Annotated in this window: 46 protein-coding genes (2 of these 46 cut by a window edge); 10 read left to right on the top strand and 36 right to left on the bottom strand. The window is 74.7% G+C overall.

The genetic code is table 11. From position 1 onward, the window contains the following. From CRP51_RS30020 to CRP51_RS20265, 15 genes are all read right to left on the bottom strand, one after another. Positions 1 to 4,851, bottom strand: partial view of an SDR family NAD(P)-dependent oxidoreductase gene (locus CRP51_RS30020; RefSeq protein ID WP_097232706.1) — the start only. The gene continues 6,504 nt to the left of window position 1, outside the view; the window shows 4,851 of its 11,355 coding nt (coding positions 1–4,851); it begins with the start codon at positions 4,849 to 4,851; its stop codon lies beyond the left edge, outside the window. 110 nt (positions 4,852 to 4,961) lie between these two features. Beyond that, positions 4,962 to 5,753 (bottom strand): polyketide synthase, encoded by a 792-nt coding sequence (locus CRP51_RS20330; protein ID WP_097232705.1) that lies wholly within the window; start codon positions 5,751 to 5,753, stop codon positions 4,962 to 4,964. Continuing rightward, a complete protein-coding gene (locus CRP51_RS20325; protein ID WP_097232704.1) occupies positions 5,750 to 6,532 on the bottom strand; it encodes an enoyl-CoA hydratase/isomerase in 783 nt (260 codons plus the stop codon). Before CRP51_RS20325 ends, CRP51_RS20330 begins: the two co-directional genes overlap by 4 nt. 16 nt (positions 6,533 to 6,548) lie before the next feature. Beyond that, entirely contained in the window at positions 6,549 to 7,808 is a 1,260-nt protein-coding gene (locus CRP51_RS20320; RefSeq protein ID WP_097232703.1) for a hydroxymethylglutaryl-CoA synthase family protein, read from the bottom strand. A 14-nt stretch (positions 7,809 to 7,822) separates the two neighbouring features. Next, on the bottom strand, positions 7,823 to 9,202 hold the full coding sequence (locus CRP51_RS20315; protein ID WP_097232702.1) for a beta-ketoacyl synthase N-terminal-like domain-containing protein: 1,380 nt from the start codon (positions 9,200 to 9,202) through the stop codon (positions 7,823 to 7,825). Then, positions 9,202 to 9,453 carry a phosphopantetheine-binding protein gene (locus tag CRP51_RS20310; protein WP_097232701.1) on the bottom strand — a complete coding sequence of 84 codons (252 nt, stop codon included), beginning with the start codon at positions 9,451 to 9,453 and terminating at the stop codon, positions 9,202 to 9,204. The genes CRP51_RS20315 and CRP51_RS20310 overlap by 1 nt, the downstream gene beginning before the upstream one ends. Positions 9,454 to 9,522: 69 nt before the next feature. Next, positions 9,523 to 11,421 (bottom strand): ACP S-malonyltransferase, encoded by a 1,899-nt coding sequence (fabD, locus tag CRP51_RS20305; RefSeq protein WP_097232700.1) that lies wholly within the window; start codon positions 11,419 to 11,421, stop codon positions 9,523 to 9,525. Beyond that, positions 11,418 to 12,344 (bottom strand): 4'-phosphopantetheinyl transferase family protein, encoded by a 927-nt coding sequence (locus tag CRP51_RS20300; RefSeq protein ID WP_097232699.1) that lies wholly within the window; start codon positions 12,342 to 12,344, stop codon positions 11,418 to 11,420. Before CRP51_RS20300 ends, fabD begins: the two co-directional genes overlap by 4 nt. 106 nt (positions 12,345 to 12,450) lie before the next feature. Beyond that, positions 12,451 to 13,026, bottom strand: coding sequence for a chorismate pyruvate-lyase family protein (locus tag CRP51_RS20295; protein ID WP_097232698.1), 576 nt, complete (start codon positions 13,024 to 13,026; stop codon positions 12,451 to 12,453). 937 nt (positions 13,027 to 13,963) lie between these two features. Beyond that, on the bottom strand, positions 13,964 to 14,935 hold the full coding sequence (locus tag CRP51_RS20290; RefSeq protein WP_097232697.1) for a tetratricopeptide repeat protein: 972 nt from the start codon (positions 14,933 to 14,935) through the stop codon (positions 13,964 to 13,966). A 37-nt stretch (positions 14,936 to 14,972) separates the two neighbouring features. After that, positions 14,973 to 17,471, bottom strand: a complete 2,499-nt coding sequence (locus tag CRP51_RS20285) for an Hsp70 family protein (RefSeq protein ID WP_097232696.1) — start codon at positions 17,469 to 17,471, stop codon at positions 14,973 to 14,975. A gap of 12 nt (positions 17,472 to 17,483) precedes the next feature. Then, positions 17,484 to 18,086, bottom strand: a complete 603-nt coding sequence (locus tag CRP51_RS20280) for a hypothetical protein (RefSeq protein WP_097232695.1) — start codon at positions 18,084 to 18,086, stop codon at positions 17,484 to 17,486. Next, the gene (locus tag CRP51_RS20275; RefSeq protein ID WP_097232694.1) at positions 18,086 to 19,429 is read right to left on the bottom strand and encodes a hypothetical protein; all 1,344 of its coding nucleotides are present in this window, start codon (positions 19,427 to 19,429) and stop codon (positions 18,086 to 18,088) included. Before CRP51_RS20275 ends, CRP51_RS20280 begins: the two co-directional genes overlap by 1 nt. 83 nt (positions 19,430 to 19,512) lie before the next feature. Further along, positions 19,513 to 20,613 (bottom strand): serine/threonine-protein kinase, encoded by a 1,101-nt coding sequence (locus CRP51_RS20270; RefSeq protein WP_170970621.1) that lies wholly within the window; start codon positions 20,611 to 20,613, stop codon positions 19,513 to 19,515. Positions 20,614 to 20,650: 37 nt separating this feature from the next. Further along, positions 20,651 to 21,457: an FHA domain-containing protein gene (locus CRP51_RS20265; RefSeq protein ID WP_097232692.1), complete on the bottom strand. Its 807-nt coding sequence runs from the start codon at positions 21,455 to 21,457 to the stop codon at positions 20,651 to 20,653. Positions 21,458 to 21,968: 511 nt separating this feature from the next. Here CRP51_RS20265 and CRP51_RS20260 point away from each other — a divergent pair. The 3 genes from CRP51_RS20260 to CRP51_RS20250 all read left to right on the top strand — a co-directional run bounded on the left by CRP51_RS20260 (position 21,969) and on the right by CRP51_RS20250 (position 23,128). Beyond that, entirely contained in the window at positions 21,969 to 22,241 is a 273-nt protein-coding gene (locus CRP51_RS20260) for a hypothetical protein (protein ID WP_097232691.1), read from the top strand. Positions 22,242 to 22,396: 155 nt separating this feature from the next. Continuing rightward, complete coding sequence (locus CRP51_RS20255) at positions 22,397 to 22,858, top strand: winged helix-turn-helix transcriptional regulator (RefSeq protein ID WP_439333196.1); 462 nt, start codon at positions 22,397 to 22,399, stop codon at positions 22,856 to 22,858. A gap of 69 nt (positions 22,859 to 22,927) precedes the next feature. Further along, on the top strand, positions 22,928 to 23,128 hold the full coding sequence (locus tag CRP51_RS20250) for a DUF3099 domain-containing protein (protein ID WP_245880699.1): 201 nt from the start codon (positions 22,928 to 22,930) through the stop codon (positions 23,126 to 23,128). Positions 23,129 to 23,196: 68 nt separating this feature from the next. Here the strand turns inward: CRP51_RS20250 and CRP51_RS20245 are convergent, their stop codons facing one another. Further along, on the bottom strand, positions 23,197 to 23,958 hold the full coding sequence (locus tag CRP51_RS20245) for a class I SAM-dependent methyltransferase (protein ID WP_097232689.1): 762 nt from the start codon (positions 23,956 to 23,958) through the stop codon (positions 23,197 to 23,199). 313 nt (positions 23,959 to 24,271) lie between these two features. Next, on the bottom strand, positions 24,272 to 25,138 hold the full coding sequence (locus tag CRP51_RS20240) for an isocitrate lyase/PEP mutase family protein (RefSeq protein WP_097232688.1): 867 nt from the start codon (positions 25,136 to 25,138) through the stop codon (positions 24,272 to 24,274). 104 nt (positions 25,139 to 25,242) lie between these two features. Here CRP51_RS20240 and CRP51_RS20235 point away from each other — a divergent pair, with 104 nt between their 5' ends. The 4 genes from CRP51_RS20235 (at position 25,243) to CRP51_RS20220 (ending at position 29,667) form a co-directional block, all read left to right on the top strand. Continuing rightward, positions 25,243 to 26,517 (top strand): Nramp family divalent metal transporter, encoded by a 1,275-nt coding sequence (locus CRP51_RS20235; protein WP_097232723.1) that lies wholly within the window; start codon positions 25,243 to 25,245, stop codon positions 26,515 to 26,517. A 35-nt stretch (positions 26,518 to 26,552) separates the two neighbouring features. Then, positions 26,553 to 27,785 (top strand): arginine deiminase, encoded by a 1,233-nt coding sequence (locus tag CRP51_RS20230; RefSeq protein WP_097232687.1) that lies wholly within the window; start codon positions 26,553 to 26,555, stop codon positions 27,783 to 27,785. A 252-nt stretch (positions 27,786 to 28,037) separates the two neighbouring features. Beyond that, entirely contained in the window at positions 28,038 to 29,036 is a 999-nt protein-coding gene (gene argF, locus CRP51_RS20225) for an ornithine carbamoyltransferase (protein WP_097232686.1), read from the top strand. A gap of 70 nt (positions 29,037 to 29,106) precedes the next feature. Beyond that, the gene (locus CRP51_RS20220; RefSeq protein ID WP_245880697.1) at positions 29,107 to 29,667 is read left to right on the top strand and encodes a GNAT family N-acetyltransferase; all 561 of its coding nucleotides are present in this window, start codon (positions 29,107 to 29,109) and stop codon (positions 29,665 to 29,667) included. 37 nt (positions 29,668 to 29,704) lie between these two features. Here the strand turns inward: CRP51_RS20220 and CRP51_RS20215 are convergent, their stop codons facing one another. Together CRP51_RS20215 and CRP51_RS20210 are read right to left on the bottom strand one after the other, a co-directional pair. Continuing rightward, positions 29,705 to 29,896: a DUF5708 family protein gene (locus CRP51_RS20215; protein WP_097232685.1), complete on the bottom strand. Its 192-nt coding sequence runs from the start codon at positions 29,894 to 29,896 to the stop codon at positions 29,705 to 29,707. Positions 29,897 to 30,134: 238 nt separating this feature from the next. Next, positions 30,135 to 31,649: a ketol-acid reductoisomerase gene (locus tag CRP51_RS20210; RefSeq protein ID WP_097232684.1), complete on the bottom strand. Its 1,515-nt coding sequence runs from the start codon at positions 31,647 to 31,649 to the stop codon at positions 30,135 to 30,137. A gap of 91 nt (positions 31,650 to 31,740) precedes the next feature. Here CRP51_RS20210 and ilvY point away from each other — a divergent pair, with 91 nt between their 5' ends. Further along, positions 31,741 to 32,625 carry an HTH-type transcriptional activator IlvY gene (gene ilvY / locus CRP51_RS20205; protein WP_097232683.1) on the top strand — a complete coding sequence of 295 codons (885 nt, stop codon included), beginning with the start codon at positions 31,741 to 31,743 and terminating at the stop codon, positions 32,623 to 32,625. A gap of 68 nt (positions 32,626 to 32,693) precedes the next feature. On the opposite strand, the gene CRP51_RS20200 is transcribed toward ilvY, so the two are convergent. After that, a complete protein-coding gene (locus tag CRP51_RS20200; protein ID WP_097232682.1) occupies positions 32,694 to 33,098 on the bottom strand; it encodes a PPOX class F420-dependent oxidoreductase in 405 nt (134 codons plus the stop codon). Positions 33,099 to 33,375: 277 nt separating this feature from the next. On the opposite strand from CRP51_RS20200, the gene CRP51_RS20195 reads away from it, so the two are divergent. Continuing rightward, positions 33,376 to 34,146: an alpha/beta fold hydrolase gene (locus CRP51_RS20195; protein WP_245880696.1), complete on the top strand. Its 771-nt coding sequence runs from the start codon at positions 33,376 to 33,378 to the stop codon at positions 34,144 to 34,146. Between the two features lie 408 nt (positions 34,147 to 34,554). On the opposite strand, the gene mmuM is transcribed toward CRP51_RS20195, so the two are convergent. From mmuM to CRP51_RS20115, 16 genes are all read right to left on the bottom strand, one after another. After that, positions 34,555 to 35,454, bottom strand: coding sequence for a homocysteine S-methyltransferase (mmuM, locus tag CRP51_RS20190; protein WP_245880695.1), 900 nt, complete (start codon positions 35,452 to 35,454; stop codon positions 34,555 to 34,557). A gap of 22 nt (positions 35,455 to 35,476) precedes the next feature. Next, on the bottom strand, positions 35,477 to 36,400 hold the full coding sequence (locus tag CRP51_RS20185) for an LLM class F420-dependent oxidoreductase (RefSeq protein WP_097232681.1): 924 nt from the start codon (positions 36,398 to 36,400) through the stop codon (positions 35,477 to 35,479). A 27-nt stretch (positions 36,401 to 36,427) separates the two neighbouring features. Then, positions 36,428 to 37,150 carry a hypothetical protein gene (locus CRP51_RS20180; RefSeq protein WP_097232680.1) on the bottom strand — a complete coding sequence of 241 codons (723 nt, stop codon included), beginning with the start codon at positions 37,148 to 37,150 and terminating at the stop codon, positions 36,428 to 36,430. Then, positions 37,147 to 38,370, bottom strand: a complete 1,224-nt coding sequence (locus CRP51_RS20175) for a type VII secretion protein EccE (protein ID WP_141514629.1) — start codon at positions 38,368 to 38,370, stop codon at positions 37,147 to 37,149. The genes CRP51_RS20180 and CRP51_RS20175 overlap by 4 nt, the downstream gene beginning before the upstream one ends. A gap of 5 nt (positions 38,371 to 38,375) precedes the next feature. Further along, positions 38,376 to 39,839: a type VII secretion protein EccB gene (eccB, locus tag CRP51_RS20170; protein ID WP_097232678.1), complete on the bottom strand. Its 1,464-nt coding sequence runs from the start codon at positions 39,837 to 39,839 to the stop codon at positions 38,376 to 38,378. Further along, positions 39,839 to 41,188, bottom strand: coding sequence for a S8 family peptidase (locus tag CRP51_RS20165; protein WP_097232677.1), 1,350 nt, complete (start codon positions 41,186 to 41,188; stop codon positions 39,839 to 39,841). Before CRP51_RS20165 ends, eccB begins: the two co-directional genes overlap by 1 nt. A 3-nt stretch (positions 41,189 to 41,191) precedes the next feature. Continuing rightward, complete coding sequence (gene eccD / locus CRP51_RS20160; RefSeq protein WP_097232676.1) at positions 41,192 to 42,643, bottom strand: type VII secretion integral membrane protein EccD; 1,452 nt, start codon at positions 42,641 to 42,643, stop codon at positions 41,192 to 41,194. After that, a complete protein-coding gene (gene eccCa / locus CRP51_RS20155; protein ID WP_097232675.1) occupies positions 42,640 to 46,677 on the bottom strand; it encodes a type VII secretion protein EccCa in 4,038 nt (1,345 codons plus the stop codon). The genes eccD and eccCa overlap by 4 nt, the downstream gene beginning before the upstream one ends. Positions 46,678 to 46,719: 42 nt before the next feature. After that, positions 46,720 to 49,257: a TPR repeat domain-containing protein gene (locus tag CRP51_RS20150; protein WP_097232674.1), complete on the bottom strand. Its 2,538-nt coding sequence runs from the start codon at positions 49,255 to 49,257 to the stop codon at positions 46,720 to 46,722. 145 nt (positions 49,258 to 49,402) lie between these two features. Further along, on the bottom strand, positions 49,403 to 49,744 hold the full coding sequence (locus CRP51_RS20145) for a hypothetical protein (protein ID WP_097232673.1): 342 nt from the start codon (positions 49,742 to 49,744) through the stop codon (positions 49,403 to 49,405). A 27-nt stretch (positions 49,745 to 49,771) separates the two neighbouring features. Continuing rightward, positions 49,772 to 51,100, bottom strand: coding sequence for a hypothetical protein (locus CRP51_RS20140; RefSeq protein ID WP_097232672.1), 1,329 nt, complete (start codon positions 51,098 to 51,100; stop codon positions 49,772 to 49,774). A gap of 3 nt (positions 51,101 to 51,103) precedes the next feature. Then, the gene (locus CRP51_RS20135) at positions 51,104 to 51,487 is read right to left on the bottom strand and encodes a hypothetical protein (protein WP_097232671.1); all 384 of its coding nucleotides are present in this window, start codon (positions 51,485 to 51,487) and stop codon (positions 51,104 to 51,106) included. A gap of 39 nt (positions 51,488 to 51,526) precedes the next feature. Beyond that, a complete protein-coding gene (locus CRP51_RS20130) occupies positions 51,527 to 51,841 on the bottom strand; it encodes a hypothetical protein (protein ID WP_097232670.1) in 315 nt (104 codons plus the stop codon). Between the two features lie 112 nt (positions 51,842 to 51,953). After that, the gene (locus tag CRP51_RS20125) at positions 51,954 to 52,295 is read right to left on the bottom strand and encodes a WXG100 family type VII secretion target (protein ID WP_097232669.1); all 342 of its coding nucleotides are present in this window, start codon (positions 52,293 to 52,295) and stop codon (positions 51,954 to 51,956) included. 200 nt (positions 52,296 to 52,495) lie between these two features. Next, positions 52,496 to 55,189 carry an AfsR/SARP family transcriptional regulator gene (locus tag CRP51_RS20120; protein WP_097232668.1) on the bottom strand — a complete coding sequence of 898 codons (2,694 nt, stop codon included), beginning with the start codon at positions 55,187 to 55,189 and terminating at the stop codon, positions 52,496 to 52,498. 210 nt (positions 55,190 to 55,399) lie between these two features. Next, positions 55,400 to 56,755 carry a class I SAM-dependent RNA methyltransferase gene (locus tag CRP51_RS20115; protein WP_097232667.1) on the bottom strand — a complete coding sequence of 452 codons (1,356 nt, stop codon included), beginning with the start codon at positions 56,753 to 56,755 and terminating at the stop codon, positions 55,400 to 55,402. 261 nt (positions 56,756 to 57,016) lie between these two features. Between CRP51_RS20115 and CRP51_RS20110 the strand changes: the two genes are divergently transcribed. Further along, positions 57,017 to 57,055 carry the start of a potassium channel family protein gene (locus CRP51_RS20110; protein WP_097232666.1) on the top strand. The gene runs 624 nt beyond the window's last position, so the window shows 39 of its 663 coding nt (coding positions 1–39); its start codon is at positions 57,017 to 57,019; the stop codon falls past the right edge of the window.

Here is a 57,055-nt window from a genome sequence, read left to right as displayed (position 1 = left end):
TCCGGCGTGCAGCTCCTTCTCAAGCCGGGCGCGGCGCTCCGGGTCGAGCGGGGAACGGCCGGTGAGGACGAGGTTGACGGGGGCGGAGCGGGCCAGGTGGCGGGCGAGGAGCAGGCCGAGCCCGCCGAGTCCGCCGGTGATCAGATAGGTGCCGCCGGCCCTGACGGCCGGTCGGGCGGCGGCGGGCGGGGCGACCTCGCGCAGGGTGGCGGTGCGGCGGACCCCGTCGCGGTACAGGGCGCTGTCCTGGTCGGGGGCGGCCAGCTCGTCGACGAGGGTGGGCAGCCACGCCTCCAACCGGCCGGCCACGTCGGCCGGTTCCGCGGGCAGGTCCGTCGGGCAGGCGACGGTGGCGTGGGTGCCGGGCAGCATCAGCCGCAGGGACCGCTCCAGGCCGAGCCAGGACTCGACGTGGCAGCGGTCGAGCGCGGTCAGCGGCTGGGCGGAGAGCAGCAGCCGGGGGACGGGCAGGGCGGCGTCGAAGAGGCCCTGGGCCAGGTGGAGCAGGGGCCGGTGGTCGCGCAGCAGCGCCGGGTCCTCGAACGCCCAGAGGTAGACGAGGGCGTCGGGCCGCCCGTGGCGCTCGGTGACGCGGGCGAAGGCGCGGGCGAACGACTCGGGGTCGGCCGGGTCGACGCCGACGGTCTCCTCGTCGTGGCCGCCGGCGGTCGCCGGGCTCAGGAACACGGCGGTGGCGCGCGGGTCCCTCGCCCGCAGGGCGCGGGCGCACAGCTCCCGGTGGGCGGGGTCGGCCACCAGGAACACGACGGTGCCCAGCCGGGGCGCGGCGGTGGGTGCCGGCAGCGGCCGGGCGCGCCACACCTCCTCGAAGACCAGCGGCGCGGGCGGGGCGGCGGGGGCGGGGGCGGCGGGCGCCGAGGGCGCGCGGGTCAGCCAGTGCCGGCGGCGGGCGAACGGATAGGTGGGCAGCGGCACCCGTCGGCCGCCGGCGTGCGGCGGGCGGCCTTCGAGGTCGAGGCCGTCGGCCCACGCCTGGGCGACGCGCGGGTGCTCACCCCGGTCGATCCACTCGGCGAGCCGGGCGGGGGTCGCCGGGGCGGCGGCGGACCGTTCGGGGCGCGGGGTGACGACGCCCTCGGCGGACTCCTCGCCCCGCAGCCAGGCGTCGAGCCGTTCGGTCAACTCGGCGTTGTCGGCGGCGAGAAAGGCCACCCGCCGGGGCATCTCCTCGCGTCCGACGGCCAGCGTGTGCGCGAGGTCGCGCGGGTCGGGGTCGTGGCGGCGGAGGTGGTCGCGCAGGGCGTCGACGCGTTCCCGCAGCGCCTCGTCGGTGCGGGCGGAGAGCAGGACGACGGCGGGACCCTCGGCGGACGGGCGGTCGTCGCGGGGCTCCGGCCGGTGTTCCTCGACGACGACATGGGCGTTGACCCCGCCGAAGCCGAACGAGCTGACGCCGGCGCGGCGCGGCCGGCGGGTGCCGTCCTCGTCGACGGGGGCGGGCCACTCGCGGGTGCGGTCCACGATGTGGAAGGGGCTGTCCGCCAGCGAGATGTGCGGATTGAGCGTCTCGAAGTGCGGCAGCCCGGGGAGGATGCCGTGTCGCACGCTGAGCAGGGCCTTGAGCAGGCCGGCGAGGCCGGCGGCGGACTCCAGGTGGCCCATGTTGGCCTTGGCCGAGCCGAGGCCGCAGTAGCCGGTCGGCAGGTCGGGGTCGAGTTCGGCGAACGCCTCGCGCAGCGCCTGGACCTCGATGGGGTCGCCGAGGGCGGTGCCGGTGCCGTGCGCCTCGATGTAGCCGACGGTCGCGGGGTCGGTCCCCGAGCTCAGATAGGCGGTCTTGACCAGTTCCTTCTGCGCGGTGAGGTTCGGGGCGCGCAGGGAGTTGGACTTGCCGTCGTGGTTGACGGCGCTGGCGCGGATGACGCCGTGGATGTGGTCGCCGTCCGCGAGTGCCCTGGCCAGGGGCTTCAGCAGCACGGCGGCGTAGCCCTCGCCGCGGACGAATCCGTCGGCGGCGGCGTCGAAGGTGCGGCAGCGCCCGCCGGGCGAGAGCATCCCGGCCTGCTGGCTCACCCGGTAGGGGCGGGGCGACAGCATCAGGTTGACGCCGGCGGCGACGGCGACGCGGCTGGTGCCGTCGCGCAGCGACCGGGCCGCGCGGTGGACGGCGACCAGGGAGCTGGAGCAGGCGGTGTTCAGGATCTCGCTGGGGCCGCGGAAGTTGAACCAGCGGGAGACCCGGTTGGCGACGAGGCTGGCGTGCAGCCCGGAGTCGAGATGGGCGCCGTAGACGTCGATCAGGCCGGGGTCGAGGGTGACCAGTTCGGCGTAGTCGTTGTTGTGGACGCCGACGAAGACGCCGACCTCCTCGCCGTCGAAGTCGGAGGCCCGGTAGCCGGCGTCCTCGAAGACGCGCCAGGTCACCTCCAGCGCCTTGCGCTGCTGCGGGTCCATGCTCTCGGCTTCGAGCGGCGCGATCCCGAAGAAGGCGGCGTCGAAGTCGGCGACGTCGTCGATGAAGGCGCCGTCGCGGGGCAGCCCGTCGGTGTCGGGGCCGTAGTGGCGGCGGTAGGTGTCGAGGATCTCGGGGCGGCTGTCGGCGAGCGGGGTGACGCAGTCCTTCTCCTCGACCAGGTTGCGCCAGTAGCTGTCGAGGTCGGTGGCGCCGCCGGGGAGCCGCAGGCTCACCCCGACGACGGCGACCGCGCCGGCGTCCGCCGCCTCCGGCTCGGGGGTGGCGGGCGCGGACGGGCGCGCGGCGACGGGGGCGGGAGCGGCCGCGAGGTGGGCGGCGAGCGCGTCGACGGTCCGGTGCTTGAAGAGCAGGGCCGGTCCGTAGGCGACGCCGAAGACCCGTTCGACCTGGCGGGCGAGCCGGATGTACTGGAGGGAGTCCAGGCCGAGTTCGGCGAACGTGCCGACGCCGTCGAACTCCGCCGGCTCACGCCCCAGCGTGAGCCCGAACACCTCGGCGACCAGCCGGCGCCGCACCTCGGCCACCCCGGCCACCTCGGCCACCCCGGTCGCCCCGGTCGCCCCGGTCGCCCCGGCGTCGGGGGCTGGCTCGCCCCGCTCCGCCCCGAGGGTGACCGCACCCGCGCGGTAGGAGGCCAGGACCGGGAGCGCGCCCGCCAGATAGGCGTGCATGGTCTTCTTGCGGAGGATCTTGCCGATCGCGGAGTGGGCCACTCCCCCGGTGTCGGAGAGCACGACCTCGTGGCAGGTGAGCTGGTGCTTCTCGGAGACCGCCGCCACGACCCGGCGCAGCAGCGCGCGGTACTCCTCGCCGGGCAGGGCCGCGTCGACCTCCTGGACCACGACGACCCGCTCGGCGTCGTCGATGTCGCAGCCGAAGACGGCCAGCCGCCCGGTGACCCCGGGGAGCGCCGCGCGGACGGTCGCCTCGATGTCGGCGGGGTAGTGGTTCTCCCCCCGCACGATGATCAACTCCTTCTCGCGGCCGGTGACATGGAGCCGTCCGTCGAGGACGAACCCCAGGTCGCCGGTTCGGAAATGGCCCAGCCCCGCCGGTCCGGAGAACGCCTCCTCGGTGGCCTCCTCGTTCTCGTGGTAGCCGCGGAAGACGCCCGGGTAGCGCACCCAGATCTCGCCGACCTCGCCCGGGGCGCGGTCCGCGCCGGTCTCCGGGTCGACGACCCGGACGATGTCGCCGCCGGGCAGCGGGCCGATCGCGGCGACCGCCCTGCCGGTGCCGGCGTCGTCGCTGTCCACCGCCCGGCCGCGCTCCAGTTCGGCGACGTCCACGCGCCGGAAGACCGCCTCGGTGGCCGAGGGTTCGGTGACGACCGCGCCGATCTCGGTCATGCCGTAGTTGGGGCAGAAGCTCTCCGGGCGCAGCCCCAGGGGCGCGAAGGTCTCGGTGAACCGGCGGTGGCTGTCCTCCCGGATCAGCTCGCCGGCGCAGAGCAGGTTGGTGAGGCTGGCCAACGAGACGCCCTCGGCGGCGAGCGCGGCGGGGTCCAGCTGGTCGCACAGGAAGTCGAGGGCGAAGTTGGGGGCGCCGGTGTGGGTGGCGCCGTGCGCGCTGATCGCGCGCGGCCACGCGTCGGGCTGCCGCACGAACGTGCTGGGCGGCATCAGGACGCTGTCCACGCCGACGGCCAACGGCAGCAGCAGGCCGACGGAGATGCCGAAGTTGTGCGAGAGCGGCAGCCAGGACACGACGGTGCTGTCGGGCCCCACCTCCCAGATGTCGCGGGACAGCTCGATCTGGGCGAGCAGCACGGAGTGGGTGTAGGTCACACCCTTGGGGGCGGTCAGGGAGCCGGAGGTGAACAGCAGCACCGCCGGGTCCTCGCCCCGCGCCGCCCGGTCGGGGGCGGTCTCCCCGGCGTCGTCGGCGTCTTCCGCGTCCTCCTCCCCGGCGGCGGGCTCGGCGGGGACGACGACGGTCAGCCGGCCCAGCGACTCCTCGGCGCGGGCGGCGACCAGTTCTGCGGTCTCCGCGCCGGTGACCAGGCAGGTGGCGCCCGAGGCGGGGGCGAGGGCGCGGAGCTTGGCGAGCGTGTCCTCGGGGTCGTCGGCGAGGTCGGCGAGCATCGGGACGGCGACCACGTTGGCGTAGGCGCAGGCGGCGAGGGCGGTGACGTAGGTGAGGGCGTTCGGCAGTTGGACGAGGACCCGCTGCCCGGGCTCGCAGGCGGCCTGGAGCGCGGTGCTCAACCGGCGGGCGCGGCGCCGCAGCGCGGCCCCGGTCAGCGAGGCGACCTCGTCCTCGCCCGGCCCGGTGCGGAAGTGGAAGCGCCCCTCGTCCGGGTAACGGTCGTACAGGTCGGCCAGGGTGCGGCCGGGGAGCCGGCCCGACGCGCGGTCGGGCGCCGGGTCCGGCTGGTGGTCCGGCCGGCGCACGCCACCTGATGCGTCCGTCATGTTCCGCGTCTCCTCACGAGATGTCCCTCAGCCACCACGCCATGCGCGTGCACGTCTGTGTCCACGATTGATCCGGTCGGTCACGTCCTCCCCGCGGACGCGTCGCCCCGCTAGCCGTAGAGGCCCAAGATCCGCTCCCTGACCTCGGGTTGGTGGAACGTCACCTCGTGCATGGCCAGCTCCTGCTCGATCACCTGTGGCAGGCGCGCGCGCAGGTCGGCCACCATGTGGTCCTTGAGGGTGACGAGGGACAGCCGGGGCTTCTCGGCCACCAGCCGGGCCAGGTCGAGCGCCCGGTCGAGCACCTCGCGCCGGGGCACCACCTCGAACGGGACGCCGCGCCTGGCGAGGTCGGCCCCCCGGTAGGTGCGGGCGGTGACCAGGAACTCGTGGGCCAGCGGGCCGCCGAGCTTCTCGCGCAGGACGAGGGTGGCGCCGAAGCCGGGGGTGAAGCCGTACTTCATGAAGCTGGCGGTGTAGACGCTCTCCGTGGCGAGGATGACGAAGTCGCTGAAGAGGCCCATGCACAGTCCGCCGCCCACCGCGTGGCCCTGCATGGCGGCGATCACGGGGACCGGGCAGTCCAGGGGGAGGCTGTAGGTGCCGCTGGCGACCTCGCCGGTGTCGGCGGCGGTGAAGGCCATCCGGCCCTCCTGGATCGCGATCAGGTCGCGCTGGGTGCCGCCGGTCGCGAAGTAGTTGCCGTAGCCGGTGAGCACCACCACCCGGTACTCCTCGGCGGCGGACACGGTGCGGAAGGCGTCGACGAGACCGTCGATCAGCTCCTCGGTGAACGTGTTCTTGTGCGCCCGGTCCTGGAGGGTGATCAGGGCGACACCCTCGGACGGCTGCCGCAGGGTGACCACGGGCTCGCGCGCCGCTTCCTCGGTGGGGCCGGTCATCGGCTCGCCTCCCAGGGGTAGACGCCGTCCTCGACGAAGCGCGTGACGCGTCGGAGGTTGGCGGGGTCGGAGAAGATGTCGAGGTTGGCCCGCACCGCGGGCTCCCTGGCCGCCTCGAGGGCGACCGGGCTGATCCGGCCCATGTAGCGCTTGTAACTCCCCACCGTCTCGGGCGGGATGCGGCGCAGCCGGCCGAGGTGCTGGAGCAGCAGCTGGTCGCCGCGCGGCCCGTGCGCGTCGACCAGGCCCCACTCGGCGGCCCTGGCGGCGGGGACCGGCCGGGTCATGAGGGTCATGTAGTGGGCCTTGCCGAAGCCGACCCGGCGGGTCAGGAAGGGCAGCACCATCGCCGGGTAGAGCCCGAACAGCAGCTCGGAGAGGCCGAAGGTGGCGGTGTCGTCGGCGATGACGACGTCGCTGGCGGCGACGAAGCCGACGCCGCCGGCGTTGGCCCGGCCGCGCACGTGGGCGACGAGGATCTGGGGGCCGGTGGCCATCCGCAGCCACAGGTCGTACAGGGCGTCGACGTTGCCCCGGTCCCGGTCGGCGTCCCCCGGCTCGCCGGCGGCGACGCTGTCGAGGTCGGCCCCGAAGCAGAAGTCGCGGTCGCCGCCCTCCACCACCACGACGCCGACGGCCCGTTCCTCGCACGCGTCGAGGGCGCGCCCCAGCTCGGCTATCAGGTCGGGCGTGATGGTGTTCCTCGCCTCGGGGCGGTTGAACCGCACCCGGCAGACGCCGTTCTCGACCGTGGCGTCCAGCGCTCTTCCCCGGATCATGTCCCCGTGACTCCCGTCAGATCCAGGTGTATTCGCGGTGGAACTCGTTGATGCCGCGCAGCACCAGCACGTCGCCGCCGCGCGCCGCGCCGAGCGGCTCGGTGTAGGTGTCGAAGTCGATCTCGACGTTGCGGGTGCCGAACCGCACGGTCTCGTTCTCCTTCAGCAGCCGCTCGTAGGTGTCGAAGTCCAGCCGGTAGCGCCCGTCGAGGTGTTCGGCCACCCCCATGGCGCGGACCTTCTCCTGACCGGCCGCGTCGACCACCCCGCTGTAGAACTCCGAGCAGCAGCCGGAGCCGTAGGAGAAGCAGCCGATGCGGCGCGGCTCCCGGAAGTCGCCGTTGGCGATGGTGCTCAGCAGGGAGAGCAGCACGGTGCCGCCCATGATGTTGCCGACGTGCTGGCAGTAGGTCAGGCCGGGGGTGACGCGGGCCTCGAAGTCCTCGTCGATGTCCTTGCGGCCGGCGCGGTAGAGCTTGCGCATCATGGTGCGGTGGGCGCCCTTGACCATGCCGCCGAACGGCGTGTGGAAGGCGAGGTAGGAGAACGTCTCGCGGTAGTCGGCCTCCGGTACCCGCCGCTGGTACTCCTGGAAGGACTCGAAGCAGCAGTCCAGGTAGGACATCAGGGACAGGTCGGCGTTGCCGGCCTCGCTGTCCGGGACGGGCCGGCAGGTGTCCATGGTCTCGTAGCCGTAGTAGCCGTTGGCGCCGACGTCGACCCGGTAGACCTCGGGCCGGTCGCTGACCAGCAGGGCGACGGCGCCGGCGCCCCCGCTGGGCTCGGCGAACGACCAGTCCTCGGAGAGCGCCTCGCCCGCGTCGGCGACGATGAACCGCGCCAGGTCGGTCGCGACGACCAGGGCCTTGGCCCCCGGGGAGACCTGCGCCAGGACGGAGTTGATCGCCATCTGGAAGCCGGCGGTCCCCGAGTAGCAGGCGTTCTTCAGCTCGAACAGGCGGCAGTTGCGGTTGAGTCCGAGGTAGTCGTGGACATAGGTGCTGACGGACTTGCCGAAGTCGATGCCCGACTCGGTGCAGGTGATCAGCATCTCGACGCGGTCGCGCTCGGCGTCGGACAGCGCGTCGACGAGCGGCTTGGCCGCGTTGACGGCGAGGGAGACGGGGTCCTCGTAGGGAAGGGCAACGGTCTTCGCGTGCATCAGCAGATTGCTGAACCGCTGCATGTCGAGCTCTCGGCGCTCCGCCAGCTCCGCGACGTCCAGATAGGCGGTGCCGCCGTAGAAGTTCATGGATTCAATGCCGACCGGTCCCACTTGCTCTCTCTTCCTCAGGATGACGCTCTGTCGCCGTGGTCGTCGCCGTCGTCCCGGCCGTCCCCCGGGGCGGTGGCCCGTTCGAGGACGACGCACGAGTTGATGCCGCCGAAGCCGAAACCGTTGTTGATCGCGTACCTGAGTTCCGCCGTGACGGCGCCCGGCGGCACCAGGTTCAGCTTGAGCGCGCCCTGGACGGGCTCCCTCAGGTGCGGGTTGGGGTGCGCGAACCCGTGCCGCAGCTGCTGCACACAGGCGACGGCCTCGATCGCGGAGGCCGAGCCGAGGCAGTGGCCCGTGAGGGCCTTGGTGGCGTTCACCCACGGCCTCGTGGCGTGCTCGCCCAGCAGTTCCGTCAGCGCCGCGGCCTCCGCCTCGTCACCCAACGGCGTGGAGGTCGCGTGGGCGTTGACGTAGTCGATCGCGCCGGGGGCGAGGCCCGCCTGGTCGAGGGCGCGGCGCATGACGCGCACCTCCGCGTCCACCGAGGGCGCGGTGCCGCGCTCGCCGTGGAGCACGACGGCGCCGCCCCGGACGCCGGCCAGCGGGACGGCGCCCCGCGCGGCGGCCCCGGCGGCGGTCTCCAGCAGGAGCGCGGCGGCGCCCTCCCCGGGGACGAAGCCGTCGTGCGCGGCGTCGAACGGGCGGCTGAACGAGGCGGGTCGCCCGGCCAGCGACTCCGCGGTCGCCGACTTGCCGCCGAGCGCGCCGACATGGCGCAGCGCCGTCAGCTCGACAAACGTCAGCTCCGCCATCGGCGCGAGCACCAGGCAGGCGTCGGCGTAGCCGTCCCGGAGCAGGCGGAAGGCGGTGACCAGCCCGACGTTGCCGGCGGCCGAGGCGCCCCCGGTGGTCAGGCTCTCGCCGTGCGTGCCGAACAGCTCGCCGGCGGCGCCGACGAGGTCGCTGTCCCACAGCTCGGTGGCGTAGCCGGGCCGGACGAGGGCAGGCGACTCGCGGTATCTGCCGCCCATCTCGTGGATCAGCCGGTGGGTGGGGCCGCCGCCGGCCACCACCAGGCCGAAGCCGCCGGGGTCCCAGGACGCCGGGCCGCCCGCGCCGCGCGGGCCAAGCCCGGCGCTGGAGACCGCCTCCGCCGCGGCGAGCAGCGAGAACGCCTTGCCGCGCGGGGCCCGCCGCAGCGGGTGCCGCAGCCGGTCACGCAGCCGCTCGTCGACCGCGCCGGCCTCGGCGAGCGCCTCCAGCGCCCGCGCCGGCGTGGCCGCGATCCGGCCGGACACGCCGCACGAGGCCGGCAGCGTCTCGTCCCCCGGCGGCTCGTAGGTGATGCCGACGGCGCCCTCCCGCAGGCCCCGGGTGAAGGCGTCGACGGTGTTCCCGAGGGCGCACTGCACCCCAAGACCCGTGACGACGACGTCCGCGCGCTGGTGCATCACGCCGCCGAGACGCGCTTCTTCTCGATGGCCTCGGCCAGCTCGCCGAGGCTGGAGAGCTCGCCGAACTCCAGCATGGAGACGCGGAGTTCGTGCTCCTCCAGGGTCTCCGAGATGATGTCCATCCGGTCGACGGAGTTCGCGCCGAGGTCCCTGAGGCTGGTCTCGGGGGTGATGTCGTCGGCCTTCACCTCCGGCAGGATCTCCTGGATGATCCGGCTGAGGGTCTCGAATATCTCACTGCTCGCCATGGCGGGGTGGTCTCCGGTCTGCGGGACGTCGCGGGTGGGTGGGGGAGGAAGCGCGGGGAGTGCGGGCGTTCAGTCGTCCACCACCAGCGGTTCGGCGAGACGGACGATCTGCTTGGCCATGTTGGCCGCGGTCTTGCCGGGACCGACCTGGACGAAGGTCTCGACGCCCTTGCCCATCATGTAGCGGACGCTCTCGGTCCACTTCACGGGCGAGGTGATCTGCCAGGACAGCACCCGCGCGATCTCCCCGTTCCGGTAGGGGCGGGCCCGCAGGTTGGAGACGACCGGGGTGCGCAGCTCGGTGAAGCCGAACTCCCCGACGTGCCGGGAGAACGCCTGGCTGGCCTCGGCCATGTAGCGGGAGTGGAAGGCGCCGCTGACCTTGAGGACCGTGTACGAGCCGCCGGCGGCGTCGAACAGCTCCTTGGCCTTCTCGACGTCCTCGCGCGGGCCGGAGATCACGGTCTGGCGGGGGGTGTTGAGGTTGGCGATGTCGAGGGAGGAGAGCCGGTGGGTGGCGAGCACCGCGCGGACCTCGTCCTCGGGGATGCGGCTGACGGCCGCCATCCCGCCGCCCGCGGCCCGGCTCATCAGCTCGGCGCGGCGCTTGACCAGCTTCAGGCCGGTGGCAAAGTCGAAGCCGCCGGCGGCCAGCAGCGCGGCGTACTCCCCGACGCTGTGGCCGGCGAAGTAGTCGGCCTTGTTCCCCTCGGCTTCCCACGCCAGGTACTCCAGGGCGCTGACGACGTAGAGCGCGACCTGCGTGTAGCGGGTCTCGTTCAGCCTCTCGTCCGGGTTGTTCAGGCACAGGTCCTCGATGGAGTAGCCGAGGATCTCGTCGGCCTGCCGCACCAACTCGGGGAAGCGGGCGAACTCCTTCTCTCCCATGCCCTTGGCCTGGGCACCCTGCCCGGGGAAGAGCGCTCCGATCATCGTGCTCCCTCTCTGCGTTCTCCGGCCGCGCTCCGGCTCGGCGGCGCGCGGCCTCGGCCACGCCGCCGCGTCGGCCCCGAGCTGCGCCAGGTTGGCCCGCTCGTTCCCGAACGGGGTGATGACGGGATAGGTCTTCCGGTCCGGGTGGCTGACCCGCATGACCGCGGCCAGCGTGGCCGACGGGGTCAGGTCGACGTAGGCGACGGGCCCGCCCGCGACGGGGACCGAGGACAGCGCCCGGGTGAAGGCGATCGGTTCGCGCAGCGCCCGCCAGCAGTGGTCGGGGGTCAGCTCGGTGACGGGCTGCCCGGTCGCGGAGGAGATCACCGTGGTCCCCTCGGCGGGAGGCGCGACGGTGAGCGCCGCGGCCAGCCGGCCGACGTCCCCGGCCAGCGGGTCGAGCGCGGCGGAGTGGAAGGGGAACCTGACCGGCAGCGACACGGTCACCAGGTCCCGCTCCCGCAGCGCCCGTTCGGCGGCCGCCAGCCCCTCGGTGGTGCCGGTGAGGACGAAGTGCCCCTCGTGGTTGACCGAGGCGATCTCGGTCCCCTCGCGCAGCTCCGGCACCGTGGCGTGCAGGGCGGGGTCGCCGAGGACCGCGAGCATCCCGCCGGCGGGCGCGCGGCCGGTGACGACGCCGGCCATGCCGATCAGGAAGTCCAGCGCGTCGCCCGGGGTGACCCGGCCGGCGACCGCGAGGGCGACGAACTCGCCGAGGCTCGCGCCGACCAGCACGTCCGGCCGGATGCCGTCGGCCCGCAGCGCCCGCGCCAGGGAGTACTCGGTCAGGAACAGCGCCGCGTTGGTCAGCGCCAGGTCGTCGCAGGGGTCCCCGAGGCCCCGGGCGGGGTCGTGCACGTAGTCGAGCGGCGCGAGACCGTGGCGTTCCCGGCAGTGGGCGTCCCACTCGTCCGCGCTGGCGCGGAAGGCCGCGTTCTCGCGGTGCAGCGAGGCGGCCATGCCGAAGAACTGCGAGCCCTGCCCGCCGCAGAGAAAGACCGTCGTGGGCCGGTCGTCGAGGCGCGCCGCGCTCATCGGGGCACCTCCGGGCGCGGCTCGACGCGGGCGGAACCGGGGAGGCCGATCGCCGGCAGCGGGGCCGGCGCCGGATGGGCGACGACCACCACGCGGTCGTGGACGCCGGCGTCACCGGGCAGCAGCTCGGCACGCGCCCGGAAGTGCGGGAAGCAGCCGAACTCCACGAGCCAGCCGCCGTCGCGCCAGGTCACGTCGGAGACGCGCAGGACGTCGAACGGCACCGTCAGCCCGATCCGCAGGGCCTTGGACAGCGCCTCCCGCGCGCTCCACAGCACCAGCGCCAGCCGCTCGGGCGTGCCGGCTCCCCGCGCCGCCGCCGGGCCGTCGACGAGGGCGCGTTCGGCGCCGGTCAGGGCGCCGAGCGCGGCGGCCACCGTGTCCGGGGCGACCCACTCCAGGTCGATCCCGAGCGGGCAGGCCCCGGAGTGCACCAGGGCCAGGGCGGTACCGGTGGCGTCGCGGCCGGTGTGGGTGAGCGACACCTCGAGTCCCGGCTCGCCCGGGACGCTCAGCAGCGGCTGGTGGAAGACGCCGCCGCCGGTGTCGACGGATTCCGGCGGCACGTGCCGGCCGAGGGCGGTCCTGGTGGCGACCTTGGCGGCGTAGCGGGCCACCGTGAACTCCTGGCGGCGCCGGTCGCCGGTCAGTTGGTCCAGACGCCGCAGCTCGCACGGGCCGAGCACGCTCCGCAGAAGGGTGTGGTCGGTCCCCCGCGGGTCGTAGTCGGCGCGCGCCACCACGCAGGCGGGAGCGGGCCGTTGTCCGTCGGCGCCGGCCCGCGCCGGCGACGCCTGGCGCAGCGGCAGGACCACCGTGGCGACGTCCGGCAGCGCGGGGACGGGGCGCGCCCGCCCGGGACCGCGCACCGGCGAGAGGCCGGTGGGCGGCGCCGGCAGGACTCCCGTCGGGATGTCGGTCATGACGCGCCTCCCCGCTGTGTGGACATGAGTTGGGTGGTCCTTCCTCGGACCGGATCTGTGCTGGGGGGCCGTCTCCCCCCGGGCGCGGGCCGCCCCGCGCGGGCACTCATCTTCGGGACGTGCCTGGATGCCCGGTCAGTTCCCACGGAGGAACATCGCCGTCCAGAAACTCTTCCTGAATGAGGATCGCGGGCCGGTCACGCAGCAGAATCCGGTACAGCCGCGAGAAGACGTGGTCCGGGCCGGTGCGCACCCACAGCAGTTCGCGGCGGTGGTGGATGCGTGAGGCCAGCAGCTGGGAACCGAGGCTGGAGCCGGGGCGGTTCATCTCCATGAGGAACGAGGCCGGCAGCCGGGGCGGATAGAGATAGGAGAGCGCGCGGACATAGGTCCGCCCGGTCACCGCGCCGTTGAGCGTCACCCGGCGGCGTACGCACGTCTCGTCGACGTCGGTCTCCAGCCACCCCCGCTGCTCGGCGTCGGGTATGCCCTCGACGTTCTCCACGGTGTGGGTGCTGATCTCCTCCAGATGCAGCGCGGACAGCATCTGGGTGAGCGTGCCGTCGCTGACCATCACCGCGCGGTAGGCGGGATACAGGTCCCCCAGCTCCGCCAGCGACCGGTCCGTCTCCGCCTGCGATGTGAAGAACCTGGACAGAGCGGAATAATCCGACTTCAACATGGCAACTCCAGGCTCAGGGTGGGAGTGTCGCGGAAAAGGAAGGCCGGGAGTGCGCGGGAAGCGGCGGTGAAGCCCTTCCCGGCCACCGGGGCGGCCCCGCGTGCGAGCGGATTCCGTCGTGCGGAATAGGGCTCGCTCTTGGCGGTGTCGTGCGACCGGCAGCCGAATTCCTTCGACGACGGATCGCCACTCCCCCAACCGCCCCCGGACGGGTGCGCGGTATTCATCTGGAACGTCTCCTGTGGCACTTCGAACGGGATGGTCAGCCCCGCCCCCGAGGACTCCACAACGAGCCCCGAAGAACGCGAGAAACGCGAGAAACACAAAAAGAACAAGAAGTGAACAGCGCGGCGACGCGGCCGCCGGCGCGAGCCCCGGTCAAGGACGACGCCCTTTACTACCCAACGATCACTGGTCGGCCTTCCCCCGTAGGTGACCCGTTGACGAGGCGTCGAGAAATGAGCGTGTGCACCGAGAATCCATCGAAACGGTCAGCAACCACGAATCGACAGTGAAGTGCACTCGTCACAGCGGCTCAGGTCAGAGCCCATCCCCGTAAACAGATCTCAATGTCTTGCGACATTCGGGGGAGGCGACACCGTGACTCTCGTGCAGATTCCCCCGAACCGGGTTGTGACGGTACACCCACTCGGGCAGACCGTCAACGCCGGCCGGGGCGGCGGAGGTCGGCCCTGAGTTCACCCCGGGACTTTCGAGGGAAGGTAGACGAATGTATACACGATAACAACCGGCGAGTAGAACTCTGGTTGTGGATGCGAAGGCCACGGTTGCGCACGAAATGCGTAACGGCTCTGTAATAGTTCCGTAAAGCGATCGCGCTCGACTTTCCCACCGGCCGGCGTCCCGCCCGCGCCCCACGGGGGGGTGCGGGCGGGACGCCGGGCCCCGGCTTCCGGCGCGCCGGGCGGTCCGGCCCCTACGCGGCGCTCGGGGTGATCTCCACCGTCACGGTGCGGTTGAGCGCGGCGTCGTCGAACGGGGCGTCGCGCTGGTCGGCGCTGCCCGTGGTGAAGTCCGTGAGCGGCCGGTCGGCGGCGGCGCTGAGCTCGCGGGCGGCGACGAGGGCGCGCCAGAGGGCGAGCACCGAGCCGCCGCTGTCGGGGGCGCCGGGAACCGCCGCCGCGTGGCCGAGGATCTCGACGCGCGCGTCGGGGCCGGTGTGGGCGGCGAGCGCGGCACCGAGGGCGGCGAGGCGTTCGGCGCCGCCGGGGGTGAGCCGGTCGGCCTCGGCGAAGACCACCTCGGTGAAGGCGACCTCGACCGCGCCGCCCTCGGCGGTCACCCGCAGCCCCTGGCCGGCGAGCTCCCGAGCCAACTCCCGGGCGAGCGCGGCCTGTTCGGCGGCGGCCTCGGAGGCGGCGTCCGACGCGTCGGACTCGGCCGTCGGTCCCGGGGCGCCGTCCCCCCGGCCGTCGTCGCGGTCGGGCTCGGTCGGGGCCGCGACCGGGGTCTCCCGCCCCGGGTCGGAGCCGGTGAGCAGGGTGCCGCCGACGGCGAGCGCGGCGGCGACCGTCGAGAGGGCGAGCACCGCGGCCGTGCGGGCCCGGTGCCGGCCGAGCACCGCGCGGGGGCCGCGGCCGGTGAGGCGCGCGACGCGGGCCAGGCCGGCGCGCGCGGCGGGGTCGTCGGGGCGCCGGGCCAGGACCCGCCGCCAGCACGCGGCGGCCTCGTCCAGGGCGCCCCGCTGCGCGTGGAGCCGGGCGCGCAGGTCGAGAACGTCCGGGTGCTCCGCGCACGCGGGGTCCTCGGGCTCGTCGAGTACGCGCAGCGCGCCGTCGACGTCGCCTGCGCGGGCGGCCCGTCGGGCGCGGGAGACCCGCAGGGCGACGCGCAGCGGCGCGCCGGTCGGCTCGGGCGCCCGGCCGCGCGGCGGCGGTGGTTCCGTCATGGTCACTGTCCCTCCTTCGGCCGGTGGGGCCGCTGGTTCAGTTGATGCCGCCGGTCCTGCGCTCCACCTCGCCGGCGGCGCCGGGCGGGAGCAGGCGGCGCAGGCGTTCGTTGACGCCGGCGAGGGCCCTGCGGTTGCCCTGGGCGATGGCCTGGCGGCCCTCCAGGATCGCGGCGTCCGCCTGGGCGCGGGAGTGCATCTGGTCGCGCATCGTCTCCAGCGAGTTGAAGACCAGGAACTCCCACTGGTCGGTGCGGCGCAGCAGCTCGACCTGGAACTCCCTGGCGCGTTCGATGAGTCGGCGCAGGTCGGCCGGCTTCGCGTCGTCGCCGAGGGCGCTGGCCCGGTCGCGCAGCGACTGCAGCTCGCCGCGGTCGGAGTGGCCGCCGCCGTTGTGCTCGATGATGTCCTGGCACTGGCCGAGGAGTTCCCACAGCTCGCGCTGGAGCCCCGGCACCTCGATGGCCTCCTCGATGTCGTCGAGCTGGGCCTCCAGGTCGCGGATGCGCCGGTCGCTGTTGACGGCGGCGCCGGTGTCGACGGCGGCGGCGTCGACGTCCTTGCGGAGCTGCGGGACGGACCGCTGGTCGGTGAGGTCGTCGAGGGCGCGCTGCGCCTGCTCGGCGTGGACGTCGTCGGCCTGGTCGCGCAGGTCGTTGACGCGGGACTCCAAATCGTGGAGGCGGTCGACCAGTTCGTCGTGCTCGGGGGCCAGCAGGTCGGAGCGGTTGATCGTCGCCTCGAACTGCTGCTGGACCAGCGGGATGTCGGCGGTGACCAGCACCTCGCGGCTGCTGGCCTGGATCTCGAAGGTCACCTCGACCTCGCTCTGCGCCGGCAGGTCGATCCGCACGTCGCGCGGCCTGATCTCCAGCAGGCCGACGCGGGTGTTGCGGTCCGCGCGGCGGCGGTCGCCCTCCAGCAGCGGGATCTTGATGACGGCGTCGGGCTCGGAGCGGCGCAGCGGGATGGTGGTGCGGTAGGTCTTGGTGACCATGGTGGGCAGCGAGGTGCCCTTGCGCAGCAGCGGGTCGAACCGGCCGTCGGCCTTGCCGATGCCGAGGGTGCCGGTGAGGACCGCGTCACCGGGGACGACGGCGGCGTGGCCCACGGAGAAGGTGTCGCCGACCAGCTTCTGCCGGTTGCCTGCGCCGTCGGTCAGCTCGACGACGAAGCGCGAGGTGGTGTCGGCGTCGATGCTGACCTCGAGGTAGAAGGAGCCGTCCGCGGTCAGCGCGGTGCGCGGGCTGCGGAACGGCAGCTTGCCCTCGGGGTTGGCGACGGTGACCGCGTAGCCGGTGAAGTCGACCTCGTCGCCGCTGGTGACCGTGCCGGAGACGGGAACGTCGGTGGTGTCCACGGTCTGCGCGGGATAGGTGAGTTCGACGGCGAACTCCCCGACGGCGGCCCGGTGCGGCGCGCGCGGCGCGCGGACGCTGCGGGCGAAGACGGCGGCGCCGCGCGCCACCACGGTGGTGGGGTCCTGGCTGTGGTCGAGGGGGATGCCGGGGCCCTCGTCGGGGTCGGCCAGCAGCGCGCGCAGCCCGGGGCTGAGGGTGGCGCCGCCGACCAGCAGCATCCGGTCGATGTCGTCGGGGCGCAGCGCGCTCTCGGCCAGGGCGTCCCGGCAGAGCCGGATGGCGCGGACGTAGAAGGGGCGCGCCAGCTCCTCCAGGGCGTTCCTGGTGAGGGTGAACTCGAACGGTTCGGTGCCGCCCCGGCCGTCGTCGAGGTCGACGAAGATGTCGACCTCGGGGTTGCGGGAGAGGGCGATCTTGGCGTTCTCCGCCTCCAGCTTGAGCTTGGCGAAGTTCCGCCGCCAGTGGGCGTTCTTGCGGGTGAACTCGTCCAGCCCCAGCCCGCGTCGCACCGCCGGGGCCAGCAGGTCGTCGACGAGGGCCCAGTCGATCAGCTTGCCGCCGAGGTAGGGGTCGCCGGCGTGCTGGATGAGTTGCAGCTCGCCGTCGCGCTTGCTCATCACGGCCGCGTCGAAGGTGCCGCCGCCGAGGTCGAAGACCATCCAGTGCGCGGACTCGGAGGCGTCCTGCACGCCGTAGGCGATGGCGGCGGCGGTGGGCTCCTGCACCAGCGGGCAGTGCTCGCCGAGGCCGGCGAGGGCGGCGGCCTCGCTGGTGGCGTTGTTCTGGTTGAGGGCGAACGAGGCCGGCACGGTGATCACCGCGGCCGCCGGCTGCTCGCCGAACTCGTGGGCGACGTCCTGGCGCAGCGACTTCAGCACCTCGGCGGACAACTGCTCCGGGGACATGGTGATGCCCGCGCGGCGGAACGTGCGGTGCGCGCCGGCCGTCCCCATCTCCTGCTTGAACTCGGCGTAGGCGTCGTCGATGTCGCTCTCGGTGCGCTCCCTGGCGCGGCGGCCGACGTGCACCACGCCGGGCTTGGGGCTCCAGACGGCGGAGGGGGTGTAGTCCCAGCCGTCGTTGTTCTTGATGACGCGCACGCCGTCCTCCTCGGCGACGGCGATGGCGCTGTTGGTCGTTCCGAGGTCGATTCCGAAGTCGATGGTCTCGCGCACTGGTCTCCCCTCTCAGCTGCTCGGTGCGGTGTCGCTGGCCGTGTCGGCGGGCTCGGGCGCCGGTTCCCGGACGGGGCGGCCGACGATGACCTGTCCCATCTGGATGCGCCGGCCGCGGAAGTGGATGGTGGGCCGCACGGTCTCCAGGACCGTCTCGCGGGTGAGTCCCGGCTCCTCCTGGAAGACGAGGACCTCCAGGGAGTGGCCCGAGTCGAAGGGCATCCCCTCGTGTTCCTGGATCTCCAGCCCGTCGTCGACCAGCGCCTGGCGGATGGCGTTGACCTGGCGGCGCACCTGCCGCAGATCGGCGCCGGTGAGGGCGTCGGCCTCCTGCTCCAGCTTGCGTTCGGCCCGCCACAGGCCGAGGGCGGCGCGCAGCAGCGCCTCGGTGTCCGGGGCGGCGTCCGGCTCGCCGGTCCCGGCGTCCTCGGCGTCCGGCCCGCCGTCCTCGGCGGCGGCCGTGGCGCGTTCGGCGAGCGCGGCGATCTCGTCGAGCAGGGCCGTGGCCCAGGCGGCCTGGTCGGGGTCGAGCGCCGGCGGGGGCACGCGGAACTCGCGCGGGTGCCGCAACTGGCCGACGAGCGCGCGCAGCCGGCGGCGCGGGGTGGGGGCCATCAGCCGTTCCCCCCCTGGTGCCCGGCGGCCTGCTGTCGCGCGGCCTCCCTGCGCGCCCTGCCGGCCTCGCTGAAGGTGCCGATCAGGCCGAGCGCCGTCAGGGTGCCAAGCCCGGTGAGCAGGGCGGGCACGAAGCCGGAGCTGACGCCGGCGACGATCACGCCGATGATGCCGAGCAGGATGACGAGGAACGCCAGGCAGCCCCAGAGCGTGCCCTCCTGCGGCGTGGCGCCGGCGGCGGTGTCGGCGCCCGCGAGGTTGGTGCGGCGGCGTGCGGCGTGGCCGTGGAGCTGGCGGATGACCCGCAGGTTCTCCGCGATGGTGCCGCCCTGGTCGGTCGGCGTGATGCGCAGCGCGGACTCGGCCAACTCGATGAGGTAGCCGGAGCGCTGGGCACTGGCCCGCTGGTATCTGTGGTGTTCCAGCAGGGCGACCGCCAGGTTGTTCATGCCGACGGCGACGAGGTGCGACAGCTCCTCGCGGCGCCAGTCGGAGACGAAGGGCCAGTAGGGCTCCAGCTCCTCGTAGGCCGGCTTGACCTGTACGCGCAGCTTGTCCAGGGCGTCGGAGAAGCGCCCCTCCCTGCGGTCCTCCTCGGCGGCGCGCAGGGTGGCGTTGATCGCGCGCGAGCCCTCGTCGACGATCCGCTCGAACCCCTCGGCGACGAGCGGCGCGAAGACCGCGTGGCGGTTGAAGCGGGCGCAGATCTCCGCGAGTTCGGCGCGGGTTTCGAGAAAACCGGCCAGCTCGTTGAGCGGCGAGACCAGCAGCGCGGGCAGCTTGTCCACGAAGTCGTCGGCGGTCAGGGCCGCGAGCCTGCGGTCCTCCGCCAGCGCGTCGACGCGGTGGCCGACGTGCGCGCGGAACGAGGGGTGCGCGAGTGTGGCCGCCCAGCCGTCGGCGGCGGCCGCCCACAGCTCGCGCGCGCGTGCGTCGGCGAGCCCGGTGGGGGCGGTGGCGCCCTCCAGCGCCTCGGCGTGGGCGAGCACGGCCGCGTCGTGGGTGGCGTGCAGGTCGCCGGGGCAGTCGCAGCCCAGGTCGGCGTCGCCCCAGCGCCACATCAGCTCGTCGACCAGCCGCCGGCGGGCGTCCTGGAACTGGTCGAACGCGATCCGCACCTCCTCCACGCGGTACTCGACGGTCAGCGGGGACTCCGGGTCCCCCGGCCAGGACTTCTGCACCGCCAGCCGGGCGTCCAGCCGTTGGCGCTGCTGGCGCACCGAGCGGCCGGCCGCGTCGGCGGGAAGGCCGGTGACGGCGAAGGCGTTGTTCCGGTAGAGCCGGTTGCCGGCCAGCTCGGTGAAGCGAACGAGTTCGCCGCCTCGGTCTCGTTGTTCGTCCATCCCTGTCCCCCTCTGTGCGCTTCCAAGCCGCTGTGGTCGCCCCGGTGGGCGTCGTGCCTTTCGGACGGCCTCACCGCCCGCGTTCACATGACGACCCCTCGCCGCCAGGTCGTCAGGCGCGCCCGGTGGTGGGCGCCGAGGCCGGGGTGCTCGTCGATCAGGGCCGCCAACCCCTCGGCGGCCTCGGCCAGTCGGCCGGGCTCGCGGGACATGCGCACCAGGTCGAGGGCCGCGCGTTCCGCCTCCGCGGCGGGCGCCGGCCGCGCCGGGGACGGCTCCGGAGCCGTCCCCGGCGCCGGCGGCCCGGTGGGCGTGCTCAGCGCGGAGGCGCGGCGCGCCACCTCGCGGGCGCACCCGGTCCGTTCCGACGGGTCGACGCGCAGCATGTCGCCGACCAGTCGGTCGAGTTCGGGGCCGACCTCGTCGTTGAACGCGCTGGGCGGCAGCAGCGGGCGGTGGAACCGCTCCAGCGAGAAGGAACGGACCGGGTCGCCGCCGTCGTAGGGGAAGTGGTTGGTCAGCAGGAGGAAGGCGATCGTGCCCAGCGCCCAGACGTCCCCGGCGCAGGAGTAGCCCCCACCCTGACGCAGCACCTCGGGCGGCATGTAGGCGACGGTGCCCTGGGCGCTCGCGGCCATGGTCAGCGGGTCGGTCTCCTTGGCGAGGCCGAAGTCGCTGACCTTCGCCAGCAGCCCGGTCTCGTCGTAGCTGACCAGCACGTTGGCCAGCGACAGGTCGCGGTGGACGATGGGGTGGGCCCGCTCGTGGGCGACGGCCAGCCCCTCGGCCGCCTGCCGCAGCACGGCCAGCACCAGGGCGACCGGCACCGCTCCCCCGTGCGTCTCGATCAGCTGCTCCAGGCTGCCGCCCGCGACGTACTCCATCGTGATGTAGCCGCGCCGGCCGGCGGCGGTCTGGACGGTCCCGGCGTCGAAGACCCGGATGATGTTCGGATGGCCGAGCGTGGAGAGGATGCGGGCCTCCTCCATCATGTCCGACGCCTCCTCGCGGGAGGCCATGTTCCGGAAGAGCTTCAGCGCCTGCCAGCCGAGGAACTGGTGCCGCACCCGGTAGACCTCGGCGAACGAGCCCTCGCCCAGGCCGCGGTCGACCACCAGCGCCTCGTTGATCCGCTGGCCCTGGCTCAGCAGGTTCCCCCGGCGTCGCGGCCCCACCCGCCCCATCCGTGCTCCCCCCAACCGTCGTGCGGCGCTGTGTCGTTCAGTCGGTGCGGTGTGCATGGCCGTCCCGGCGCGGCGCCGGCCCCTGGTGGACGTAGAGCCGGTAACCGATGGTCGGAACGGTCTCCAGCACCCGGGGCTCGCCCGGGTCGGGCTCCACGCGTCGGCGTACCGCGCGCACCACTCCGGCGAGGTCCGTGCGGTCGTAGCCCCGGCCTGGCGGCCACTCCTGAGGAGGACGCCAGAGGGCGGCGATCAGTTCGTCGTGTTCGCACGTGACCGCCTCGACGCCGGGGAGTCCGGTGCCGCGTCCCGTCATGTGGCGCAGCAACTGGTGTCCCTTCGGGCGCAGTCCCTCGATCAGCACCTCGCGCTCGCCCTCGGTCCGGTAGACCCTGCTGCCCACCAGGTCGTAGCGGACGGCGGCCCGTGCCGGCTCCTCCCCCCGGCCGTCGGCGTGCCGGGCCGGCGCGGGTCGGGTCGCGTGCGCGTCCACGTAGGTCAACCGCCAGTACAGCAGCTCCTCCTCGGAGACCATGTCGCCGAGGACCAGCAGGGTGTCCCCGTGGCGCAGTGGCTCACGGCCCCGCAGCGGGCGGATCTCGCCGTCGGGGGCGGCGGGGCGCAGAAGCGTGCCGTTCCTGGCGTGGTCGGTGACCCACCAGTGGCCGTGCTCCAGGTCGAGGATGCAGTGCAGCCTGCTGATCCAGCCCTGCGGGTCGGGGCCGAGCACGATGTCGGGCTCGTGGTGGGGGGCGGCGCGGCCGATGGTGCACTGCTCGCCCTCCAGCACGTGAACGCCGGCCTTCCCCGTGGGCGAGACCACCTTCAGCTGCGCCCTTCGCATCGCGCGCTTTCCTCCCGTTCGTTCGACCGGTCGCTTCCCGACATTCTCGCGACCTCACCCGGTCGGGAACCATGGGAGGAAGTTGGAATCGGGATGGAGACGCCCGGGGCCGGTGTGCGCGCGCACGCCGGCCGTCCGCCGGAGCGCGCCGACACACCGTCACCGTCCGGCGGGCACCCCGTTTCTCACCGTGGCAGCTTTGTGCGCGCCGTTCGGGGTGATCTCTCCCCTCTTCGCACTTCCTTCACGCGCGCGTAAGCGTGGGGCGACGCGCGCCTCTCCCTCGTTCGTTCGAGGTCCGAGCCCCGGGGCCGGAAGCTGACCGTAGCCCCGCGCGCCCGGGACCGGTCACGGCGCGGTGGGGGGTGGCGGGGCGCCGGTCCCGCCGGTGGAACGCGGACGGTGACGAGTCGGTTCCACCGACCGCCCCAGGGGGGCATGACCTGGGGTCAACCTGGGGACAGTGATCAGCAGGACCGGTGAACCCCCGGCAGCGGTGAGGAGTTCCGTCATGGACCAGGCGCTGGACAACAGGCTGGACAACAGGCTGGACCGCAAGACCACACGACAGACCCGCATCCTGTTCGCGGCCACGGCCACCCTCGCCCTGGCCCTGTCCCCCGTGTTCTTCCTCTACGGACTGTTGATCGGCGCGCTGGGCCTCGTCGGGACCGGCATCGCCACCAGGGAGCGCGAGGGGCGGACGGCCCGGGTCGCGACGGTGGTCTTCGCGGGTCTGCTGGCCGGCAGCCTCCCCTATATGGTGCTGGCCGCCGTGCTCTGACCCGCCGCCGGGCGAGCGCATCTCGGCCCGCTTCGCCCAAGTCGGGCGGGGCGGGCCGAAGTACGAGGTCAGCGGGGGTGCGGACGGGATGTCGTGTCCTCGGGGCGAGGGTGCAGCATGGGAATGCGCCGCGTTCTCTGGTATCCAGGGACCTCGTGGAGACCGACTTCGATCATGAGGGCAACGGCAGGCACGAGGACCATCGAGAGCGCGGCGCCGTCGGCGGGTGCGGGCGCGGCAGCGAGGTGCTTCCCCGGGGCCGCGCGCCGCGCGCCACGCTGGAGCTGATCGCCGGCAAGTGGACGATGCTGGCGCTGGTGGCGCTCGCCGACGGGCGCGCGCTGCGCTTCAACGAGCTGCGGCGCCGGCTGGACGGCGTCACCCAGAAGATGCTCACCCAGACCCTGCGGGCGCTGGAACGCGAGGGGCTGCTGACCAGAACGGTCTTCCCCACGGTCCCGCCGAGGGTGGAGTACCGGCTGACCGCGCTCGGCGAGGAGATAGCGCAGCTGGTGACGCGGATAGCCGAGTGGAGCGCGAGCCGCGCCGACCAGTTGTGCGCCGCCCGCGCCACCTTCGACCGCCGCGCCCCGCACCCGCGCCCGCTCAGCGCCTGAGCGCCGGCGCACGTACACCTCATCCGCGCCGGCGCGCGGTGGTCGGGGACGGCGCCTAGCGTGAGACGGGTGTACAGACGACGCCGGCGACGCTACCTGGTGCTGATGGCCGTCTGCCTGCTGCTCTTCGTCGGCGGCGGCGCGGTGGTGCGGCTGTGGTCGGTGCCGGTGGCGATCGCGATGTGCGCGCTCGCGGCCGTGATCCCGCCCGTCGCCACCATCGTCGCCAACCGCCGGGAGCCGGACGACCGCTGGTGGGACGAGCGCTGACGGTGACCGTCCCCCCGCCCCGTCAGGGCCGCGCGGGCGCGGGCGGACGGCGGTGGCAGGGCGCGCCTTCAGACGGCGGTGGCGGGGCGCGGGCGGCGGAAGAGGGCGGCCCACAGGAAGGACTCGCCGAAGTGGGGCGACTCCTCGGGCTCGTCGCGCATCCGGCGCAGCCGGACCGCGGTGAGGTCCGAGAAGATCCACCGCAGGTTCTCCTCGCTGTAGGCGAGACCGCCGTACAGTGAGGCGTCCCGGTAGAACGCCTCGTCAGGCAGCTCGGAACCCATGCCGCCGGCGGCGAAGCAGCTCAGCGAGAGCAACCCTCCGGGCGCCAGCAGGCGGTCGACCAGGGCCAGATAGCTGACCCTGCGGTGCGGCGGCAGATGGTGGAAGCAGCCCGAGTCGTGGATCAGCGCGTAGGGGCCGACCAGCGTCTCGCCGGCGAGGGCGAACGCGTCGCCCTCGTGGAAGCGCACCCCGGTGGCCCCGCGCGCCGCCGCGCGTTCCCTCGCCCAGGCGACGGCCGTCGGGGAGAGGTCGACGGCGTCCACCTCCAGGCCGCTCGCCGCCAGACGCAGCGCGTTGCGCCCCGGTCCGCAGCCGAGGTCGAGCACCCGGGCGCCGGAGGGGACCCTTCCCTCGTCCAGCAGTGCGACGAGGCTCTCGTCGGGTTTGTCGGCGAAGAACGGGACCCCGCGCGAACGGTCCCGGTAGAACGTGTCCCACCAGCCGGCGGCCCCGTCCGTCCAACGGTCGCCACCCGACGCGAAGAGGCCGTCCATCAGCCTCAGCACGTCCTCCACGGTGCGGACACTCCGCCCCCGCTCGTTCATCCCGGCCCCTCTCCCTCGTCTCCCCGGGCCCTGACGGCTCGTCTCCCGGCCCTGACGGCCGCCAGAACCCTAGGCTCCGCGCGCCCGGGAGACCAGCTCGCGGCGGGTGGGGCGAAGGCGTGGCGCGGCCGTCGCCGGGCCGCCGGGCGGCGCCTGGCACCCCGGGGTGGACGCGTGGTCACCGTTCCCGCCGCGCCCCCGTGGGGCGGCGGGAACGGGGCTTCCCGGCGGACGCGGGCCCCGCGGGTTCGGCGGGTTCGCGGGGGGGCGGGACCGGCGGCGGGAACGGGGGCGGGGCGGGGTCGGGGCCGGGTCAGGGCGTCCGGTCGGTGGGTTCCATCAGGGAGTTGAGATCGCCGTAGTCGAGGGCGCCGGCCTGGGCCCGGTAGGTGCCGCTGGTCAGCAGCTCCTCGGCGGCCCGCTCGGCCAGCCCGTAGGCGGCCTGGGCGATCCCGGAGCCGACGCTGATCCTGGCGGCGCCGGCGGCGGCCAGGGTGGCGACGTCGGGGGCGCCGGGGCCGGCCAGCACGTTGAGCGGCGCGTCCAGGCCGTCGGCCAGGGTGCGCACCAGCTCGGGGTCGGTGACGCCGGGAACGAAAATCCCGTCGGCGCCGGCGGCCCGGTAGGCACGGCCGCGTTCCAGGGTCTCCCCGACCAGCGCCGTGGTCGCGCCGCGCGTGCGGAGGAAGACGTCGACGCGCGCGTTGACGAAGAGCGGCACGGCGGCCGCGTCGGCGGCGGCCCTGGCCGAGGCGAGGCGTTCCGCGGCCTCTTCGACGGGGCGCAGCGGATCGGGGCCGCCGTACGCTCCGTCCTCCAGGTTGACGCCGACCGCTCCGGCGGCCAGCACCCGGGCGACCGTCTCGCCGACACCGGCCGCGTCGGCGGCGAAGCCGCTCTCGATGTCGGCGGTGACCGGCACGTCGACCGCGGAGGCGACGCGGGCGACGACCGCGACGGCCGCCTCGCGGCCGAGCCGGTCGCCGTCGGGGAGGCCGAGGCTCCAGGCGACCCCGGAGCTGGTGGTGGCGACGGCGGCGGCGCCGGCCCGGACGACGAGGCGCGCGCTGAGCGCGTCCCAGGCGTTCGGCAGCAGCAGCGGCTGGGCGCCGCCGTGGAGGGTGGCCAGCAGGCGGGCCCGGGTGGCGAGTTCCTCGGTGGGTGGCACAGGCGAGTTCATGGGTTCAGTGAAGCAGCGCACACCGTCCCGGACTGGCGGTTTTCGGACGGCGACGCCGTGGTGCGCGGTGCGCGCGGCCTTTAAACCACGCGTTCGTGGGCAGCATCCCTCCCGTGGCGACGACGCGTGAGACACCTCAACCCCCGACCAGGCGCTGGCGGTTGATCGGTCCCGGACTCGTGGTGGCGGCGACCGGCGTCGGTGCCGGGGACCTCGTCGCGACGACGGTGGCCGGCAGCCGGTACGGGTACACGCTGCTGTGGGCGGCGGTGGTCGGCTGTCTGATCAAGGTGGCGCTGGCCGAGGCGACGGGGCGCTGGCACCTGTCGACCGGGCGGACCATCCTCGACGGCTGGCGCACGATGGGCCGCTGGACCACCTGGTACTTCGGGATCTACATCGTCGTCTGGGGCTTCGTCTACGGCGCCACCGCCATGTCGGCCAGCGCGCTGCCGCTGGTCTCGCTCTTCCCCGACGGGCCCTCGCTGCGGGTCTGGGGCATCCTCAGCGGCACAGCCGGGCTGGCGTGCGTCTGGTTCAACCGCTACGCGATCGTCGAGAAGATCATGATGGTCTTCACGGGGATCATGTTCGTCGTGGTCGTCTCCCTGGCGATCCGCGTCGGCCCGGACGTGGCCGCGATGGGCGCGGGGCTGTGGCCGACGCTGCCGGACGGCTCGGTCGTCTACACGCTGGGGCTGATAGGCGGCGTCGGCGGTACGATCACGCTCGCCTCCTACGGCTACTGGGTGACGGCCAAGGGCTGGACCACCGTCCGGTGGATGCCGATGATGCGGCTGGACAACCGGGTCGCCTACGCCACCACCGGCGTCTTCGTCATCGCGATGATGGTCATCGGCGCCGAGCTGCTGCACTCGGCCGAGGTCGCGATCACCACGGGGGACCGGGGCCTGCTCGACCTGGGCGAGGTGCTGGACGCGCGGTTCGGCTCCATCACCGCCGACTTCTTCCTGATCGGCTTCTTCGCCGCCTCGTTCAGCTCGGTGATCGGCGTCTGGCACGGGGTGAGCCTGCTCTTCGCCGACTTCGTGGCGCACGCCAGGCCGGCGCTGGCCGGTCCCGAGGCGCTGGCGGGCGACCGGGAGCACTCGCTGCCGTTCCGCGCCTATCTGCTGTGGCTGACGTTCCCCCCGATGGCGCTGCTCTTCCTGGACCAGCCGATCGGGCTGGTGATCACCTACGGCGTGCTGGGCTCGTTCTTCATGCCCTTCCTCGCGCTCACCCTGCTGTGGCTGCTCAACACCGGTCGGACGCCGCTGAGCTGGCGCAACGGTTGGCTGAGCAACCTGGTGCTCGCCGCCTCCGGGGTGCTCTTCCTGATCCTCTGCGTGCAGCAGATCCGCGACCTGCCCTGGTAGGGCGCGGGCGGGCGCCCGGGGCGCAGAATGGGGCCATGTCCTTTCACGTTGACTCCGAGACCGGCCGGCTGCGTCGAGTGATCCTCCACCGCCCCGGTCTCGAACTGAAGCGCCTCACTCCGACCAACAAGGACGAGTTGCTCTTCGACGACGTCCTGTGGGTCAGGCGCGCTCAGCAGGAGCACGACATCTTCGCCTCGTTGCTGAGCAGCCGGGGTGTGGAGGTGCGGCTCCTCGGTGACCTGCTGGGAGAGGCCCTGGAGATCCCGGCCGCCCGGACGCTGGTCCTGGAGCGGGTCTTCGACGAGCGCGAGTACGGGCCGCTGGCCACCGACGCCCTGCGGGCCGTCTTCGAGGGGCTCTCCGGCGCCGAACTGGCCGAGGCGCTCGTCGGCGGCATGACCAAGCGCGAGTATGTGGAGCGCTACCCGGTGCCCGACTCGATCCGACTGCACGTGATGGAGCTGGACGAGTTCCTGCTCCAGCCGCTGCCCAACCACCTGTTCACCAGGGACGCCTCCGCCTGGGTCTACGACGGGGTGACGGTCAACGCGATGCGCTGGCCGGCCAGGCAGCGGGAGAGCGTCCACTTCGAGGCGATCTACCGGCACCATCCGCTCTTCGCCTCCGAGGGGGATGCCTTCCACCACTGGTCCGAGCCGCACAGCGCCCATCCCTCGACCATCGAGGGCGGGGACGTGCTGGTGATCGGGCGCGGCGCGGTGCTGGTGGGCATGAGCGAACGCACCACACCGCAGGCCGTCGAACTGCTGGCGCGACGGCTCTTCGCGGCGGGCTCGGCGCACACCATCGTGGCGCTCGACCTGCCGAAGCGGCGGGCCTTCATGCATCTGGACACGGTGCTGACGATGGTCGACGGCGAGACGTTCACCCAGTACGCGGGGCTCGGGATGCTGCGCTCTTACACGATCACACCGGGCACGGGCGGCCGTGAGCTGTCGGTCACCGACAACCCGCCGGAGCAGATGCACCGCGCCATCGCCGAGTCCCTGGGGCTGGGGAAGATCCGGGTGCTGACCGCGACGCAGGACCTGCACGCCGCGGAACGGGAGCAGTGGGACGACGGCTGCAACGTGCTCGCCGTGGAGCCCGGCGTGGTCGTCGCCTACGAGCGGACCGTCACCTCCAACACGGAGCTGCGCCGCAACGGGGTGGAGGTGCTGGAGATCCCGGGCAGCGAACTGGGCCGGGGGCGCGGCGGGCCACGGTGCATGAGCTGCCCGATCGAACGCGACCCCAGCGCGTAGTCCGCCGGCGCGGGGGCTCGGGACGGCGCTGAGGCGCGGGGGCCGGCTCGCGGTCCCGGCCGGCGTCAGCCGCGCCGGGAGGCGGGCGGCTCGTCGACCCCCGGCCGTGCGGGTGACCCGCGCGGCTCCCCGCGCCCCTGGGTGGCACCGGGAGGCCATTGCATAAGCATGAGGCGATTTGTATATGATTGCAGTCGGCCGCGCCGCCAGGGTGCGCGGAGGAAGTGACGCGAAGCAGATCGGAGCCCGCCCATGGGGATCTCACTCACCGGCCGCCACCTGCGCAGAGAGCTGGATCTCGGCGCGGACGAGTTCCGTCAACTGCTGGCGCTGGCCGCACGGTTGAAGGCCGAGCGGCGGGACGGCACCGAGCGGCCCCTGCTGACGGGGAAGCACATCGCGCTGCTGTTCGAGAAGAGCTCGACCCGCACCCGCTGCGCCTTCGAGGTCGCGGCCGCCGACCAGGGGGCGCGGACCACCTTTCTGGACCCCGCCGGCTCGCACCTCGGCTACAAGGAGTCCGCCAAGGACTCGGCCCGGGTGCTCGGCCGGATGTTCGACGCCATCCAGTTCCGCGGGCACGACCAGCGCACCGTCGACGAGCTGGCCGCGCACGCGGGGGTGCCGGTCTACAACGGGCTGACCGACGCCTGGCATCCCACGCAGATGCTGGCCGACGCGCTGACCATGAGCGAGCACGGCGAACGGCCGCTGCCCGAGCAGTCCTTCGCCTACCTGGGCGACGCCCGCAACAACATGGGCAACTCCTACCTCGTCACCGGCGCCCTGCTCGGGATGGACGTGCGGATCGTCGCGCCCCGGCAGCTGTGGCCGGAGGACTCGGTGGTGGCCGAGGCCCGCCGGCTGGCCGAGGAGACGGGGGCGCGGATCACGCTGACCGACTCCGTGCCCGAGGGGACGGCGGGGGTGGACTTCGTCGCCACGGACGTGTGGGTGTCGCTGGGCGAGCCGGTCGAACGCTGGGAGGAGCGCATCGCCCTGCTGCGGCCGTACGCCGTCACCGCCGACGTGATGGCCGGCACCGGCAACCCGGGAACGCGGTTCCTCCACTGCCTGCCCGCCTTCCACGACCTCGGCACCGAGCTGGGCCGCACCCTGCACGAGCGCTACGGGCTCACCTCCCTGGAAGTCACCGACGAGGTCTTCGAGTCCCCCGCCTCCGTCGTCTTCGACCAGGCGGAGAACCGCCTGCACACCATCAAGGCGCTGCTGGTCGCCACCCTGGCCTGAGCAACCGCCCGGCGGCGCCCCGGCGTTACCCGGTGGCCGGAGCCCGGGGCGTCTGGTTGGATCGCCGACCATGGACAACGACGTGCCCACCGGCGGCGAACTCCCCGCGCTGACCGGCGAACTGGTCCGGCTGCGCCCGATGGAGGCCGCCGACGTGGAGAGCCTCTGGCGCTGGAACCAGGACCCCGAGGTGGTCCGGTGGCTCGACCACGAGCCCCCGCAGTCCCTGGCCAGCGCGGAGCGCCGCTTCGCCGAACGCCCGCGCAACAGCTTCGAGTCGACGCTGCTGATGATCGAGCGGCGGTCGGACCGCCGACTGATCGGCGTCACCGCGCTGCGCGACGGCAACCCGATCGACGGCCGGGCCGAGCTCGACATCTATCTCGGCGAGAAGGACTGCTGGAGCCAGGGCTACGGCTCGGACGCCCTGCGCGCCATGTGCCGCTGGGGCTTCGACCGGCTGCGGTTGCACTCGATCGCGCTGTGGGTGGTGGTGGAGAACGCCGCCGCCGTGCGTGCCTACGAGAAGGTGGGCTTCCAGCGCGACGGCCGTCACCGCGAGTGCTTCCGGGGTGCGGGCCGCTGGCACGACATGTATCTGATGAGCCTGCTGGAGGGCGAACTCCGCTGAGCGGGCCGCGCCGCCGCTCCGGGACGGCCCCGGGGCCTCAGGCCCGGCGATGGCCGAGGCCGCGGACCAGCGTCACCGCCACCTCCACGATGCCGACGACGACCATCACCATGCCCACCTTGTCCAGCTCGAACACCGGCACCTCCACCCCGCCGGCGAACACCCAGAGCAACACGCCTATCAGAGCCGTCACGGTGCCCCCGGTCGCGTGCCTCGCCACCTTGGTCATGGCGCCACTCCCCTCCTGCGGATCGTTCCTCCTGCTCGTCGCCGGAGTCCGCGCCCGGGGCCGTCTGGCCGCCGTGCCCCGGAAGCGTTCTCCACGACACCCCCAACCGTAGAAGCCGCGTTACTCTCCGTCATCGCACCTCGGGATGATCCCTCCCTACATCCTTCGATGCGCGCGCCCCGCGCCCGACTACATCCTTCGACGGACGGCGCGCCCCGAGGCGGGGCGCGCCGGGGCGTCAACCGACGCCCGCGTCCACCGAGATGTCGACCGTCGGCCGCAGCCGCCCGGCCGCCCGCAGCGCGGGATGGACCGGGTTCCCCTCGAACGCGGCGAGCAGCGCCGCGTCCGCCGGGCGCGAGACGGCGGGCAGCACGGTCTGCTGGTAGCCGGCGAGAAAACGCGGCCCCCAGCGCCTGGTCCCGAGCCGGGCGGTGCGGGAGCAGTTGTCGACCATGAAGGCGACATCCCTGGCGTGCATGTAGGGCAACAGCGAGTCGACCGCCTCGATCACCGACTCGTTGACGATCTCCGACCACGGATGGCCACGCTCGGCGAACTCGTCGACCTGGGCGACCATCGTCGCCACGAACAGCCCGGCCGTCAGCGGGTCGATCGCCGTCTCCCCCGACGCCCTGCGGGCGTGCGCCTCGGGCGCCGCCGCCCACATCGGGGAGTCACCGACCGGACTCATCCCGCCCTCGGCGAGCCGCCGTTCGGCGAGCAGCACGCCCCGCACCTCGACGCCCGCGGCGACCTCGTCGTAAATCTCCGCGACCAGCGCCCGCGCGGGCCGGTAGGCCGCGGTGTAGGCGCGGTCGAACTCCTCGCGCCCGGCCGGGTCGAGGCCGTCGCGCACGCCGTCGAGGCCGACGCGCGAGATCGCGCGGGCCAGCGGCCCGGTGACGACCTCGCAGGAACGCGCGTACGCGGTGACCGCGTCGTCCCCGGCCAGCCTGAAGTGCTGCCAGGCCGCCTCGACCAGGCCGTGCACCGCGCCCAGCAGGATGGCGCGCTCGCCCACCAGGTCGGAGAGGTACTCGCTCTCCAGGGTGGTCCGGAAGGTGTAGGGCGAGCCGAGCGCGACCGACCAGCCGAGCGCCAGGTCCACCGCGCGCCCGTCCGGGTCGGCGCCCACGGCGAAGCTGCTGTTGATGCCGGCGCCCTCGGTGGTCGCGCCCTGCTCGTAGAGCCGGCGGACCGAGTCGCCCATGCCCTTGGGGCAGACCGCGATCACCGGGTGCCCGGCCGGCAACGTGCCGCCCGTCTCGGCCAGATGGGCGAGCAGGAAGCCGTGCGAGAGGCCGATGACGGCGCCGGGCCGCAGCGCCGCGAAGATCTCCGTGTGGTGCTCGGCCAGGGCCGCGTCGGCGATCAGCAGCAGCACCAGGTCGCTGGCCGCGACCACCTCGCGCATCGTGCCGAGCGTGCCGTTCTCCTCGGTGAAACCGTGGGCGCGGGCGTCGGCGGCCGAGGCCGAGCCGGGGCGCAGTCCGACCGTGACGCGGATGTCGGAACCGGCCAGCGAGTCCCGCAGGTTGCGCGCCTGCGCGCGTCCCTGCGAGCCCCAGCCGATCACCCCGATCCGGCGCACGCCGGCGAACGCGCGGGGCAGCAGCGGGAAGAGATGGCGGCCGCCGCGGAGCACGGTCTCGTCGCCGCCCGGCATCGCCAGCGGCTCGGGGGTGAAGATGTCGGAGGTGAAGGTGGTGTCGGCGAGCGCGCGAGCGGTCGCGGAAGCAGTGGGGTCCATGCCGGGAGTTGTAGGCTGCCGGCGCGCGTTGCGGCAAGCGCAACTCCCGCATCGGGGCGTTGCACAGAACGAAAGGCCATGGTGAGAGGGGATGCTGGACGACGAGCGGGCGCTGCGGCTCTTCCTCCATCTGGCGAGCAGCCTCAACTTCGGCCGGACCAGCCTGGACTGCCATGTCTCCCCCGCGACGCTCACCAGAACCGTGCAGCGGCTGGAGGCGCGGATCGGCCACCGGCTGCTGGACCGCGGACCGCACGGGGTGGCGCTCACGGCCGAGGGGCAACGGTTCCGCGCCTACGCCGGACGCGCCGTCGAGCTGTGGCGCGACTACCGGGAGGAGGAGCCGGAACCGGCCGGGCTGAGCGGGCGGTTGGCGATCTTCGCGACGGTGACGGCCTGTCAGTCGCTGCTGCCCGGGTTGCTCGGGCCGTTCCGGGCCGCGCATCCGCAGGTGGGGTTCGACCTGCGGACCGGGGACGCGGCGGCCGCCCTCGCCAGGCTGGACGAGGGAGAGGTCGACGTGGCGGTGGCGGGAGTGCCAGCCCGGCTGCCCGCCACGCTGGTCAGCCGCACCGTGACCACCACCGAGCTGGTCTTCGTCACCGCGCGGGACCGCCGGGACCCGGCGCTGCGGGGCCCGTTCGTGCTGCCGCAGCGAGGGCTGGTGCGGGAGGCGGCCGACCGGTGGTTCAGGGCGGTCGGCCGCGTTCCCGAGATCAGCGCGACGCCCGACGGCCACGAGGCGCTGCTGACGCTGGTCGCGCTCGGCTGCGGGACGGGCGTGGTGCCGCGGCTGGTGCTGGAGTCCAGTGGGACGGCGGAGCGGCTGACCGTGGTGCCGGCCGAGCCGGCGCCTCCGCTCTTCCCCGTGGGTGTCTGCGTGCGCAGGGCCGACCTGCGCCGCCCGCTGCTCGCCGCGCTCTGGAGCCTGACCGGCGAGGAGCGCGGGCGGCCTGCGGGGGCCGACGCGCCCTGAACGCGACGCGCCGGCCGAGCCCCCCGGAAGCAGGCGACCCGGGACCGGGAGGCCCCGGGCCGGAACCGTCAGAGGCGGCCGGTGATCCGGGTCGGGGTGATCCGCACCGCCAGGCGCTGCTCGCCCTCCGCGCTCGGGTTGAACTCCGCGTAGGGCTTGCCGGTGTACTTCCGCGACAGCTCGTCGATCAGCGCGCTGTCCGGGTCGGGCACGAGGGTCGCCGTGCCGTGGATCGCCGCGTAGGTGTACGGGTTGTCCGCCGGGTTCACCATCACCGTCACGCGCGGGTCGCGCTCCAGGTTCCTCGCCTGCTGCCGGGGGACCGTCGTCGAGTAGACCAGCTCCTCGCCCTCGCGCTTGATCCAGACCACGACGAGGTGGGGCGACCCGTCCTCGCGGATCGTCGCCACCGTGGCGAAGACCCGGGTCTCGTCCAGGTACCGCTTGAGCTCTTCGGAGAGTGCCACTGCCATCTCGGCCGTCCTTCCCAGAGAATGTGCGGGTGGTGGTGCGGGGCGACGCGGCGCCTCCCCGTGCCTTCCGAGTACAACCCGCGCTCGTTTCCGACCATTCCAACCCGGCGGGAGCGCTTTCGCTCCCGCGACGGGCGGCGCGGACGACGGATTCCGCCGTGTGCGCCGTGTGCGCCGGCGTGTGCGCCAGAGATGTGCCTCAACAGGCCCGGCGACGGCCGTGACGTTTGCGGGGACTCCGGGCGCGGTGGCGGGGTCCGTGGAACGATGGCTGCCCGTGACCTCGACTTCGCACCTCGCCCATGATGTGGCCGGCGACGGCCCCGCGTTGCTGCTGCTCCACTCGACGGTCTGCGACCGGCGGATGTGGGACCCGCAGTGGCGGATACTGGTCGACGCCGGATTCCGCGTGGTGCGCTGCGACTTCCGCGGCCACGGGGACAGTCCGGCGGCCGACCGGCCCTACCGGGACGCGGAGGACGTGCGCGACCTGCTGGACGCGCTGGGGATCGCGGAGACGGCGGTGGTCGGCGCGTGCTTCGGCGGCGGGGTGGCGCTGGAGGTCGCGGCCCGCTGGCCCGATCGGGTCGGGGCGCTGGTACTGCTCAGCGCGGCCCCGCCGCTGACGGAGCGGAGCGCCGCCCTGGCCGGCTTCGAGGCCAGGACGGCCGGGCTGCTGGACGCCGGCGCGGTGGCGGAGGCGGTCGAGCTGAACGTGGCGACCTGGCTCGGTCCCGAGGCCGACGGCAACACCCGCGCCATGGTGCGGCTGATGCAACGCCACACGCTGGACGTGCGGTTGGCGGCGGAGGAGTTTCCCCGGCCGGCGGCCGACCACCGGTTGACCGGCATCAAGGCGCGGGCCCTGGCCGTCTCCGGCGGCCACGACCTGCCGGACTTCCGGGAGACGGCCGCCGAGCTGGCCCGGCTGCTGCCGCAGGCGCGCCACGAGGAGCTGGACTGGGCGGGGCACCTGCCCAGTCTGGAACGACCCGCCGTGGTGGCCCGCCTGCTGGTGTCCTTCCTCCGCGAGGCCGACACCGGCTGAACGCCGGCGGCGGGTCCGCGCGCGTGGCGGTGCGGGGAGGCTGGCCAGCGCGCGGACGGGTCACGGCCCCCACCCTGCACCGCGCGGGCCCTGACCGCCGAGGACGATTCTCGCCGAGGCACGGCGCGGGATGGTGGGTATTCGGTCAGCACTGCGACCCTCAGCAGTACGGCAGCTACCGACCGTGAGGCCGAACGGTGGGGTTCCTGGCCCGACAGAAGGTGTCGGAAAGTCGGCCAAAACTGGGTCTGCCGGTGGGGGCGACCACCCGCCGTCGTTGGTCGCGCGGCCTCGTCGCCGTCCGCCAACCGGCACTCACGCACCGCGTGGTTCCCCGCGCCCCCGGCCCCCGCCCACCGGGCAGGGCCGGTGTCAGAGGGCCAGGGCCCGCCGCCCCGTGCCGTGGCGTCAGAGGGCCAGAGCCGCCCGCATCTCCGCGATCCCGGCGGGGCCGACGCGGCAGCAGCCGCCGACGAGGCGGGCGCCGGCGGCGCGCCAGTGGCGGGTGTCCTCGGCGCGGAGCGTCGCCGGCCCGCCCCACTCCCCCACGGACGCGTCCCAGCGTCCGCCCGCGTTGGGGTAGGCGACGGCCGGGCGGCCGGTGACCGATGCCGCCAGCGCCACGGCGTCCGTGACGTCCTCGGGCGGGCAGCAGTTGACCCCGACCGCCACCACCGACGGCTCGTCGGCCGCCAACGCGAAGGCTCCGGCCAGCGGTTGGCCGGCGCGGGTGCGCCCGCCCTCGGCGTTGTAGGAGAGCCAGACCGGGACCCCGGCACCGCGCACCACCGACAGCATCGCCTCGGCCTCGCGGGTGTCGGGCACCGTCTCCAGGGCCAGCAGGTCGGGGCCGCCCGCGAGCAGCGCCTCGACCCTCGGCCCATGGAAGCGCGCCAGCTCCGCGACGGTGAGACCGTAGTCGCCCCGGTACTCGCTGCCGTCCGCCAGCACCGCGCCGTAGGGCCCGACCGAGGCCGCGACGAACACGGGGCGCGGGACGGAAGCGGCGGCCTCGCGGGCCAGCCGCACGCTGTCGGCCAGCAGCCCGGCCGCGGCCCGCCGCCCCACGCCCCGCCGGGCGAACCCCTCGAAGGATGCCTGGTAGCTGGCGGTCAGCAGCACGTCGGCGCCCGCCCGCAGAAACGCGGAGTGCGCCGCGACCAGCCGCCTTGGCGCCTCGACCAGCACCCGCGCCGTCCACAGCTCGTCGGCCAGGTCCACGCCCTGGGCGGCGAGTTGGTCGGACAGTCCGCCGTCCAGCAGCAGGGGCGGTGCCCCCGGCGCGAGCGCCGCCGCGAGGTCCGTCACCGTTCGTCCTCCGTTCCGCGGGTCAGCCCAGCTGGGGCGCGACGTCCTCGGCGATCACCGCGAGGTGGTCCAGGTCGTCTAGGTCCAGGATCTGGAAGTAGAGCCGCTGGCAGCCCGCCTCACGGTAGGCCGCGATCTTCTCGACCACCTCGCCGGGCGTGCCGGCCAGACCGTTCTCCCGCAGCTCCTCGGGCCGGCGCCCGATGGCCTCGGCCCGGCGCCGCACCTCCGCCTCGTCGCGGCCGACGCAGGCGACCAGCGCGTTGGAGTAGACGAGCGACTCCGGGTCGCGCCCTGCCTCGCGCGCCGCCTCGCGGACGCGGCCGAACTGCTCGGCGCTGTCGGCAGCGGACTGGAAGGGGATGTTGAACTCGTCCGCGTAACGGGCGGCCAGCCGGGGTGTGCGTACCTTGCCCATGCCGCCGACCAGCACCGGGACGCGTTCCTGCGCCGGCTTGGGCAGCGCGGGCGAGTCGGTCAGCTGGTAGTGGGCGCCGTCGTAGGAGAAGGTCTCGCCGACCGGCGTGTTCCACAGCCCGGTGACGATGGCAAGCTGCTCCTCCAGGCGGGGGAACTTCTCCTGGGGGAACGGGATGCCGTAGGCCGTGTGCTCCTCGGCGAACCAGCCGGCGCCCAGGCCCAGTTCGACCCGGCCGCCGGACATGGCGTCGACCTGCGCGACCTGGATGGCCAGCACTCCGGGCAGCCGGAAGGTCCCGGCGGTCATCAGGGTGCCGAGCCGGATACGGCTGGTCTCCCTGGCCAGCCCGGCGAGCGTCACCCAGGCGTCGGTCGGCCCGGGGCCCGGGTCGCCGTCGCCCATCCGCAGGTAGTGGTCGGAACGGAAGAAGGCGTCGAAGCCCAGCTGCTCGGTGGCCCGCGCCACCGCCAGCAGCGTCTCGTAGTCGGCGCCCTGCTGCGGTTCGGTGAAGACACGAAGATCCATGCCCCCATTCTGGCCTCCCGGCCGCCCTCACGCGCCGCCGGGCCGCCCCGGCTCCCGATGCCGCCGGCCGGGCGTGAGCAGGGCGTTCTCCCCGGCCGACAGGTCGAGGGCCACGCTCTCGGCGCGGCCCTCGCGGAAGACCGCGATCCGGCCCGGCTCCAGCGCGCGCGTGAACGTGCCGGCGCCCGCGCCCAGCAGCCGCTCGGCCACCTCGGCGAACTGGCGGTCCAGCACCACCACGGTCCGCAGCCCCGCCCAGAACGCGGAGCGGCGCGGCGGGTTGCGGGTCACGTGCAGCACGGTCCGCCAGGGCCCGTCGGCGAGGGCGGCCGACGGCGGGCGGCGCAGGTCGCAGACGAGGGCGGCGGGCCCCTCGCCGGCCGAGGGCGCCGTCGGCGCGTGCCGCGGCCAGTGGCCGACGCCGTCGCCGACGGTGAGCCGTTCGCCGGCCGCCAGCGCCACCCCGCGCCACTGGTCGGGCACCCGGGTGGCGGCGGTGACCCGGGCGCCGGCGGCGAGCAGCCGCAGCGCGAAGAGCCGCCCGAAGAGCGACTCGCCCAGCACGCCGAGACAGCCGCCCTCGGGCGTCGGCGCCGGCAGCGTCACGGGCTGGCCCGCCGTGCCGGTGCCCAGGTGCACGCCGGCGTCGACGGGGGCCAGGGTGAGCATCCGGGAGGCGGCGGTCTCCGCCGGACGCCAGCGGGTGGCCGGCAGCGGCTCCCACTCGGGGATGGTGCGCGGGCTGCTCAAGGGGCGCTCCTCACGGGGGCGGGCGGCGGGTTCTGGGCACCGGCCGGCGGAACGGTCGCGGTCGGCGGAACGGTTCCGGCCGGCGGAACGGTCGCGGTCGACGGAATGGTTCCGGTCAGCGGCGCGGTCTCGGTCAGCGGCGCGGCGGGGCAGGCGACCGGGAGGGTGGCCAGCAGACCGGTGCGGGGGTCGGGAGGCGCGGCGTCCAGCACGCCGGTCGCGACGAGCCGTTCGCGTTCCGCGGTGGCGACCTGGGGCAGGGCGCTGACCAGCCGGACCGCCACCCGTGCCGTGGGCCCCTCGGGTTCGAGGGTGAGCGTGGCGCAGGCCAGCGCGCGATCGGCGGCGCAGCCGCCCAGCAGACTGAGCAGCCGGGTCCAGGCCGCCTGGTCGGGGACGGTCGCGGTGGCCAGGGCGTGGGTCGCGGACTCGCCCGACCAGACGCCGGCCAGCGGCCGGCCACGGCCGTCCGGGTCGCCGGACTCGCGGAGCAGGCCGGCGAGTTCGGGCGCGCCGAGCGGCGTGGCCGGCACCCCGCCGGCCGCCAGCCGGGCGCGCAGGCGCGCGGTGGCGGCGGCCACGGCGGCGCGCGCCCCGGCCTCCCCGCCGCCGCGCCGGCGCGCGGCTGCCGGCGCGGCCAGCGGCTCGTACCGCGCCAGCAGCACGGAGCGCAGCGCGATCGGGGCGCCGCCGACGGGGAGTTGACGGTACGCGAGGGTCGGCTGGTACCGGTGTTGGGCGTCCCATGGCGGGGGCGCGAACCGTTCGACGCACAACTGCACGGCCGCCGGCCGCGCCGGGTCCTCGGCGAGGAAGGCGCAGGCAAGACCGACCGGCAGCGCGGGCAGCGCGCCCGAGGGCAGCGCCAGCGCCGCGGCGTGGCCGCGCCCGTCGGCGAGCACGCCGAGCGGCGGGCCGTTGCGGTCGGCGACCTCGACGACGTCGAGCGCCGGCAGCACGGTGTGCGCCAGGCCCCACGGGTCGGCGGGCGACGGCGGCGCGGGGACGGCGGCGAGGTCGCCGCGGCCCAGCGCGGCGAGCAGCCGCCGGTCGGCCCAGTCGCCGCCGACCCGCGTCAGCGCGGCGGCGAGTACCGCCGCGCCGCCGCCGGCCAGCGCGTAGCCCCAGGGGCTCGCGAGGGCGACGCCGGTGGCGGCGCAGCCCAACCCGGCCTGGACGGCGGCCACCCGGCCCCGCCAGGACTGACGTGCGTTCCCCACGGTGTTCACCCTTCCTCGTCGGTGGGCTCGTCGTCGGCGTTCCCGTCCTCTGCCGGCTCGGCCGTTCCGCCGTCCACGCCCCGCTGTTCGCGGGCGGCGGCCTGGGGGTCGAGCACCGGTCCCGCCGGCAGCAGCGCGACATAGGCGCGGGGCACCGAGGGCGCCTCGTCCGGGCGGTAGCCGAGCCGTTCCACCGCGTCGGGCGTGGCGAACGGGTAGGCGGTGCCGCTGTCGGTGACCAGGGTGAGGGTGCCGCCGCTGCCGGCCGAGGTGGTGGAGCGGACCACGGCGCCCGATCCCGGCGGCAGGTAGATGGCGTCCAGCAGGCCGAGTCGTTCGCCGTCCGTGCTGGTCACGGGCGTCAGGTCGGCGGGCTCCGGGAGCGCGTCCGGCAGATGCACGACGGCCTGCCAGGGCGCGTCGCCCGGCTGGCCGCCCGGCGGCGTCGAGACGCAGACCGGCCGGTCGCGGCCCGGCTCCTCGGCGCGGGGCAGCGCGTCGGGCCAGGCCCGGTCGCCGGGCGCCGCCTCGTCGGCGCGCGGGGCGCGGGCCGCCTCGGTCAGCCCGATGAGGTGGTCGGTGCCGGCCTCGGCGCTGAGCAGGGTGTGCAGCAGGGGCGAGACCGCGACCAGCCCCTCGGGCCTGACCAGGAAGAACTGCTGGCTGGGCCCGCCGGTCTCGGTGTGCGCCAGGTCGCCGACCAGGGCGTCGAAGGGCAGCTCGGCCGTGGGCGGCTGGCCGGCGCCGGCGCCCGGCTCCGGGATCTCGATGGCCGGGCCCTCGGGCACGGTGGCGATGATCTGGCGCGGCAGCGGAACGGCCCGCACCTGCTGGAGCCCGAGCAGGTCCCGGATGCCGGAGGCGAGCGCGAAGCGGCGTCCCTCGGCCAGCAGCCACAGCTCACCGTCCTCGCCCTCGACGAGCACGGTCGCCCCGCGCTCGGCCTCCGGCCCGGGGGCCACGCCCGGCACCGAGACATAGAGCGCGGTGTGCGTGGGCGGCCCGCCGGTCTCGGCCGGGGTGGCGCACAACGTCCAGTCCCCGTCGGTGAGTTCGTCGGCGTCCGGCAGCGCGTCCGGGGCGCCGGGGATGCCGACCGGCAGGCCGCGCGGCGCCTCGTCCAGGGTGCGCCGCCGCACCTCGGTGAGGTCACCGCCGCCGACCAGCAGCGCGGAGGACAGGTTGAGCGCGGGGTGCACCACGCCCTCGTCGACGACGTAGCGGTCGCCGCCGTCGCCGAGGATCACCGCGCCGTTGTCCGGCAGGTCGGGGCCCCGGCCGCCGCCGAGCCAGCCGGCGATGCCGAAGCCGGCCATGATCAGCACGCCGAAGGCGACCCCGCCGCCGAGCGCGCGGTTCAGCCGGCGGCGCGGGTCGAGACGCGCCTCGTCGGCGCCGCGGATGAGCGTGGTGGTGCGGCGGCGGTTCTCGTAGGCGTAGGCGTCGGCCTGGTCGCGTGTGGTGGCCATCAGCGGGTCCGGTTCCTGGGCTGGGGGCGGTCGGTGGTGGGGGGCGTGCCGCGCAGCCACTCCAGCCGCGGCGGCCGCGGCGCCGGGGGCGCGGGCGCGGCGGCGGCGCGCTCGGCCGGGCTGGGGCCGGCGCGCCAGCCCCGGCGCGCGGCGCGGCGCACGGCGGGCGCGCCCAGCAGGCCGAGGACGACGGCCAGCAGCAGCCCGCCGGTCCAGGCCAACGCGGTCGCGGCGGTCGCGCCGAGCGGCGGCGGGCCCTCGGGGAGCGGGCGGACCGGGATGTGCCCGGGGCGGGCGGCGGCCTCGTCCGAGCCCTCCGCCGCCTCGCCCTCAAGGTGGGTCAGCGCGGCGAACGGGTCGACGATCCCGGCGCCGGTGCGCGCGCCGTGCCCGCCGCCGACGGGGGTGGCGGAGGCGGTGAGCCGCTCGGCGACCTCCTCCGCGGGCAGCTCGGGGAAGCGGGAGAGCACCAGCGCGGCGGCGCCCGAGACCTGGGCGGTGGCGAAGCTGGTGCCGGCCTCGACGCGGTAGCCGCCGCCCGGCGCCAGCACGGCCAACTCCTGCCCGTAGCCCGCCAGGTCGACCCACTCGCCGGCGTTGGAGGACTCCAGCGGCTGGCCGTCCTCGCCGACCGCGCCCACCGTCAGCACCCCGTCGTAGGCGGCCGGGTACATCGGGGTCTCCTCGTCCGCCCCGGTGCCCTCGTTGCCCGCGGCGGCGACCACCAGCACGCCGGCCCCGACCGCGCGGGCCACGGCGTCGCGCAGCGGCTCGGCGTCCACGGGGTAGGCGAAGGAGAGGTTGAGCACGTCCACGTCCGCCGCGACGGCGTCGTCCACGGCCGCCGCGAGGGTGCCGGGGGTGGCGCGGTCCACGCCGTCGGCGATCCGGACCGGGTAGACGGAGGCGCCCGGCGCGACACCGGTCATCCGGTCGCCCTGGCCGCGGCCGGCGGCGATCACCCCGGCGACGGCGGTGCCGTGCCCGGGGCAGTCGTCCTGGACGCGCGGGGCGGTGCGGACGAACTCCCGTTCCTCGGGCACCACGGTGAACTCCGCGCCGCGCGCCACCGCGCCCGCCAGGTCCGGGTGCGCGCCGTCGACGCCGGAGTCCAGCACGCCGACGGTGACGCCGGTGCCGTCGGCGAGGTCCCAGGACTGGCGCAGTCCGAGCTGGCCGACCAGCGGGTGGGCGCCCGCGTTGTCGGGCAGCTCCTCACCGGTGGCCTGCTGGGCGCAGTCCTGGGCGAGTGCCCGGGGCAGGGTGCCGGGCGGCGGGGCGAGAAGGGTGACCCCGACGGCGAGCAGCGACGGCACCGCCAGCCGGCGAACGAGGGTGCGGGCGGCCATCGTTCACGCCCTCAGGTCGAGCAGCGCGGCGTAGACGTCCCAGACCGCCAGCGCCAGGGGGACGACGGACAGCAGCGCGGTGGTCTCCAGCAGGTCCAGCGCGCGGGAGGCCCGGGGGTTGCCCCGGGCCCGGCCGGCGAGCAGCCCGGTGGCGGCGGCGGCCAGCGCCGTCAGCAGCGCCAGTGGCAGCGCCACGCCGAGCGGCCCGAGCGTGCTGCCCACCAGGCCGGTCAGCAGGAACGCGGCCCCGCCGGCCGCCGCGAGCAGCGCGCCGAGGAGCGGGAACGCGGTCTGCGCGGGGTCGCGGAAGAGGCGCGCGCGCAGCAGGGTCAACGCGACCAGCACCGCGGCCAGGGTGACGGCCCAGGGCGTGCCGTCGGCGAAGAGGACCAGGGTGCCGCCCAGCGCGACGAGTTGGCCGCCCGCCAGCATCCCCAGCAGCAGCCGGCGCGCCCTGGCGACGCGGGCACGCAACTGGGCGTGGGCGAGTTGGCTGGGCAGCGCGGCCAGCTCCTCGCCGGTGGCGGCGGTGTCGGGCGCCGGCATCCGGCCGACCCGCAGCGCCAGGGTGGGCCACAGGGTGGTCAGCGCCAGCGCCAGCGGGGCGACCACCGCCGCCGCCCTGGCCGGCGGCACGTCCCAGACCGCGCAGAGCAGCGCGCCGGGCGCGGCCAGCGGTCCGGCGACGACCAGCGCGGTGAACGTGCCGTCGCCGCCGCCGACCAGCAGCGTGCCGAGCGCGCCGAGCACGGCCAACACCGCGCAGGCCAACAGGAGATGGGCGGCGGTGAAGCCGTCGACCGTGCCGGGCTCGGTGCCCAGCAGCCGCACCGCGCCGAGCATGGCGGGCGGCGCGGCGAGCGCGGCGGCGCAGGTGCCGGCGGCGATGTCGCCGAAGGCGCGGGCGAGCAGCACCCCGACGGTCAGCGCGAGCAGCGCCGTGGCCAGGCCGAGCCAGCCGGGCAGCCGGCCCGGCGCCACGGCGAGCGCGCCGGTCGCCGCCAGGATCGCGGCGCCGGCCAGCGCGGCGCTGACCCGGCGGCTGGCCGCCGGGGGCCAGCCGGCCTCGGCGTGGTCCTCGCCGACGACCTCCACCACGTCGTCGTAGAGCGGCTCGACGGCCTCGTCCGAGCCGTGGCCGAGGAAGAGCACGTCGCCCTCGACGACGCCCTGAACGGCGAGGCTCGCGGCGGCCTCCAGCCGGGTGCCGTCGGTCCTGCGCAGCACCCAGCCGCCGTGGCGCACGCCGCCGTCGGCGCCGGGCTCGGCGCCGGCGTGGTGCAGCAGGGCGGGCAGCAGCCGGGCGACCGGCACGCCGGCCGGCACGGCCAGATCGGCGCGCCCGGCCGGGCCGGCGAGCCCGATCCGGACGAACTCGGCCGACGGCGCGCCGGTGCCGCCGGGGGCGGCCGCGTGCGGCGGGGCTGGCGTGGGGTGTGCGGTGGCGGCGCTCATCGGCGGGTCCCGTGGGAGGAGTCGGCGGTTGCGGTGGTGGTGCCGGAAGCGGTCGTCGGTCCGGCGGTCAACGGCGAGTCGGCGCGGGCCAGTTGGACGGGCACGTTGCCGAGCCTGCGGTGCAGCAGCAGCGCGCGTCCCTTGGCGCGGCGGGCCGGCTTGACGCCCCAGATGGGCATCTCGTCCTTGGGCACGCTCAACAGGGCGGCCGGCGTGTTGAGTTCCTTGAGGCGGCCGAGGACCGGCTCGGTGACGCCCCGGGAGGCGCCGCCGGCCTGGCGGGTGACATAGAGGTGCAGCCCGATGCCCCTGGCCTGCGGAAGGAAGTCGAGCAGCGCCTTGAGCGGGTTGCCCCGGCTGGTGGCGACCAGGTCGTAGTCGTCGACCAGCAGATAGATCTCCGGACCCGACCACCAGGAGCGGTCCCGCAGTTGCTCGGGGGTGACGTCGGTGCCCGGCAGCCGCTTGCGCAGCCCCTCGGCGAGGCCGCCGACGACCTCCATGGACCGTTCGTGGGTCGTGGAGTAGCCCAGCAGCGAGGGCCCGTCGAACTCCCTGAGCATGGTCATCCGGTGGTCGAGCACGATCAGCTTGGCCCGCTCCGGCGGGTGGTGGGCGAGCACCTGACGGCCGACGGCGCGCAGCAGCGAGGTCTTGCCGGTCTCGCTGTCGCCGACGACGATCAGCCCCGCCTCCTCGCCCGGCGAGAAGACGACCTGCTCCAGCCGGTTGCCCTCGACCGCGACGGTGACGCCGGGGCCGGTCCCCGTGACCTCGGCGACGGGGAAGGCGGTCGGCAGCAGCCGCACCGGCCGGGCCCGGCGGCCCTCCCAGGCGGCGTCGACGCGCCGCACCAGGTCGGCGACGCCGTCGGAGAGCCCGGTGTCGGAACGGACCGAGTCGATCCTGGGCACCGCGATCAGGAAGTGCTCCTTCTCCCGGGTGATGCCGCGCCCCGGGCGGCCCTCGGGGATGGTGCGCTGGGCCTTGCGGTCCATCTCGGAGTCCAGCGCGTCGCCCAGCTTCAACTCGACCTTGGTGCCCAGCAGATCGCGCAGCGCCATCCGCATGTCCAGCCAGCGGTTGCCGGTGACGACCAGGTGCACCCCGTAGGTGAGCATCCGGCCGGCGAGCGCCATGAGGGTGGCCTCCAGCTCCGGGTAGCTCTGCCGCAGCACCCCCCAGCCGTCGACCACCAGGAAGACGTCGCCGTGGTCGTCGGCGATCCGGCCGGCGGCGCGCGCCTCGCGGTAGGCGGCCATGGACTCCACGCCCAGCTCGCGGAAGCGGGCCTCACGGGTCTCCATCACCTCCAGCACCTCGGCGACGGTGCGGTTGACCACCTCGGCGTCCAACCGCCCCGCCACTCCGCCGACATGGGGCAGTCCGGCGAGCGCGAAGAGGGTGCCGGAGAAGTCCAGGCAGTAGAACTGCACCTCCTCGGGCGTGTGCCGCAGCGCCAGCGAGGCGATCAGGGCGCGCACCGCAGTCGACTTGCCGCTGTGCGGCCCTCCGACCACGGCCGCGTGGCCGCCGGCGCCGGAGAGGTCCAGCGTCAACGGGTCGCGCCGCTGGTGGAACGGCAGGTCGAGCACGCCGATCCGCGCGGTCAGCGGCGGCGAGGCCGCCGGGTCGGCGCCGAGGCCGCGCCCTGCCCTCTCGGCGAGCCCGCCGTGCAGCAGGTCCAGCGGCTCGGGCCTGGCCAGCGGCTCCAACCACACCTGGTGCGCCTGCGGGCCCTGACCGGTCAGCTGCTCGACCATGACGCCCAGCACGGTGCTGCCCAGCTCCTCGCCCTCGCCGAACTCGTCGGCGGCCGGCTCCGGTTCCGGCTCCGGCGCCCGTTGCTCCGCCGGCACGGGCACCAGCCCGGCCGGGAACGGGCGGACGGTGGCGGCGCCGCCGAGCGCGCCGGGGCCGGTCTCGTCGTCGGTGCGGTAGGGACCGGAGACATAGGCGGCGCGGAACCGCTTGAGCGTCGCGGTGTCCGTCCTGAGGTAGCCGTGACCCGGGGCGGACGGCAGGTGGTTGGCGTCGGGCACGCCGATCGCGGTGCGGCTCTCCGCCTCGGAGAACGTGCGCAGCCCGACCCGGTAGGACAGATGCGCCTCCAGGCCGCGCAGCCGGCCCTCGTCGAGGCGCTGGGAGGCGAGCAGCAGATGCAGCCCCAACGAGCGCCCCAGCCGGCCGATCTGCACGAAGAGGTCGGCGAAGTCCGGTTTCTGCGCGAGGAGTTCGGAGAACTCGTCGACGACGATGAAGAGGCTGGGCAGCGGCGGCAGGGCGGCGCCGCGCTGTCTGGCGCGCTCGTAGTCGCGCACGGAGACCAGGTTGCCCGCGTCCCGCAGCACCTCCTGGCGGCGGTTCATCTCGCCGGAGAGGGCCTCCCGCATCCGGTCGACCAGCGTGAGGTCGTCCTCCAGGTTGGTGATCACCGCCGCGACATGCGGCAGCTCGGCCATCCCGGCGAAGGTGGCACCGCCCTTGAAGTCGACGAGGACCAGGTTGAGTTGCTCGGAGGAGTGGGTGGCGGCCATGCCGAGCACCAGGGTGCGCAGCAGCTCCGACTTGCCGGAGCCGGTGGCGCCGACCAGCAGTCCGTGCGGGCCCATGCCGTTCTGGGCCGACTCCTTGATGTCCAGCTCCAGCAGTCCGCCGTCGGCCGAGACGCCGACCGGCACCTGGAGCCGGTCGCGCATCGGGCGCGGGCGCCAGAGGGTGTCCAGGTCCAGATGGCCGGGGTCGGCGATGCCCAGCAGCGCGGGCAGCGTGTTGACGGCGGTGGTCAGGTCCTCGCCGTCGGCGGCGGAGGAGGCGGCGTCCATCCGGAACCTGGCGATCCGCATCGCCAGCGCCTCGGCCTCGGCGACCGAGAGCCCGTCGGCCGCGCCGAGCGGGTCCCGGCTCTCACCGGCGTCGACCACCAGCGCGCCGTCGGGCTCGATCGCCAGCGCCACGCCGTGCGCCTCGGTGAGCGGCCCGGCCCGGCCGGCCAGGTCCAGCACGGTGACGCCCATCATGCCGTGCGGGTCCAGCAGCGCCTCGCCGCCGGTGACCAGCCCACCGGCCAACACCACGAGCAGATGCGGCAGTTCGGGGTCCGGCTCGGCGTCGCGCTGGAAGCGGGTGCGGCGGGTCAGCTCCGCGCCCAGCCACTCCTCCAGCACCGCCAGACTCGGGTTGACCATGCGCAACGGGCCCACGTGGTCCAGCTCGTCCGGGTGATGGGCGTGCGGCAGCCACTTCACCCACGCCCACTCGGGCGCCTCCACGTTCCCCGCGCAGACCACCAGCCGCAGCTCGCGCGGCGAGTGGAAGGTGACGGCGTGCGCCACCACCGCGCGCGCCAGCGCCCCGGCGCGCTCCGGCGCCTCTCCGCCGTGCAGCGACAGCGCGGCGAACCGGCGCAGCGCCACCTGCACCGGCAGTCCGGGCACCACCGCGTGGGCGTCGACGAAACGCTTCAACGCCACGGAGCAGAGCGGGTCCAGGTCCTCGACCGGCGCGGAGTCGCCCGGCACCAGCGCGGTGGCCAGGTAACGCGGCCCGGTCCCGACCCGCACCACCCCGAAGTCCTCGTCGGTCGCCCGCCGTTCCCACAGCCGCCGACTCTCCGCGACGGTCCACAGCGTGTCGGGCGGCGGCGCGTCCCACACCAGCGCGGCGCGCTGGGCGTCGGCGGTGCGCCGCACCTCGGCCCTGGTGCGTTCCAGGTACCGCAGGTACTGGCGGCGGTCCTCGCGGGCTTGGCTCTTGGCCGAGCCGCGCTGCCGCAGCACCGAGCCCACGACCATGGCCAGGCAGGAGACCAGGAACATGGTGCCGACGATGTAGCCGATCGGCCCCCGGCCCATGGTCAGCATGTAGAGCACGGAGCCGAGGCCGCTGAGCGCGGGCAGCGCCGTCATCCAGACGTTGTTCTCCTCCGGCCTCGGCAGCTCGGGCGGCGCCTTGAGCACCAGCTCCTGCCCCGGCACGGCCGGCCGCGCGGTCCGCGCCGGGCGCCGCAGGACGGTGGTGGTGGGCGTGGTCAAGGGGGTTCTCCTTCCGCCGGGCGCCGGCCCCGCGTGGTCTGGTCAGTTGCCGAATCGGGTGGCGGAGGAGTGTTCCGAGTCCGGGGTGAAGTCCAGGGAGTCGGCCCCGGCGATGCCCCGTGCCCCGGTGATCAGGTCGTCGATGTCGTCCGGGTCCCCGTCGCGGTAGGTGATGCCGTTGGCCGCGTCGTTGAGCGGGATGGTCGGCGAGCCCGCGCCGTTGTCCTGGGCCAGGACCTCCTCGGCCGGTATGTGCTCCAGCTGGTCGTCCGGGTGCCGCTGGTTGTGCGCGTCGATGGCGCCCCCGGTGATGGCGTGCGCCTCCAGCAGTTCGTTGACGCGGTCCGCCTCGTGCGAGTAGGCGGCCTGCGCGGACGGCTCCTGCGGCTTGTAGTCCGGGAAGAGCGTCGGCTCGATCAGCCCGTAGCCGGTCGAGGCCGCGCTCGCCGCCGTGCCGACCCCGCCCGGCACCATGCCCGCCACGTTGAACGCCGCGCCGATGCCGGCCTGGAGGTGCTTCTGCTCCTGCGCGGCCCTGGCGTCCTCGCGGCCCTCGTACCAGTTGATGACGTCCCGCTCCCCGAACTCCATCAGCCCGGTCAGGTTGCCGATCGACTGCATGACGGTCCTTCGGTCGCCCTCCTGGGGGTGGTCGTCGGTGTAGTACTCGTAGGCGAGGTTGCGCTGGGTCTCGAAGACCCCGGTCTTGAAGTGCTCGTAGACGTTGTCGTCGGTCGCGGCCATCAGGCTGAAGACGGGGAAGCGCTCCGCCTCGCCCCAGGCGCCCTCGGCGCCTTCCAGTCCGACGATGGCGTCCAGGCGGGAGAGGGTCGCGTCCGAGACGGCGCCCTGGAGCCCCGAGGTGTCCCACGGGTAGTGCGGCTCCATGATCCCGTCCTCCTGCCAGTCCTCGATGAGCAGTGCGGGGTCGGCCGTGAAGTGCTGGATGACGTCGTCGGCCAGCGCACGGCGTTCGCCGTCGTCCTCGCCGCCGTTCGGCAGGACGGCGCTGCGCACCAGGTCGCCGGCGCCGTCGCTGTCCGCCCACTTCGCGTTCAGCAGCTCCTCGCGGACGCCGTCGTTGCTGAGGATCTGGAACGAGGCGTCGGTGTTCTGCGCGACGTTGCTCAACAGGCCGCTGCTGCCGGTGTTCTCCAGGTAGTTCGGCACGTCGAAGTCCAGCGACTCGTGCCGCGCCTCGTCGGCGACCGCGTCGTGGTACGCGTCGGCGTTGACCTCCTCCACGGCCTCCTGGACGTCCAGGGCCGCGGTGGTCAGATGGTGGGCGAAGTCGTTTCCCGGCGGGACCGTGGCCTGCTCCATCAGGTTGCCGAAGCCGTTGAAGTTGTTCATCACCCCGCGCGCGTCGTCCAGGCTCCCCGCGTTCCGCAGGTCCGAGTCGGCGTCGTAGACGAACGCCCGGATGGACTCGGGGATGGGCGCCGGCCCCTCGATCGAGGGGTGGGCGTTGATGTCGATGCCGCCGATCTCGGGGTTCATCAGCATGTTGACGCCGTTGCCGACGGCGGCCTGGATGTCGTGGATGCGGTCCCACTGGGTGGCGATCCCGTGCTCGTACGCGGCGCCGACGTCGGGGCCGCCGCGTTCGCTCGGCGACATGTTGCCCAGCGCGGCGAGCGTGTCCTCGTCGACCGTGTCGTAGAACGCCTCCAGATACGCCCGCTCCTCGGCGGTGAGGTCGCGGCGGGGCGAGGTCGGGTCGTCCGGGTCGTAGACGCCGGCGCCGATGGCGGCCAGGCCGGCGGTGTGGTCGGCCAGCAGGTCGAGGTCGCGCTCGTCCTCCGGCTTGGCCATCTCCTCCTTGATCGCCTCGGCGGAGTACTCGGCCATCCCCTCCGTGTGCCACATCGAGTGCGGCCCCGCGCCGACGTCGTAGCCCAGGTCCGTCAACTCCCCCGCCCTGCTGACCATCCAGGACCGGTAGTCCTCGATCTCGGTCTCCATGTCGCCGTGCAGGGAGGTGATGTCCTCGGCCGCCTTGCCGAGATAGTGGTCGCGGATCCTGGTCAGCGCGGCCTCCGGGAACGACCACTGGGTGAAGTGGCTGCCCTCGGCCAGGTAGACGGAGCCGGCCACGGTCACCGAGGGGGTCTCGATGAGCAACGCGGAGGCGACGCTCTCCTCCAGCTCGGCGTACTTGTTCTGGTAGGTGGTCCGGGCGTCGGTGAGGTGTTCCTGGAACTTCTCCTGGGCGTCCGAGCGGAGGATGCTCACCTCCTCCTCGGTGTCGCTGGCCAGTTCGGTCGCGGAGTTGATGATGTCGGCGACGTCCTCGATGTCCTGGCCGCCGCCCTGGAGATCGCGGTCGGTGATCGTGATGTGCTCGTCGGCGTTGTGGTGCCCGATCCCGTCCGTGGTCGCGGAGTCCTGGGACAGCTCGGAGGCGCGGGCCGCGACCTCGCTGGCGCCGCCGGCCTCGCCGGCGGCCGCGGCGAAACCGCGGGACGCCTCGGCCATCTCCTCGACGTCGATCTCCTCCGCGAAGTCGTCAGCGGTCTCCCAGGGGTCGACGCCGGCCTGCTCGACCACGTCCTCCCTGGTGAAGTCAACGCCTGCCATGACTCGTCCTCGCTGCTCGGATTGTCGTTCGAAAGAGGGGCGGGCTGCTCCGGGTGCGGTGGGACGCTCGGGCGCGCCGGACCACCGCGGTACTCACCCGCGCTCACGGTGTGCCGTGGCGGACCGGCCCGCCGCCCCGTGGTGTTCAGATGCCGTCGGCGATCCGCTGGTCCGGCGCGGCGGCGGTCCCGGCGGCGGTGACGGCGGAGTCGCTGGCGGCGTCGATGTCCTCGCCGATGGCCGCCGACTGGTAGCCGGAGGCGCCGATGTCGTCCCGGCCCTCGGCGGCCCGGTTGACGCCGCGCGCCTGGGTGTCCCGGGTGCTGTTGACGGCGTTGACGAAGGTGTCGGCGCCGCCGAAGGAACCGGCGTCGGCGGAGACGGTGCGCAGATAGGCGTGGGCGCCCTCGGCCTCGTCGGAGGCGGCGTAGCTGCCCTGCCCGCCGGCCCGCAGCGACTCCGGCAGATACTCAAGTCCCTCGCTCATGGTGTCCTCCCGTGTCCCGTGGGTGGGCTACTCGCCCAACACGCCTCGCAGGGCCCGCCGTTGTCCCGTCCACACCGAGGGGTCCTCGGTGAGGTCGTCCGCCGTGACGGGCGGCCGCTCCCGTTCCGGCCGGTCCCGCCTGCCGGCGCGCCCGCCGCCGGACGGCGGGGGCGCCAGCCCGTGGCGCGCGGCGGCGTCCCGGCGGGCCGCGGCGAAGGGGGCGCCCGCGCCGGGCGCGGGGCGCGGGGCCGCGCCGGTGGCGCCGGGGCGGGTGCCGGGGCGGTGCGCCGCCGCGCCCGGGGGCGGGGTGAACGGGCGCCCGCCCTGCGCCGCCTCGTGCAGCGCGAACCGGCTGGCGACGTTGGCACGTTGCCCCAGGTGACGCAGCGCCTGCCGGGTCAGCTGTCCCTGCGCCGGGCCCGCCTGACCGATGCTCGGCGGCATGATCCCGCCGTAGAGGCCCGCCAGCGAGGCCGTTCCCGCGCCCGGGCCGAGCACGGCCGGGCCGCCGGCGGTCGGCACGGCGCCGGGGCCGACGTTGAGCCCGGAGAGCCGGGCCGCGTACTCGGTGACCGCGCCGAACGGCTGCCCGGTGACCGGGTCGATCCACCGGCCCGCCGTCGGGTCGAACTCCCGGCCGGTCGCGGGGTCCACCAGGAAACCGGTGGACGGGCTCCGCACCCAGCCGGCGAAGTCGCCGTGCTCCGGCCCCAGCAGCCGCCCGTGCGGGTACTCCCCCGCGCCGACCAGGCCCCCGTTGGCGGCCGGCATCAGCGCGCCGCCGCCGGACTCCGCCAGGCCGCCGCCGCCGAGTGCCCCGCCCCCCGGGGCACTCGGCGCGCCGCCCGCGCCCCCGGCGCCCCCCGGCGCCGGCGGCGCGTCCCCGCCGGTGACCTGCGCGAAGCTGGCGGCGAGCCGGTCGAGGACGCCCTGCGCCTCGGCGACCAGCCGCGCACGTTCCTCGCTCTGCCGCAGGGACGCGTTCACCGCCGCCATGCCCACGTCGGGCCCGGCCGGCGTCTCGGACGCCTCGGCGAACCGCTCCTCCAGCGCCAGCGCCTCCTCGGTGGCGCCGGCCGAGGCGTCGCCCGCCGTCTGGAGCTGGCCGGCGATGGACATCGCCACCGCGCTGGCGCCCGACGCCCAACTGGCCGTCTCCGCCATCCGGTCGGACAGTTCGATCAGCCCGACCCCCGGCTCGGCCGCCGCCGTCTCGGCGGCTCCCGCCAACCGGTCGTTCTCGCCGGTGCCCGCGCCGGCCAGCGCGATCCAGGCGCCGGCCGCCGCGTACATCCGGATGTGGCGGGCGCTGTAGATGTCGCCCACGATCCCGTGGAACCTCTCGTCACTGGTCATCGCTCAGTACGTCTCCCGGAACTGGCCGCCGCCGCCCTCGCCGCTGTTCATCAGTCCGTCGAAGTAGCCGACCGCCTCCTGGGCGCCGGCCAGCCGCTGCCCGGCGGCCGCGTCCGTCTCGTCGGCGATGCCGGCGGCCTCGCCCGCGCTCGCCTGGATGTCGCCGACGGTGAGCCCCGCGGCCTCCAGCTCCGTCAGCATCGTGCGGGCCGCGCTCTCCAGCGCGCCCTCGGCCTCCGCGCCGCCGGGCACGCTCCCGAAGAGGCCCCTCGCGGACGCGATGCCGATGAACTTCTCGCGCATCGCCCCCAGTTCGCCGCTGCCCCCGGCCGCGGACTCGGCGTCCCGCATCGCGTCCGGGTTGAGATCGACATCGCCGTCTGCCATCGCGCCGTGCCCCCTGTTCTCGTCGTCCCGGCGGGCCGGCTAGCGGCCGCCGCCCGCGGCCCTGACCATCGCGGAGCCGCCCTCGTTGCCGATGGACTGCACGTCCCGCATCGCGCGGTTCTGTCCGCTGACGCTGTCGTCGAAGCCGCCGGCCTCACGGCGGAACTGCTCGTCGCGCTCGTTGAGCACGGAGGCGATGGACGCGTCCACCTGCCCCTGCTCGATCAGGGTGGTCAGCTGGGTGTGCACGTCGTCCCAGATCTCCTGGTAACGCTCCTGCTGGCCGGTGGTCGCCGACTGGATGGCGTCCAGGCCCTCGTTGCCGAAACGGATCATGCCGTCGCCGTACCCCATGGCGTGCTCTCCTTCTGGTGCGTTCTTCCGTGACTTCCCGCGTGAGACCGCGGCGCGCGTGACCGGTGGCCCGGCTCCGCCCGCGCTCCGGCCCGGCTCGGCCGGGCCGCCGTCAGATGGCCTGCGCGATCCCCGCGTCGGGGGTGATCCCGGGGGCCGCCACGCCGCCGAGCACCTGCTGGGCCTCCGCGTCGGTCTCGCGACCGGTCGTCGCGGTCAGCCCGAGGTCGCGGGAGAGCCCGTCCAGCGCGGAGGCCAGCGCCTGGCCCGCGCGGCCCAGGTCCTCGTAGGTCTCCATGGCGCGGCCGGTGCCCGAGCCGTTGTAGGCGGTGGAGACGTTGGCGCTGTGGCCGCCGATGCCCGTGGCGACCTCCTCCATGTCGGTGTAGGCCTGCCCGATGATCCCCATCACCCGGTCGACCTCCTCGGGCGAGAGCTTGATCTCGTCGCTCATGGCGTTCCTCCCCGTAGGCACCCGTAGGCACAGTTCGCAGATGTTCGCTGACGTTCACCGCCGCAACGCGCACCCCGGCGCGAAGTGCGGGCGACCGCCCGTCACACCATGGTGGGGCAGCCGACGGCAAATTGCATCAGCAGCTATGTATCAGAACTGTAGCAACGGCAAACTGCGCCCTGCGCAGGGGCTTTGACCGGTCAGCCGATCGTTCGACGAGGCATGGTTCGCACTCGCAAGTGACTGTTCTCGCGACTGTCCAGGTCCTCGATCACGGCCTTGGCGTGCATCTCCTCGACGTGTGCACTCGCTTCCTCCCCGAGCCCGCGCAGCGCCTGCGCCCGCCAGGTCCGCTGCTGCGCCACCACGAACGGGTCAAACGGCTGCTCCGCCGCGTGCGCCATCCCCCGGTCGCTCCAGCGGGCAGCCTCCTCGTACTCGGCGACCTCCAGGTGGAACTCCGTCAGCACCCCGGCCGCCATGGTGCGGTCCCACGGCTGGGTGGCCGCCGCGTAGTTCGCCCACAGCAGCTCCCTGGCGGTCGCGTGATCGCCCAGATAGAGACGGCAGCGCGCCAGGTTGTTGGTCAACGGGGTGCGGACGTCCTCGTGCCCGCCGGCCTCCACCTCCGCCAGCGTCTCCTCGGCCAGCGCGACCGCCTCCGTCAACCGGCCGGCCGAGCCCAGGCAGGAGACCAGGTGCGGCGTCATCGCCAGCGCCTCCTCGGCGCGGCCCAACGCGCGCAGCGCCGCGATCCCCTCGCGCAGCAGCGCGACCCCGCGCGCCCCCTGTCCGCGCTGCCCCCACAGCCTGCCCGCCTGGCCGAGCGCCACCGCCTCGGCGTACCGGTCCCCGCGCCGCCGCGCGACCGTCCGAGCCAGCTCACAGAGCCGCGACTGCGCGCCCCACGCCTGCCGCGTACCGAAGTAGGTCTCCAACGCCCGCACGCTCTCCAGCGCGAAGTCGGACAGCGGCGCGCCCCCCAGCGGCGCCCCCTCGTCGAAGCCGGGCGCCGCCAACTGCCCGGCCAGGGCCAGCACATCGTCCAGCACCTCGTCGGCCCAGGGCAGCGCCTCGTCGACCGAGGTGAACGGGCGCCCTCCGGGGAAGCGTGCGGCACCGTGCCGGTACCGCGTCCGCAGGGTGCGGCTGAGCGCCATCGGCAGGCTCAGCCGGTAGAGCGAGCCGGCGTACCAGTTGGCCAACGCCGCGAGCCTGGCGCGCAGCCAGCTCTCCGGCATCCGCGCCGCGTCCCGGCCCGCTGCGGCCCGCAGCAGGTCGTGCAGCGTGTAGACGCCGGGCCGTGGGCGGTCGACGATCCGCGCGTCGACCAGCCGGTCCAGCGCGTCGCCCGCCTGCCGCGCCGTGACGTCCAGCAGCGCCGCCACCGAGCCCGCCGTCCAGGAGCGGACGGCCGCGGCCCCGAGCGCCGGGAAGAGGGTGGCCGCCAGCCGTTCGTCCGGGGCGCCGCTCCGCGCCAACTGGTCGACGCTCACCGCCAGCACGGCGCGCAGCTCCGGATGGCCGCCGCCCGCCCCGGCCGCCCGGCGCAGCTCCGCGCGCAACGGCCCGAGGAAGTCCGCGACCCGCCGGGGACCGGCCCCGAGCCGGGTCCCCACGATCCGCAGCGCCAGCGGCAACCGGCCGCAGAGCTCCGCCAGTTCCGCCCATTCCCCGGCGTCGCCGCGCGCCGGGCACGCGTCGCCGGCCGCGCGCAGCAGCGCGACCGCCTCGCCCGGCGCGAGCGCCTCAAGGCGCAGCCGCTGCCCGCCGGGCACGCCCGCCAGCCGCGCACGGCCCGTGACCAGCGCGGCCGAGCCACCCCCGGCCGGCAGCAACGGCGCCACCTGCGCGGCGTCCACCGCGTTGTCCAGCAGCAACAGCACGCGGCGCCGGCGCAGTTCGGCGTGGTAGACGGCGCCGGAGCCCTTCTCGTCCGGCATCTCCTTCCCCGGGACGCCCATCGCCGCGAGCAGCAGCAGCCGCGCCTCGGTCACGGCCAGCGGCGCGTTGCGCGGATCGGCGCCACGCAGGTCGACATAGAGCAGACCGTCGGGGAAGCGGTGCCCCAGCTCGCGGGCCACCCGCACCGCCAGTGTCGACTTGCCGACCCCGTCGGGCCCATCGATCAGACAGACGGCGGGGGCGGCGGACGCGTCCGTCAACCAGCGCCGCAGCCGCCCCAGTTCCACGGCGCGCGCCACGAAGGTCCCGGTCCCCTCGGGCAACCCGGGCGTCGCCACCGTGGGCGGCTCGGCGGCGGTGGCCCGTTCGACCAGCCCGGCGAAGGCGGCCAGTTCGTCGCCCCCGGCCTCCGGCGGCAGCGCGTCGACGCGCCACGGGTGGTGCGAGACCGGCACCTCACGCCCCTCGCCTGCCGCCTCGCGCTCCAGCCGCAGCTCCACCTCCGCGCGCAGCCGCAGGGCGCGCGACCACAGCAGGCGCAACCGCCGCCGCTCGCCGTCGCGCAGCGGACAGTCGGGGAGGCCCATCAGCGGGTTTCCCGTCCACAGCGGCAGCACCCCGGTCAACGTGAGCAGCGCCGCCTCCGGCCGCTCGGCCGCCAGCTCCTCGGCCCGCAGCAGGCCCCCGGCGAACCGCCCCAGGTCCGTCGCCTCCGGCGACACGTCCAGCAGATAGCCGCCAGGCACCGTGCGGATCGTTCCCGGCGGCAACACCGCCCGCAGCCGCGCCACCTGCCGCCGCAACCTGCCGACCGCGCCTCCCGGCGGCATCCCGCCCCACAGCCGTGCGGCCAGCTCCCCGGTGCACACCGGCCGCCCCGGCCCCAGCGCGAGCGCCGCCAGCGTGGCACAGGTCAACGGCGCGGTCACCGGCAGCACTTCACCGTCGTCACCGAGTACCCGCACCAGACCGAGCAGGCGGATGTCCACGGATCCCCCCAAGAGCCATGCCACCGACCCGACCGGGCCGACGCACTCATCCCCCGAGCCGTCGCTGTCCGAGGTGAGATCGTCGCACGGCTGCCGGAACCTGAAAAGGGACCGACCGGCCTTCCGCCCGCGGCCGCTGGTCACGTCCCCGTCAGGGGCGGGGGCAACGGCGCGGACCCCCCACCGGCCCCGCCTCGGCCGCCCGCCGGGTCAGGACTCCTTCTTCGCCGGGTGCAGGATCGCCACGCACTCCATGTGATGGGTGACCGGGAAGAGGTCGAACGCGCGCAGGAAGCGCGGGACATAGCCGGCGGCGGCGAAGTGGCGCAGGTCGCGGGCGAGGGCCGCCGGGTCGCAGGCGACGTAGGCGACACGGCGCGGGCCGAGTGCGGCGACCCGCCGCACCACGTCGCCGCCGGCGCCCGCCCGGGGCGGGTCGAGGACGACGAGGTCCGCCTCCGTGATGCCGGTCGCCGGCAGCACCTTGGCCACCGGCCCCTGCTCCACGCGCACCCTCGGGTAACCGGACAGGTTGTGCCGCGCGTCGCGCACCGCGCGCCCGGACGCCTCGATGCCGAGCACCGCGCCCTTCTCGCCCATCCGCTGGGCCAGCGCGCCGGCGAAGAGCCCGGCGCCGCAGTAGAGGTCGAGCGCCGTCTCACCGCGCCGGGGGATCAGGCCGCGCATCACCGCGTCCACCAGCACCTCGGCGGCCTTGGTGTGCCCCTGCCAGAAACCCCCGCCGCTCACCCGCCACGTGTGGTCGTCCGCGCGTTCCCGGACGAACGCCCGCCCGTGCACCCGGTGCACCGTCGGCTCCCCGCCGCGCCCGCGCGTCGGCTCGGCCCGCATCACGGAGACCGGCCGGTCCAACTCGACCAGCGGCAGGCGTCGTTCCGGCCGGGGCGTGAGGACCACGAGCCGGTCGTTCGAACCGGTCGCCGCCGCCACGTCCACCGTCGCCATTCCCGGCCACTCGCGGCGTTCGACGCCCAGCTCGGTGACGCCCTCGGCGGCGATCAGGCAGTGGTCGACCGGCTCCACCTCGTGCGAACGGTGCCGGCGCAGCCCCGCGCGCCCCTCCTCGTCGACCGCGTACTGCACCCGGGTCCGCCAGGCCGGCACCTCACCCGCGGGGACCTTGTCGCCGGGGGCGGGCTCCACCGTGCCGTCCCAACCGGCCTGCTCCGGCGTCAGCCCGGCAAGCTGCGCCAACTGCTCGGTCAGCACCTCCGCCTTCAGCCGGCGCTGCGCGCCCGGCTTGGCGTGCTGCCAGTCGCAGCCACCGCAGCGCCCGGGGCCGGAGAACGGGCAGGGCGCGGGGACCCGGTCGCGGCTCGCCTCCACCACGGTCACCGCGTCGGCGCGCAGATAGCGGGAGTCCTCCCGGCCCTCGGTGACACGGGCGACGACCCGCTCCCCCGGCAGGGTGTGCCGGACGAAGAGCACCCGGCCCTCCTCCGTCCTGGCCACGCAGTGCCCGCCGTGGGCGACCGGGCCGACCTCGACCTCGTACTCCTGGCCGACCAGGGAGGCCGCCTTGCTGGAGGTTGGTTCGGTGGCCATGGTGGTGCGGCTCCAGGGGTCGGGCACTCGGTCGGTGCGCGCGGTATGCGATCGGTGTCGCCGGGGGCGTCGCGCGCGAACCGGCTGGAAGCGGTGCCGCCGAACGGGGTTCGGCGGCGCCGCCGGCAGGCAGTGTTCGGGAAACGCCACAGCGGCCGTCAAGTCTACGGCGGCTCATGGCAGGCTTACGCCCACCGGGCCCCGGCCGCTCGCGGTGAAGGACGCCGCCAGCCGGTAGCGTGGCCAGCGCGAAGGAGACCTATGCACATCGTGATCTTGGGCTGTGGCCGGGTCGGCGCG

Origin of the sequence: Streptomyces zhaozhouensis (assembly GCF_900230195.1) — a bacterium.
Classification (GTDB): domain Bacteria; phylum Actinomycetota; class Actinomycetes; order Streptomycetales; family Streptomycetaceae; genus Streptomyces; species Streptomyces zhaozhouensis.
The sequence above is the reverse complement of the archived record's forward strand: the minus strand, read 5'-3'. Positions and strand labels throughout refer to the sequence as shown.

Excerpts from the sequence above, each read along its gene's own strand:
- CRP51_RS20185 (WP_097232681.1), bottom strand. The coding sequence starts at position 36,400 with ATGGATCTTCGTGTCTTCACCGAACCGCAGCAGGGCGCCGACTACGAG.
- eccB (WP_097232678.1), bottom strand. The coding sequence starts at position 39,839 with ATGGCCACCACACGCGACCAGGCCGACGCCTACGCCTACGAGAACCGC.
- ilvY (WP_097232683.1), top strand. The coding sequence starts at position 31,741 with ATGCTGGACGACGAGCGGGCGCTGCGGCTCTTCCTCCATCTGGCGAGC.
- CRP51_RS20290 (WP_097232697.1), bottom strand. The coding sequence starts at position 14,935 with ATGACGGAACCACCGCCGCCGCGCGGCCGGGCGCCCGAGCCGACCGGC.
- CRP51_RS20260 (WP_097232691.1), top strand. The coding sequence starts at position 21,969 with ATGGACCAGGCGCTGGACAACAGGCTGGACAACAGGCTGGACCGCAAG.
- CRP51_RS20325 (WP_097232704.1), bottom strand. The coding sequence starts at position 6,532 with ATGATCCGGGGAAGAGCGCTGGACGCCACGGTCGAGAACGGCGTCTGC.
- CRP51_RS20315 (WP_097232702.1), bottom strand. The coding sequence starts at position 9,202 with ATGCACCAGCGCGCGGACGTCGTCGTCACGGGTCTTGGGGTGCAGTGC.
- CRP51_RS20150 (WP_097232674.1), bottom strand. The coding sequence starts at position 49,257 with ATGGCAGGCGTTGACTTCACCAGGGAGGACGTGGTCGAGCAGGCCGGC.
- CRP51_RS20280 (WP_097232695.1), bottom strand. The coding sequence starts at position 18,086 with ATGGCCCCCACCCCGCGCCGCCGGCTGCGCGCGCTCGTCGGCCAGTTG.
- CRP51_RS20165 (WP_097232677.1), bottom strand. The coding sequence starts at position 41,188 with ATGGCCGCCCGCACCCTCGTTCGCCGGCTGGCGGTGCCGTCGCTGCTC.
- CRP51_RS20245 (WP_097232689.1), bottom strand. The coding sequence starts at position 23,958 with ATGAACGAGCGGGGGCGGAGTGTCCGCACCGTGGAGGACGTGCTGAGG.
- CRP51_RS20330 (WP_097232705.1), bottom strand. The coding sequence starts at position 5,753 with ATGACCGGCCCCACCGAGGAAGCGGCGCGCGAGCCCGTGGTCACCCTG.
- CRP51_RS20240 (WP_097232688.1), bottom strand. The coding sequence starts at position 25,138 with ATGAACTCGCCTGTGCCACCCACCGAGGAACTCGCCACCCGGGCCCGC.
- CRP51_RS20140 (WP_097232672.1), bottom strand. The coding sequence starts at position 51,100 with ATGACCAGTGACGAGAGGTTCCACGGGATCGTGGGCGACATCTACAGC.
- CRP51_RS20295 (WP_097232698.1), bottom strand. The coding sequence starts at position 13,026 with ATGTTGAAGTCGGATTATTCCGCTCTGTCCAGGTTCTTCACATCGCAG.
- CRP51_RS20310 (WP_097232701.1), bottom strand. The coding sequence starts at position 9,453 with ATGGCGAGCAGTGAGATATTCGAGACCCTCAGCCGGATCATCCAGGAG.
- CRP51_RS20115 (WP_097232667.1), bottom strand. The coding sequence starts at position 56,755 with ATGGCCACCGAACCAACCTCCAGCAAGGCGGCCTCCCTGGTCGGCCAG.
- CRP51_RS20300 (WP_097232699.1), bottom strand. The coding sequence starts at position 12,344 with ATGACCGACATCCCGACGGGAGTCCTGCCGGCGCCGCCCACCGGCCTC.
- CRP51_RS20200 (WP_097232682.1), bottom strand. The coding sequence starts at position 33,098 with ATGGCAGTGGCACTCTCCGAAGAGCTCAAGCGGTACCTGGACGAGACC.
- CRP51_RS20125 (WP_097232669.1), bottom strand. The coding sequence starts at position 52,295 with ATGAGCGACGAGATCAAGCTCTCGCCCGAGGAGGTCGACCGGGTGATG.
- CRP51_RS20130 (WP_097232670.1), bottom strand. The coding sequence starts at position 51,841 with ATGGGGTACGGCGACGGCATGATCCGTTTCGGCAACGAGGGCCTGGAC.
- CRP51_RS20145 (WP_097232673.1), bottom strand. The coding sequence starts at position 49,744 with ATGAGCGAGGGACTTGAGTATCTGCCGGAGTCGCTGCGGGCCGGCGGG.
- CRP51_RS20215 (WP_097232685.1), bottom strand. The coding sequence starts at position 29,896 with ATGACCAAGGTGGCGAGGCACGCGACCGGGGGCACCGTGACGGCTCTG.
- CRP51_RS20265 (WP_097232692.1), bottom strand. The coding sequence starts at position 21,457 with ATGCGAAGGGCGCAGCTGAAGGTGGTCTCGCCCACGGGGAAGGCCGGC.
- CRP51_RS20230 (WP_097232687.1), top strand. The coding sequence starts at position 26,553 with ATGTCCTTTCACGTTGACTCCGAGACCGGCCGGCTGCGTCGAGTGATC.
- CRP51_RS20135 (WP_097232671.1), bottom strand. The coding sequence starts at position 51,487 with ATGGCAGACGGCGATGTCGATCTCAACCCGGACGCGATGCGGGACGCC.
- CRP51_RS20220 (WP_245880697.1), top strand. The coding sequence starts at position 29,107 with ATGGACAACGACGTGCCCACCGGCGGCGAACTCCCCGCGCTGACCGGC.
- CRP51_RS20275 (WP_097232694.1), bottom strand. The coding sequence starts at position 19,429 with ATGGACGAACAACGAGACCGAGGCGGCGAACTCGTTCGCTTCACCGAG.
- CRP51_RS20210 (WP_097232684.1), bottom strand. The coding sequence starts at position 31,649 with ATGGACCCCACTGCTTCCGCGACCGCTCGCGCGCTCGCCGACACCACC.
- CRP51_RS20270 (WP_170970621.1), bottom strand. The coding sequence starts at position 20,613 with ATGGGGCGGGTGGGGCCGCGACGCCGGGGGAACCTGCTGAGCCAGGGC.
- fabD (WP_097232700.1), bottom strand. The coding sequence starts at position 11,421 with ATGAGCGCGGCGCGCCTCGACGACCGGCCCACGACGGTCTTTCTCTGC.
- argF (WP_097232686.1), top strand. The coding sequence starts at position 28,038 with ATGGGGATCTCACTCACCGGCCGCCACCTGCGCAGAGAGCTGGATCTC.
- eccD (WP_097232676.1), bottom strand. The coding sequence starts at position 42,643 with ATGAGCGCCGCCACCGCACACCCCACGCCAGCCCCGCCGCACGCGGCC.